The sequence below is a fragment of the Pediococcus sp. M21F004 genome, assembly GCF_051122535.1.
In the GTDB taxonomy this organism is placed as follows: Bacteria; Bacillota; Bacilli; order Lactobacillales; family Lactobacillaceae; genus Pediococcus; species Pediococcus inopinatus.
Map to the genome: position 1 here is coordinate 173,015 of NZ_CP177314.1, position 57,671 is coordinate 230,685.

A 57,671-nucleotide genomic window follows, 5' to 3' on the forward strand; every position below is an offset into this window, starting at 1 on the left:
AATAATGCTGATTGGTTCTATGAAGATCATGTGCATCCAAATATCGAAGGAAGCAAAGAATATACCTCATTGATTACTAAAGCAATCGTGGGTTACGGAAGTACAAATTAAATAAAAAGTCCAGTTTACAAACTATCTCGTTGTGTTGCACTGCAACATATGAGAAGTGGTAAATTGGACTTTTTTAATTATTTAAAAAGTGATTTTTGAATCGAGTGAATCTTTTGAAAGACTCTTACCATTTACGCTATAGGCGCTAGAAAATTGAATGGTGCAATTATTTAGCGTATGAACTAGAGACGCCGGGACAAGGACGACGACATTGGTACTTAGGGTTTTGCCCGCGGCCAGTTTTTTACCGGCAGCGCTATCTACCATATTACTGAGTGGGGTTCCCGCATAGCTATTAGAAAGCTTTACGTAATTTAGACCACCAATAATGACTGTTTGGCTACTTTCGTTTTTAATCGTGTATTTTAACTGCAAGGTATAATAAGGATTGGTGATATCTGTATTGTTAAAAGCCGTAGCGACTACTTGTTTTGCTTTCTTGGTTTTGGCCTCATTTTTCAATAGACGTACTTGGCTAATTTGATAACGCAATGGCCGGTTGATAATGACTTGGTCTGATTTTTTATATTTATCCAAGGTTAATTTTGTTCCGAAGCTATCATAAGAGAACTGCTTAGGCTTAGTAAGATAACCATGGGAAATATAGTTGGCGCTTTTCTTTATCTTCGTTGGCACGCGATAGCTGGAAGATTTTTTGGCGCTACTGGCGCTACTACTACTTTCAGTCGAGCTCAAGTCTGTAGAACTTTTTTTGGAACTTGCTGAGCTAGATTTTTTATGCACGTCCTTGTTTTGATTGGTAAAAGTTGTTTTTCCCTTGCTTTGATAATGGGAATCTGTGCCTTGCGAGGCGCATCCACCTAAAAATAAAGTTGCAAGGAAAAGAAATACGATGGTTTTTTTCATTGTTTTTATTCACACTTATCCTAAAATTATTTTTTGTTCTCGTAATTGATAACCAAATAATTTAACTTGGTTAGTGTCCGAATAGGCAAGCTGACGAGAACCACCAGCAGCTTGGACACGGGTTTCAAATTGATCTAGCGTTAAAGGGGTTGTTCCAGGTTCGACAATTAGCCAATGGTCGAGTAATTTCAAAGAAGACACAGGCAGAGCTGGGTGATTAGCCGGTTTGAAATAAAGTTTTAATTGTGGATCCAATTCAGCAACCGAAAGATTAAAATCAATTAAACGCATTTGACTTCTCCATTATATCCTGTGAATTTAGTTTGTAGATTACAATATCAATTATAATTGATTACAGATCGCATTTGAAGTGTAAACTAAGATAGTTTACATAGCAAATTAGAGCGAATTTGTGGTATGGTATTTAGGGTAGTATTTAAAAAACAAGAGTAAATGGGGAACGATGCGTTATGGATTTAGAATTTTTAGGAACCGGAGCAGGAGTTCCCGGTAAATTTAGAAATGTTTCAAGTGTAGCATTGAAGTTATTAGATGAGCGCAACTCGATTTGGTTGTTTGATGTCGGAGAAGGCACTCAGCAGCAAATCTTGCGTACCACAATCAAGCCTCGAAAAATCGACAAAATTTTCATCACCCATCTTCATGGTGATCACTTATTTGGCCTTCCTGGCTTACTAAGCAGTCGTTCGTTTCAAGGTGGCGAGTCAGAGCTTGTGATATATGGCCCCAAGGGAATCCGTCAGTTTGTCCAAACGGCGATGCGGGTTTCTGATTCACATCTCTCTTACCCCATTCGTTTTGTTGAATTAGGTGATGAGGGCGTTATCTTTGAAGATGAAAAATTTAAGGTATCCTTCATGAGATTGGATCATCGAATTGAAAGTGTTGGTTATCGAATTGTCGAAAAAGATCATGCCGGTCAACTCCAAGTTGATAAGCTAAAAGACCTGCACGTGCCGTCAGGGCCTCTCTACGGTCTTTTGAAACAGGGACAAGTTGTGACGTTAGATGACGGCCGTAAAATCGATGGCAAAGAGTACTTGGGAAAACCCCAACCAGGACGGATTGTGACCATTTTGGGAGATACCCGAAAAACTAAGAACAGTCCGATTCTTGCACAAGACGCGGATGTCCTTGTGCATGAAAGTACTTTTGCCAAGAATGAAAGCAAGCTGGCACGTAATTATTATCATTCTACTAATGTTCAAGCAGCTGGAATTGCGAAAGAAGCCAATGTAAAACGGTTGATTTTGACGCATATTTCGGCTCGTTACACTGGTAAAATGGCTAATGAGCTACAAAAACAAGCTCAGTCAGTGTTTAAAGCGACAAAAGTTGTTCATGATTTTGATGTGATTCATATTCCGCTCAAATAGATGAGGAGTGATCAAATGCTAGAAAAATTACGAGAACTACGTGATTTGAATGGTAAATTGGTTTTAATTACCGGTGCATCAAGTGGGTTAGGTAAATTAGTTGCTTATGAAATGGCTATGCGCGGGGCTAATGTTGTTTTATGTGCCCGCAATCTAACTGCTTTGCGTAAAGTAGCAGATAAGTGTAAAGAGATTTCTCAAACTAATTCTTATGTTGTAGAACTTGACGTTTCAGATCCAGATGCAATTGACCGGCAATTGAGCCACATTTTGCAGGACATTGGTCCAGTAGATGTTTTGATTAACAGTGCTGGATTTGGTATTTTTGAACCCTTTCAAAACTTTGAGATGGATAAAGCAGAAAACATGTTTCGGGTAAATGTTTTAGGCCTCATGTATGTAACGCAAAGAATTGCGCAACAAATGATCAAAAGTGGCAGGGGACATATTTTTAATATTGCCTCTGTAGCTGGGAAAATTGCTACACCCAAATCTTCAATTTATTCGGCAACCAAGTTTGCGGTTATTGGTTTCTCTAATGCCCTAAGGTTAGAATTACGACCCCTTGGTGTTCAAGTGACCACCGTAAATCCTGGACCGATGGATACCAATTTCTTTAGAAGGACACCTGAAAGCAGTAAATACTTTGATAGCGTCAAGTTCTTGGCGTTGTCACCTGAAAAAGTGGCCCATCAAATTACGAATGCAGTTGGTTATACACGGCGCGAAATCAATGCGCCTCTGTATATGGAAGCTATTCATCGCGGATACGAATGGTTTCCAACCCTTGGGGATCGCTTAGCAAGTAGTCCATTATTTAATCGAAAGTAAGGCATTTGAAACATGAAAAATCAATGGCGAGTTATTATAATTTTAATCTTGGTCTTATTAGTGGCTGCTTTTGCAGTGGTTAATGTGAGTGAAGTGCCCATCAGTCTTTTATTCACAACAGTTCACTGGCCACTAGTCCTGGTCATTTTGGTGTCGTTAGTTGCGGGCGCCTTAATTACATTCCTGGTTTCGATGGGAACAATTATGACTCAAAAACGTGAACATCGTAATGAAATTGATGTTGCAACTAAAGAGATTGATGAACTTCGCGAAGAAAACGCCGCATTAAAACGACGGGTCAATAATGTTAGCAGCGAAAATGGTCAGCAGAATCAAAAAATCGAAGAATTATAATGAGTTGTTTGATAAAATTAAATGATTAAGAGTTGGACGAAAGATCGAAAATCTCATTTGAGGAACGATTTTCGTCCATTCTGTTTTTATGAATTAGGAAGTGAAGTAGTGCTGAAATCAAAGTATAGTTGGCAAATGCCAAAAAATAAAATCGATTCAGAAAAAGTGACGGCGATTGCACAAGCTTGTGAGTTGAGTGAAGTTGCGGCAACTGTTCTAGTTGGTCGTGGTTATGATACGGTGGATAAAGCCACCCAATTTTTAAAAATGGATCCCGAAATGATTCACGATCCATTTTTATTACATGATATGCAAAAAGCGGTCGATCGCATCCAGGCTGCTATCGTAGCCGATGAAAAGATTGTGGTTTATGGTGATTATGATGCTGATGGGGTGACGAGTACAACGATTATGTTTGAAACCCTTAATGAGTTAGGGGCTAATGTCGATTACTTTGTGCCTGACCGTTTCAAAGATGGTTACGGGCCTAACATGGCTGAATATCAGGAATTTATTGATAACGGCGTTAATTTGATGATCACTGTTGATAACGGCGTGGCGGGTAATGAGCCCATTAATTACGCAGTAACCCATGGAATGGATGTGATTGTGACTGATCATCATGAAATGCCAGATGAGCTTCCAAATGCAACGGCCATTGTGCACCCTCGTTATCCAGGTAGTCATTATCCATTTTCTGATCTTTCTGGGGTTGGGGTGGCTTTTAAAGTAGCTTCAGCGCTGTTGGATGAAGTGCCGGAAGAATTCTTAGATTTGGTCGCCATTGGCACAATTGGAGATCTAGTTTCCTTAACAGATGAAAATCGGTTCTTGGTTACGAGTGGGTTAAAGCTCATGAGCGAGGGGCAACGAGTTGGTCTTAATGCGTTGTTAAAAGTGTGCGGATTAGACGGGCATGAAATTAACGAACAAGATATTGGATTTACGGTTGCACCACGTTTGAACGCCGTTGGACGAATTGGAAATGCTGGGGAAGCAGTGGAGTTATTAACCACTTTTGATGAGGATAAAGCTGATCAGATTGCCAAGCATATCGATTCTGTCAATGAACAACGAAAACAGTTAGTTGCGGATATTTATGATGAAGCAATCATGCAGGCGCAGACACCTGAGAATGCCGCGAAAAAAACTTTGGTTATAACGGGCACTGGTTGGCATCAGGGCGTTTTAGGAATTGTTGCTAGTCGACTTGTTGAAACGACCGGGAAACCAACCATCGTCCTTAGTGCTGCTGAAACAGAGCCCAATTTAAAAGGGTCTGGACGAAGTGTTGAGGCTCTAAATTTGTTTGAGGCTTTGAATAGCCAACGCGATTTGTATGTAAACTTTGGTGGGCATCATATGGCAGTTGGATTAACCATTGCCAAAACTAATGTTGAGACACTTAGACAGCTGTTGGAATCAGCCGCCGAGGCCAATCATTTGAATCTCAATCAAGTTACGCCCTTACAAATTGATGGACGGCTTAAGGTTGATCAGATTAGTTTAAAAGTTATTCAAGATTTACAACATCTAGGACCGTTCGGGACGGACAATCCAATGCCGGAATTTGAGATTGATCCAAAACAAGTTACGGACGCTAAACAAATCGGGGCGGATAAAAGCCATTTGAAATTTCAATTGGTTGGTGAAAAACAACAAATCGACACCATCGCTTTTCAGCAGGGTGCATTGTTACCTTATTTACAGGCTGTTCCGGATCATATCAAAGTAGTGGGAACATTAGAGTCTAATACTTGGCGAAATCAAACCAAACCACAAGTGATGGTCAAAGATTTGATAATTGATGCTATTCCAGTTATTGACAAACGAACAACGCATCTTAGTGTTCAATTGTTTTCTGAGCCAGCAACTTACGTATTTTTTCATGAAGCCACCTATAAACGGGTCAAACCGTATTTGGCAGATAATGTAAAATCGGTTGTTTTAGATGCAAATAAACCTGACGAGACTTTGCTGACGGGCAATGTGACCTTGGTGGATTGTCCTGATTCGATTTCCGCATTCACCAATTGGTTGAACGAACAGGAACCGGACACACTGACGGTGTACTTTTATCAGCGGAATAACGCTTATCTGGACGGGATGCCAAGTCGCGAGCAAAGCGGTAAGGTATTTAAATTTTTCGCCAATCATCCGGTTATTGATTTAAAAACTCAGTTACCGGCCGTAGTTAAATATCTGCATATCGCGCAAAGTTTATTAGTTTTTCTAATTGAGGTGTTTTCTGAGCTAGAATTTGTTAAAATAGAAACCGGTCGTGTTTCCTTTATTCAGAATCCAGAACCCCATAAATTGAGTGAAGCACCAGCTTACAGCTTAAGAGAACAACAAATAAAAACACAAGAAAAATTATTATACAGTAAATCTGCTACTCTGAAAATTTGGATTCAAGAGCAGTTAGCGGATAAAAATGAAGGAGTTGCTGATTAAATGGCATTAGATTTACATGATTACGTTGCAAGTATTCCTGACTATCCAGAAAAAGGCGTTATTTTTCGTGATATTTCTCCTTTAATGGGTGATGGAAATGCTTATAAGGAAGCGACAAACCAGATTGTGGATTATGCTCGAAACAAGGGCGTTGAAATGATTGTTGGACCAGAAGCACGGGGATTCATCGTTGGATGCCCAGTTGCTTACGAATTGGGGATTGGCTTTGCACCAGCTCGTAAAAAAGGGAAGCTGCCTCGTGAAACAATCAAAGCAACTTATGACTTGGAATACGGTACTTCTTCACTTTATCTGCATAAAGATGCTGTAAAACCAGGACAAAGAGTTTTGGTGACTGATGATTTACTAGCAACAGGTGGCACTATTTCGGCTACGATCGACTTAGTTGAAGAACTTGGCGGGATTGTAGTTGGAACAGCGTTTATCATCGAATTAAAAGATATGCATGGTCGCGATAAGATTAAAGACTATGATATGCTTTCATTAATGCAATATTAAGTAATCAAAAAGCGTGAACAAATTTAACTTTGTTCGCGCTTTTTGATTACTCATTATTATGCTGTTCATGCCATTTCTTTATATATTCAAGGCGTTGTTTAAATCGTTTTTCGTTGCCTTCTTCAGTAGGTAAGTAGTATTCGTGTCCTTCTAAATCTGGGGGCATGGTTTTCATGTCGGTTAATTTATCTTTTTTCGAATGAGCGTATTGGTAATCTTTGCCATAACCGAGATCGCCCATGAGTTTAGTAGGAGCATTTCTAATTTGGAGTGGGACAGGTTCGTTACCCTTTTTCTTGACGTCTTTTTTTGCATTTAAACGCGCTTTATAAACGGCGTTGGATTTCGGTGCCAGTGATAAATAGATAACGGCTTCCGTTAAATGGACATCGCATTCTGGCATTCCTAAGAATTGACAGGCTTGAAAAACGTTAATCGTCAATTCAAGCGCCTTGGTGTCAGCCACGCCGATGTCTTCACTGGCAAAACGTACCAGTCTGCGAGCAATATACAAAGGATCTTCGCCACCATCTAACATCCGAGATAACCAATAAATCGCGGCATTAACATCACTATTGCGCATGGATTTATGCAATGCCGAAATTATATTGTAGTGTTCTTCGCCGTGTTTATCATAGCGTAGAGACTTGGTGTTAATAAATTGATTCAAATTAGTTTCTGTAATTGTAACCAGATTATCTTTATGATCGGCATTTAAGACGGCCATTTCGAGAGTGTTCAGCGCAATTCGTGCGTCGCCGTTCGCAAATTGAGAAATCAACGATAAGACATCATCAGAGATTTTAACTTGCCATTTTGGAAAGGCATTTGGATTATTGAGAGCTTTGTGTAAAAGCTCGACAATTTCGGTTGGTTGTAATTCTTTTAAAACAAAGACTTTGCAACGGGAAAGCAGCGCCGAATTGATTTCAAATGACGGATTTTCGGTTGTAGCGCCAATTAAAGTAATGCTGCCACGTTCAACAAAGGGCAGAAAAGCGTCCTGTTGGGCTTTATTAAAACGGTGAATTTCATCAACAAAGACAATTGTTTTTTCACCAAGTTCACGATTTTCCTCGGCTTCTTCCATGATCTTGCGAATGTCTTTGATGCCACTGGTTACCGCGCTAAAGGTAATAAAATGTGATTTAGTTTTATTGGCAATAATTTGTGCCAGAGTCGTTTTACCAACCCCAGGTGGTCCCCAGAAGATAATTGAGGGTAACTGATCTTGATCGATAATCTCACGTAGCACTTTTCCCTTAGCTAATAAATGAGTTTGTCCGGTAAACTCGTCAAGGGTTTGTGGACGGACGCGATTAGCTAAAGGACTGTTTTGGCTGTTTTCACTAGCAAATAGCGATTCTTGTTTCAAAATAAGCTCCTTTCACAAAAAAATTGGACTCCTTAATTTAAAGTTACCACCATTATGATGTTTAGACTAACTAAAACGCGTTAGATAATTTAACTGCCGAATAAAAACGCTTGCATTTTTAATAGCCGATGCTTAGAGTGTAGGTATCAAATGGAATTCTTGAAATGAGGTGTTGTATTTGCAGATTGAGATTAAACGAGACGTAACCTATGCACCAGATTTAACGTTGGATGAATATCGGCCAAAGATTGATAAGTTAAAAGGTCTTTTAATTATTATCCATGGTGGCGGTTGGTTTCGGGGCGACAAGGCTAAAGATGAAGATATATCTACATGGCTTGCACAACAGGGTTATTTGGTTGTCACGCCAAATTATCATTTAACACCAGAAGGATATTATCCGCAGCCCTTGGTTGATATGGATCACTTATATCAACAGGTCAAAAAGTATGCACCGAAGCTACCAGTTGCGGTGATCGGTTCATCCGTTGGTGGCAACATGGCGGTTGAAATGGGAATTAAATATCAGATTCCAGCTGTATCACTTTCTGGAATTCTTGATATCGAAGTGTGGTTGAATAATCATCAAGACGTAGTGCCAAAACAGGATCAAAAACAGAAGTTTACAACCGGAGCTAGCTCTACAATTAATCAGAGTGGTAAGGATGATAGCTTTTATAAATGGTTTATCCTTAATTATTTACATGATCCTAAACTAGCCAAAGAAGCGACCCCTTATTATCGCGTTCAGGGTAAAACGGGACCGATGTTACTGATTAATTCCCTGGATGAATTTGTACCAGTTTCCGGGATTTTTGAATTAAGTAAACGGTTAGGACAGTATCAAACACCGGTAGAAATTTCCTTACTACCGGGGACGCACCACGCGAAAGGTTATCTAGACCAAGTAAAGCCAAACATTTTGTATTTTTTGACACGTTATTTAAAATTAAGGAGCGATGAAGATGACAAGTGAAGCAAGAAGAGATCCAGTTGCAGATAAATTGTTAACGCCTGAAAATTCAGCCTTTTTATTAATTGATTATCAACCAACCCAGATTAATTCGATTAATTCCATGAATCGCGCACAACTCATTAAAAATGTGGTGAACGTGATCGGATTAATGAACACATTTAAGATTCCGGTTATTTTATCAACGGTTAATGTAAAAAATGGCCGGAATAAAGATACCATTGCACCGATTAAAGATTTATTACCTGATGTACCGAGTTATGATCGCACCACAATTAATGCATGGGAAGATACAGAGTTTAAGGCAGCAGTCAAACAGACAGGGCGACATAACCTGATTATTGCCGCGTTATGGACGGAAGCGTGTTTAACATTTCCAACCTTAGATGCGTTAGATGAAGGCTACGATGTTTTTCCGGTGGTTGATTCTGTTGGTGGCACCTCGGTCATTGCCCATGAGGCAGCCTTACGGCGGGTCGAACAAGCAGGAGCTAAACCAACCAGCATTCCCCAATTGGCTTGCGAATTACAACGGGATTGGCAACGAACCGATACTGTCCCTGGTTTTACGAAAGAACTAGTCGATGCTGGCATCTTTTTACATTTATAGACTAAAAATGGATCTCCACTAAAAGATGGCGATCCATTTTGCGATTTAAATTAACTTTTTTTAGGTTGTTTCTTTATTGCTTGCCGAGATGCGTAACCAACGACAAAAATATTAATGAAAATTGCGTACATCATGGCCGGTGGGTAAACGGTTAGGGTGATTAGAAGACCAATGAGTTTGATCACGACATCTAAAATAATTGAGGTATTTGGTAACGCATATAGCCAGCCAAAGTGGACGGAAGGGTTAACTTGTTTTAAAGAATGGGAGATAGCCATGTTACTAAACGAAACGCCTAAAACGACCAGGCCATAAAAAGTTTGTGCAGTCACATTATTAAAATTTGTGGCTACCAAACTGGTCGTGTATGGAAATAGTGATGCAATAAATAACATGAGTAATGAATAAGACACAGTTGCGTTGGAAACCTTTGTAATTGAGTGCCAGTTATTATGATGGGTAGTCCACATTAAACCTAGCCAAAAAAACGAAAGCGTATAAGCAAAAAAGTTAGCGCGCAAATCCCATAATCCAGCTAAATTAACTGTTTTAGGTTTTTCTAGTTCCAAAACTAGGATCGTCATAATAATGGCGAGAACGGCGTCAGTGAAGGCTGCTAAACGTTCTTTGTTCAAAATAATTCCTTCTTTCTATTCAGTTTTTTAGTATAGCATGTTTTTGAAAATAATTGATTTAAAAAAATGCTTGCCTTGGAGTCCACACCAGGGTTTATCATAGGTCTTGTAAATATGAAAGGAAGTTTTTAATGATGACAGTTCCAACTTTTAAATTAAATAATGGTATTGAGATGCCTGCAGTCGGATTTGGTGTTTTCCAAATTGAAAATGGTGGCACAAAACAAGCAGTTTTAAACGCAATTGATGCAGGGTATCGATTGCTTGATACAGCTCAAGCATACGGGAACGAAGCTGAAGTTGGGGAAGCAATCAAAGAGACTAGTGTTGATCGTAATGACTTGTTTATTACAACAAAAGTCTGGGTTAGCTCAACTGGCTACGACGCAACGAAGCAAGCATTTCAAGAATCTTTGGACAAACTTCAATTAGATTATCTTGATTTGTATCTTATTCATCAACCTTATGGAGACGTGTATGGCTCATGGAGAGCAATGGAAGATTTGCAAAAAGAAGGAAAAGTTCGCGCAATCGGAATTTCAAATTTCAGTGCAGACCGTTTTGTCGATTTGAATTTGCATAATACTGTGACACCTGCAGTTAATCAAATTGAACTTAATCCATGGAATCAACAAAAAAATGAAATGACATGGCATGAAAAATTAGGTATTCAGCCAGAAGCTTGGGCACCATTTGCAGAGGGACGACACAATTTATTTACGAATGAAGTCTTAGAAAAAATTGGATCTGATCATAATAAAGGTGTAGGTCAAGTTGTTTTACGGTGGCTATATCAACGTGGCATTGTTAGTCTGGCCAAATCGGTTCATAAAAACCGAATGGAAGAAAATATTAATATCTTTGATTTTGAATTAAGTGATCCGGAAATGAAACAAATTGCGGCATTAGATATGAAGGAGTCGGCTTTCTTTGATCATCGTGATCCAGAGCAAGTCAATCGACTGGGCGGCGGTCAATAGACTTAGTTTGAGTAGAAAGAAGTATATGACATGGCAAAAGAGTTAATTATCTATTTTTCACTATCGGGAACTACAAAGAAAGCTGCATTAAACTTACAAAAAAAGTTGAACGCAGATATTTATCAGTTACAAGCAAAAAAAACTTATCCAAGCGATTATGATGGGATTGTAGCCGTTGCTCAAAATGAAAAAGATAAGCAAGTTCATCCGGAATTGAAAAAACCGCTCCCAGATTTAACACGTTATGATAAAGTTTATGTGGGATATCCCACATGGTGGTCACAACCACCAATGATCATTCACAGTTTATTTGATCAAGTTGATTTTGCAGGTAAAAAAGTCGTGGCTTTTGCAACTAGTGCCTCGACGCCTTTAACAGATACGCTTGAAACATTTTCAGATCTTGCAGAAAATGCGGGAGCTATCTTATTCGAAAAATAGAAAAACGGTGTTAAATTCCGAAAGAGATTTAGCGCCGTTTTAATGTTTGAGAGAAAAATTTATTTTTTCCTTGCCTTGAAGTGAGGACCAAGGTTTAGAATAATAAAGTAAGTAAAAGATAAACATGAAAAAGAGGTTGAATCAAATGAACATAAACGGCGTCAGTAAAAAGTTTGAGTTAACAAAAGACACGCTCCGCTACTGGGAACGGCTTGGACTGTTACCGGAAATTAAACGGAATGAAAGTGGCTATCGTGAATATAGTGAACACGATATGAACTGGGTTTTCTATATTAAAGCTTTGCGAAAGGCAGGGATGTCAATTGAAGCGCTGATCGAATTTGTAAAATTATATCGTGAAGGCAGTCAAACGGAACAAACTCGTAAATCATTATTGATGGATCAACGCCAGGAATTGAAAGAGAAACGCGCCGAAATCGACAAAACAATCAAATATTTAGACTATAAAATTGTTAATTTTGAAGATCATACCTTAAACTACGAAAAAGAAAAGTTGGCGTATGATGCAAAAGATTAAGTTGAATAAGGGATAAAAAAATAAAATGACCGTTAGTCATTGTTTTTAAGGCGTAAATGTTGTATACTTCTTTTTGAGGTGAGACCAGTGGGAAAAAGAGAAGATAATGCAATCGCAACTCGGCAAAGTTTGATTGAAGCAGCAGATCATTTAATTGTGCAAAAGGGTTATGAAAATATTTCCGTGGATGATATCGTGAAAACCAGCGGGATCGCTAAAGGCACTTTTTATAATTATTTTGAACGTAAAGAAGATTTGATCTTTGAATTAAGTAAAGAGCACTTTGCTAAGCTAAATACGCAAACCATTTTAAGCGAACAAGATGACCCAATCATTATTATAAAGAAATATTTAATTGATTTTATGTCCGTTATTTTTAATTCAAAAATCGAATTGGCTCGTCAGTGGGTACGCTACATTAGCTTTTCCGAGACGAATAGCAATAAATGGCAATTTGATGTTCAGTCTTTTGAACAGCTTTTGATGAAATTAATTGATGCAGATAAATTAAAGGTGAACACGCCGGTGCACCAACTCGCACAACTTTTTTTAACGGAAATGTATGGCGTTATTTTTACCTGGTGTATATCTCCTAAAACAGTTGATCCAATCGCGACTGTAAAACGGTTCTGTGATTTGCAACTAAGTGCTTTGTTACAGCCATACCTAATTAATGCGTAACGTGATCGTCACTATTTAATAAGTGACGATGTTTTTAAAAAAAAATATGACCGGTAGTCACATATGGAGGAACTACAAAATGCAAAACACCAAACGTTCTTTAATAAAATTATCTATCCTGCTGGTGTCGGTTGTGACGGCATCTGCACCGGCAATTAATGCTAACATCCCAGTTTTGGCAAAAGCATTTCCTAATGTCGCTTTGGCTCAAATTGAACTTCTCACAACCATTCCATCTTTATTCTTGCTAATTGCAATTCTATTGAGTAATTGGATTGCCAAACGAATTGGATTAAAACAAACTGTACTGGTTGGGGTTTTTATCACCGTTATTGCTGGGTTGTCCCCAGTGATAATCAATAGTTTTCTGTTCCTGATGATTTCACGGGCCGCATTTGGCTTTGGAATTGGCTTGTTTAATTCGTTACTAGTTAGTATTATTAGTTACTTTTTCAAGGGTAGCGAACGATCACAAACACTTGGTTTTCAAAGTACCTTTGAAGGTCTGGGGTGTTAGTCACATTTATTGCTGGCCAACTTGTAAGGTTTAATTGGCATATGTCATTTTGGGCATATTTAATCACGATCCCTGCATTAATAATGTTTGCTTTATTCGTACCTAAAATACCAAAAACAGAATTAACAACGGGCTCTAAAGTTAAAGGTTCAACAAAAAAATCAAAATTACCTAATGCAATTTTTGGCTACATGATCCTAACCTTTATTGTGATTACCTTTTATATGATTATGGGAATTAAAGTGCCAACCTTAATGGTTAATGCGGGATATGGAACAGCTACGTCTGCAAGTTACGTTATTTTAGGTCTGAGTTTAGGAGCAATGCTTGGTGGCATTCTCTTTGGACGCGTTTTTACCTGGTTGAAAGATTACATTTTAGTGGCTGCCTTTTTATCTCTAGGCTTAGCAATGTTTTTAATTGCCATTTCAAATACAACTTGGTTAACCGCTTTGGGCGGATTCTTGACTGGAATTGGTGCGCGTTTGTTTTTCCCATGGATTTTAAATGCTGTTAATTTAGGCGGGAGTGGAAACATAATGGCAACTTCATTAATCCTGATTGCTTACAATTTGGCCGGCTCTCTATCACCATATACCGCATTGCTAATTCAAAATGTTTTGCACATCGATAATATTCGAAACTTGTTTTGGATTAATATGATTGTTTTTGTCATATTAGCCGTTGTGATGAGTTTAGTGAATAAGCTTAAAAATGTGAGAACGACCGATTAGCGCGATTAGTCTGTAAAAGCATGAAACTTTAAGAGAGTTTGAACAAAGAATTTATTAGTTAAGAAGGTACGTAGAAGTCATGTTATTTCTAATGTTAAGTGTGGCTATGAGTCACGGCGATAAGATTGCAATTGTAACGGGCATCATTGTCTTAATGAGCTTGTTTTCTAATTTAATAATAAGCTTTATTAAATTCTGTTTTCAACATCCCTATATTTTTATATTAATGCTCCTATTTAGTGGATTAGGATTTTCTTTTAACCTTTTGTTAGGTTACTTATTGGCCTTTGCAGCGGTCATCATTGGGATTACGTTTTTTATGCGTGACATATTTTGAGAGAAAGTGCTTGCCTTGAAGTACAGACCATAGTTTACAGTGACTTTATTGAATAAGTTTAAAGGACAAAAAGAAAATGAAAAAGATTAAGTTAATAGCAGTGATCATGGGATGTCTAATCCTTGGAATTGGAGGAATTATAATTATGAATTTTAATAACGATTCAGTATCAAACAAAAATCAGCAGGCTAACTATAAAATTGCTGGCCAGTCAATTTCAGCACCACAACTCAGTAAAAACGACCGGGAATGGCAAAATGGATATGGCACAAGATCAGATGGTCAAGATACCAATAGTCAAAATAAGCCCACACGCAAAATTACAAAAACTGCTAAAAGTTTAATTATTTATTTTTCTCGGTCGGGTAGTACCGAATTGCTGGCTAGTAAAATTGCCAATCAAACCAATCCGGATATTTTAGAAATTGTCGTAAAGGATCCTTACGCCGGAAATTATCAAAAGACCCTTTCAAGAGCCAATTCAGAAAGAGAAAATCAAGATTATCCTGAACTTAACATGCAAGTTCCCGATTTAAAGCAATACGACACCATCTATTTGGGCTATCCGATCTGGGCGATGACTTTATCTCACCCAATGACAGCTTTTTTGAAAACATACGGGGGTCGCTTGACTGATAAAATCATTGCACCTTTTATGACTGAAGGCGGTTATGGTCAAGGAGATAGCGTCCAGCGAGTTCGAGAAATTATCCGTGAACAAGGTGGCGAGCGCGATACCTTTACGAAGGCTTTAGTAGTTGACGGTAATAAAGTTGATCAGGCTGATAAGCGAGTGACCCAGTGGGTGAGCCAGGTTCACGCAGATAATAATTGATTTAAAAAAAGGCTTGCCATGGAGTGCAGACGAAGGTTTAAGCTTCGAGATGAAGTAATCGAAAAGGGATGGAAGAAATGAAAAAAAGACTATTGATTGTCATTGGAGTTATTGTAATTATCTTGGCTGGTGGATTTACGGTCTTTCGTTTTCAGCATAAATCGACAGGTATGAAAATAAGTCATACAACGGATATTGTCCAGAAGAAACAAACGAATTCTAAAAAGCGTTTAATTATCTATTTCTCACTGTCTGGTTCAACTGAGGAAGCGGCTAAGCAAATTAAGGCAGACACCGGAGCAGATATTATCCGGCTTCAGCCTCAAAAAGCTTACCCTAGTGGCTATGATGCTTATGTGAAAGTTGCCCAAAAACAGTTGGCTGATAAGATTCATCCAGCAATTCGAACTAAGATCACTAACTTGGATCAATACGACACAATCTTCGTTGGGTATCCCACCTGGTGGCATCAACCGCCAATGATTATCCATTCGTTGTTTGAGAAGTTTGATTTTTCTGGAAAAACAATCGTGCCATTTACGACAAGTATGAGTGATCCAGTTAGTCGTTCAATGCCTGATATGCGGAAACTTGCAAAAGGGGATAACGCAAAAATTATCAATGGTTTTCGCTATGATGATAATAAAAAAGCATTAGCTAAGTTTTTAAATGAAAATGATCTGAATTAGGAAAGGTGGACTTATGAATATTATTTTAATGTTACTACCGGCAGTTGCATGGGGAATTCTACCATTAGCTGTTGAACGTATAAATGGCCGACCGGTTAATCAAATTTTTGGTACAGCAGTTGGCACCCTTTTAGTTAGTTTTATTGTCTACGCGGTTATTCATCCAACAATTTCTTTAGCAAGCTTTATTCTGGCAGCTTTTGCCGGTGGTTTTTGGATTATTGGTCAATTGGGACAATATACCGCTTATCATGAAATTGGTGTTTCTCAGACAATGCCAATTTCTACAGGTCTACAGCTAATTGGGACTTCGTTAATTGGGGTATTTTTGTTTGGTGAATGGGCATCAAGTAATGCCAAAATATTTGGTGTAATTGGTATTTTACTTTTAATTATTGGCATTTCACTAACGGCTGTTCATGATAGAAAAATGCAACAGAGCAAAAATAGCAGTCAAACGAAAACTCTAATTATGTTGTTTCTGACAACGTTTGGATTTCTGGTTTATAACGCAATTCCAAAAGCCATGGCTACGTCAGGATTAGCTATTTTCTTGCCTGAATCTGTTGGGATGGTCATTGCGGTACTGATTTATATTTCCGCAACCCATCAACCTAAAGTGTTACGTGAAAAAGCAAGCTGGCAAAGTCTGCTTGCAGGAATAATCTTTTCATTTGCTGCAATCACGTACATATTGTCGGTCCGTGATAACGGAGTGAACTCAGCATTTGTGGTCTCTCAACTTTCTGTCGTGATCTCCACGATTGGCGGGATGGTATTTCTACATGAAAAGAAGAGTCATCGTGAGTTAAGCTTCACATTAATTGGGTTATTTTTGATTGTAATTGGGGCAATTACGACAACTATTATTTAAGGAGGAAATTCATTATGTACACAGATTTATATGGAAAAGTAGCAGTTATTACCGGGGGTTCAAAAGGGATTGGCAATGTAATTGCTAATCGTTTTGGGCAAGAACACATGTCTGTTGTGATCAATTACAATAGTGACCAAGTTGGTGCTCAAACAGCTGCCGATAAAGTGACAAAAAATGGCGGTAAGGCGGTTATTGTGCAAGCAAATGTCTCAACGGAAAAAGGAAATCATGACTTACTTCAAGCAGCACTAGATAACTTTGGTGATTTAGATGTTTGGGTAAATAACGCAGGGATGGAAATTAAATCACCAACCCATGAATTATCATTGGATGACTGGAATAAAGTAGTTTCCATCGATCAAACGGGAGTTTTCTAGGGTTCTAAAACAGCTTTGGCTTATTTTAAAGCTCATAGTAAAAAAGGAAATATTATCAATATGTCTTCTGTTCATGAACAGATCCCTTGGCCAACTTTTGCAAGTTATGCAGCTGCTAAGGGTGGCGTAAAACTATTCACGCAAACCATTGCTATGGAATATGCCAAAGAGGGTGTTCGTGTAAATGCAATTGGACCTGGTGCGATTAATACACCCATTAACGCTAAAAAATTTGCTGATCAAGCACAGTATGATCAGACAGTTTCTATGGTTCCCATGAATCGGATTGGCACACCTGAAGAGGTCGCAGCTGGCGCCGCATGGTTAGCCTCAGATGAATCGAGTTATGTAACTGGCATTACGCTGTTTATTGACGGTGGAATGACGTTGTATCCTGCGTTTAAAGATGGTCAAGGATAGGCGATAATTCGAAACTTAACTTATTGAAGGGTGATAATTTTGCAAAAAAGAAATCTTGGTAGTATGCAGGTTGATGCGCTGGGTTTAGGTTGCATGGGAATGAATTTTGCCTATGGAAATCCGCCTGATCAACAAGAAATGATTAAGCTTTTGCAAGCATCGGTTGAAATGGGTGAAACATTTTTCGATACGGCAGAAGTCTATGGACCGTTCACCAATGAAAGTCTGTTAGGAAAAGCGTTGGCCCCGTATAAAGATAAGGTCACAATTTCCACGAAGTGCGGGATTCGAATTGAAAATGGTAAACAGGTTGTAGATGCTAATCTAGACGGGATTCGTCAATCTGTAGAAGGATCACTTAAGCGTTTAAACGTAGATGCCATTGACTTGTATTATCTTCACCGTGTTGATCCGAAAATTCCCATTGAAGATGTGGCTTATACAATGGGACAACTAAAAAAAGCCGGGAAAATTAAGCATTGGGGATTGTCCGAAGCTGGAATTGAAACAATCAAAAAAGCTAATGCAGTCGAGCCTTTAACAGCAGTTGAAAGTGAATACTCATTGTGGACCAGAGAACCAGAAAATGAATTGTTGCCGCTATTGGAAAAATTAGGGATCGGTTTTATGCCATTTAGTCCTTTAGGAAAAGGTTTCTTAACGGGAAAAATTAATACGAATACAACCTTTGCCAAAAATGATGGCCGAAGTAAATTACCCCGATTTACTAAAGAGGCGCTTGAAGCAAATCAAAAATTATTAGACCTTATAAAAGAATTTGCCATTAAAAAACAAGCAACCCCTGCACAAATCGCTTTGGCCTGGTTATTGGCACAGAAGCCTTGGATCGTTCCAATTCCGGGAACAACCAAATTAACAAGATTACAAGAAAATTTGGGTGCTTTAAATGTGGCATTCTCTTCTGAAGAATTAGCCCGCATTGATCAATTGTCTAAAAATATTAAAATTGTGGGTAATCGCTATACACCAGAATTGGCTAAACGGGCCGGATTGTAAAACTAATTATCAGTATGATTTACATTGAAGTACGGACGAAGGTTTAGACTTTGGTTGTTAAAGAATTTTAAATAAATATATGTAATGAAGGAGAAAATTATTGTGAGTGAAGAAAGTAAAGTAGTTGTTATTACAGGAGCTTCCAGCGGAATTGGCGAAGCAACAGCCAAACTACTAGCAGCAAAGGGGAATAAATTAGTTATTGCCGCTCGTCGTGAAAAGAAGTTACAAGAAATTGTTGCAGATATTGAAAAAGAGAATGGACAGGCTGTTTATGCTGTTACAGATGTAACTGATCTTGATTCAGTAAAAGCCCTTGCTCAGTTAGCATTAGATAAATTTGGCAGGATTGACGTTTGGATGAATAATGCGGGTTTAATGCCTCATTCTGAGTTTATTAAGGGCCGTGTGGAAGATTGGAATCGCATGATTGATGTTAATCTTCGTGGTGTTTTATATGGAATTAATGCCGCTTTACCAGCTATGCGTGATCAAAAGGCAGGTCAATTTATTAATGTAGCTTCCGTTGCGGCCCATGCCGTTCATTCTGGTGGTGGTGTTTATAGTGCCACAAAGGCTGGTGTTTGGATGATTAGTGAAGCACTTCGTCAAGAGGAAGCAGCTGCTGGGAGTAATGTCCGTGTGACGGTTATTTCACCTGGTGCGATTGCAACCGAATTGGTCGATCATGTCACCGATTCTGATCAGAAAAAAGCGATGGATTCATATTATGATCAATTTGCAATTACGCCCGATCGGATCGCGACAACGATTGCAACGGCGATTGATTTACCTAGTGATACCGCAATCAATGAAATTGTTGTGCGGCCTTCACGGCAAGGATAATAAATATAAAAGTCTGTAAATGTAAAGGCTTGCATTAAAGTGTACTTCAGGGTATATGATAAAAGCGAATTTAAAAAATGGAGGAATTAACTATGAAATTATTAATTGCAGCAGCAAATGGTCAAATTGCCCGAATTGTTGAGGATCGTATTTTAAACGAATCGACGTTTGATGATGTTGAATTGACTTTATTATTACGTAACAGTCAACGGTTGAGCAATTTGGCTAAAGATAACCGCGTTACAGTTGTAGAAGGAAGTTTGGACAATGAGAGTGTTCTAAACAAAGCGGTTGCTGGCCAGGATATGGTATTTGTAGCCGTTGTGGATCATACTTCTAACAATGCATGGACAAAAAATGTGATCACAGCGATGAAAGAAAACGGTGTTCAGCGAGTTATTTTCACAAATATCTTAGGCTTGTATGATGAAGTACCTGGTGAATTTGGCCGTTGGAACAAACAAAGTGTCATGAGTGGGTTACAAGCTGCCATTAATTCTGACAAATTACTTGAGGAGTCTGGTTTAGATTACACAACTTTAAGGCTCCCATGGTTAAATGATCGTGATGAAGTTAAGTACGTGCTCACCCATAGAAATGATCAATACAATGGTGTGTCCGGTTCACGTCAAAGTATTGCGGACGTTGTTTTAAAGATTGTGGCCGATCCTACTGTTGGTTCAAAGGATAGCTTGGGAATTGCTGATCCCGCAACTCAAGGTGAAGATCGTCCCGTATATTAAAAATAAAATTAGTCAAGAATATTTATAGAGGTGTTTTTTAATGGCATATGCAACAATTAATCCTTATACAAATGAGGTTGTTAAAGAGTACTCTAACGCCACAACTGGTGAAATTCAGGATGCTCTTGAAAAAGGGAATAGTTTATTTAAGCAAATGGAAAAAGAGCCACCGATTCAACGTGCAGCCCAATTGCATGACATTGCCGATCGTTTCCGGAAAAATCGGGATCAATTAGCCAAAGCAATGGTTACCGATATGGGCAAACTATATCGAGAAGCACAGGGTGAAGCCGAACTTTGTGCGCTGATTGCAGATTATTTTGCTGATCATGGGGCAGATTTATTAGCTCCTACCAAGATTGAGACAGTTGCGACTGGTGATGCGCAGATTCAAAAGCATCCCTTAGGAATTTTAATGATGGTTGAACCATGGAATTTTCCGATGTATCAAATTATGCGTGTTTTTGCGCCTAACTTTATGGTGGGAAATCCTATGATTTTGAAACACGCTTCTAATACACCAGGATCTGCGGTTGCGTTTGAAGATATTATCAAGGCCTCTTCGGCTCCTGATGCAAGTTTGCAAAATCTATTTTTAAGTTATGATCAAGTTTCTGAAATTATTGCTGATTCACGTGTCCAAGGGGTGGCGCTCACGGGTTCTGAACGTGGTGGCCGCAGTGTTGCTAAAGCGGCTGGTGAGAATCTAAAGAAAAATACGATGGAGCTTGGTGGAACCGATGCTTTCGTTGTTTTGGATGATGCAGATATTGAAAGTGTAGCTAATATTGCTTGGCGGGCTCGACTATATAATGCGGGACAAGTTTGCACGTCATCGAAACGTTTTATTGTGGCAGCTAACGTATATGACCAATTTTTAGCGAAACTTAAGGAAAATTTTGCCAATGCAAAGCCTGGTGATCCTATGGATAGTCAAACTACTTTGGCACCGATGAATTCTAAGCGAGCTAAAGAAAAATTGCAGGCCCAAGTTGATGAAGCAATCGCAAAAGGGGCAACCTTGTATTATGGCAATGAAAAAATCGATTTACCTGGTCAATTTTTCCAACCAACGATTTTAACAGATATTCATAAGGATAATCCGGCTTATGCAGAAGAAATGTTTGGCCCGGTTGCCCAAGTTTATAAAGTTAATAGTGAACAAGAAGCAATTGATTTGGCTAATGATTCTGACTTAGGTTTAGGGGGCATTGTTTTCAGTGGCGATCCTAAACGGGGGACAAAAGTTGCCAGTCAAATTGAGACTGGAATGGTGTTTGTCAATAACTTTATGACTTCATTACCTGATTTACCATTTGGTGGTGTGAAAAATTCTGGTTATGGTCGTGAAATGAGTAATTTAGGATTGAATGCTTTTGTAAATGAGCAACTTATTGTGACTGCTAATAAGCCAGATATGACTAATTTGGCAGGCGGTTTGGTTGCAACAGATCCTGAATAGCTAATCTAATAAGAGGAGAATCTTAAAATGAAAGCAACAGTATTTATTAAGCCCGGTAAAGTCGAAATTCAAGAGGTTGATAAGCCAACCATTCAAAACTCAACTGACGCGATTATCAAAGTAGTAAGAGCTAGTGTGTGTGGATCAGATCTATGGTGGTTCCGAGGAATCAATGATATGCCAGCTAACTCACTCGTTGGTCATGAAGCCATTGGGATTGTGGATGAGATTGGCGAAGATGTGCATAGCGTGAAAGTGGGCGATTTTGTTATTGCGCCATTTACACATGGTTGTGGGCATTGTGCTGCATGTCTTGCAGGATTTGATGGTAATTGCTTGAATCAAAAAGAGATGGGTAGTTCTGGTTATCAAGCCGAATACTTACGTTTTAGAAGTGCTGATTGGGCATTAGTTAAGGTTCCTGGTCAACCAAGTGATTATTCCGATGATCAATTGAATTCGTTTGTTGCATTGGCTGATGTCATGGCAACTGGCTATCATGCTGCTGTTAGCGCCGAAGTTTCTGAAGGTGATACGGTGGTTGTGATGGGTGATGGTGCTGTTGGTCTTAGTGGTGTAATTGCTGCTAAGTTGCTTGGTGCTAAACGAATTATTGCGATGAGTCGTCATGAAGATCGCCAAAAATTAGCTCGTGAATTTGGAGCTACAGACATTATCGCGGAACGTGGTGATGAAGCTGTTGCCAAAGTTATGGCGCTCACAGGTGATGGGGCAGACGCTGTTCTTGAATGTGTTGGAACCGAACAATCTGTTGATACTGCGGTTAAAGTTGGTCGGCCTGGTGCCGTTGTTGGCCGGGTTGGCGTACCTCAAAAAGAGACCATGAATACGAATAATTTATTCTGGAAGAATATTGGTCTTCGCGGTGGAATTGCATCTGTGACAACTTATGATAAGGCGACATTATTAAAAGCTGTTTTAGATGGCAAAATTAATCCTGGCAAAGTCTTTACCCAACAGTTTAAGCTTGACGATGTTCAAAAGGCTTATGATGCTATGGATCAGCGAAAAGCAATTAAATCACTATTGATTGTTAACGAATAGAATTTTATGAGAAATCAGGATTGGGTAACAAGGTTTCAGATAGTATTCTTTAAATAAAAACAGGATTAAAAATCTCGGAAATGAGATTTTAATCCTGTTTTTTTGCTAACCCTTAAAGGATCCAACGGTAGCAACAAATGATTTTTAAATTACTACAAAAAGGCGTCACATTGTTAACCGTTCATCGATTAATTGGTTTGCGCTAACCCCCAAGTGTCGGAGAACTTTTTCGGTACTTAAAACACCATTGGCAGGACCGACGATGAAAAATAAGGCGGACGTTAATTCTTGCTCAGTTAATTTATTTTGGTAGTCAAGGGTGGTAAATCTAGTGATATGTTGGTCAAAAGTAATTAGAGATTCTAGGGAATCAAATGCTTGTTGATAATAAAAATCAGAAGCTTCATGAACACTCCAGAGCACATGAATTTTTCGACTACTTGCATATTGCTGTGTCAGGCTCAAAAGAGGGGCAATTCCGGTTCCCATACCGATCAAAATTAAAGGAATTTTTGGGTTGGCATTTTCAATTAAAGGTGCAAAACGTCCAAATGGACCTTCCAATTTGACATCGCTACCAGTAGGGATGCTGGATAGCTGGCTGGTAAAATCACCAGTATTTTGAATGGTAAAAGTGATTATGTTTGGTGAACTTATTGGGGCAGTGGTGACAGAGAACGGATGTGATTCATTAGTTAAGCCGGTAACATGTTGAAATGATAAGAAGTAAAAATCCCCAGCCTGATACTTAGGGGCTTTACGACCTAATTTAATTTTCACCTGCCGAACATGTTGATTTAATTCGGTGTTATCAATTAATTGTCCATTCAGACGTTCAGCAGAGCTGGCAACAAATTTTTTCCAAGCATATAAGCCGAGATTAACAATAGTGTAGACATCAAACAAAATTATAAAATCAGTAATTTGACTGACCCGACCAATTAAGTGAACGTGTAACCAGATTAAGCCGATAACCACAAAATTCAGGCGATGAATCCATAAAGAAAGTTGATGTTTGAAAATAAATTGCAATTTTCGCTTAAGTGAAGCAGCAATTGGAAATCGATCTACCAGCCAGCCTGACAGGAAAAAGCTAGCATAAAGAACCCCAAAAATTGCGAGGTACCAAGCAAAATGACCGGTATTTTTGATAAGTTGATCCATTGAAAAAGCATTTAAAACGTGATAAGTTGCCAAACCTAATGCCAAAACACCAAGTAGGCCGTGAACAAAATACATAGCAGGTAACCCAATCCGCCATTCTAACCATTGTGGCCGTGTCGATAATAAGACAATGCTTAACCACCAGACATAGGCGACAATTCCGGCGTCATAGATTATTAGATGTTGAATTGAGTCGGATAAACCGGTGTTCAACAGAATAACTAATGGTAATGGGACGATCAAAATAATAACTAACCAAGTTATATATAGGGATACTGGATGATTTTTTAGCATGGATACTCCTCCATTCTTGTTGATAACTGTAATATACAGCATGGTGTGCACACCAAGGCAAGTTTTTTTAAAAAAAGACTTGCCTTGGTCTGGACTCCATAGTTTATGCTAAGCAAGAATCAAGCGTAAATGAGGTGAGACTAGTGAAGAAAAAAGTTATTTTAATTGCTTTAGGGCTAATAATAAGCTTGGGAATAATTAGTATGTATTTGGTTTATACAAATCAATCTGTTACAGACCAAAGTAATCGGAAGGTTACTGTTAACAGCTCAAAAAAGAAGCGGAGGAAGCAGATGGAAAAAATACCTGCTAGTTATCGGAAACGTGCTTTAGACGCACAACGAGGTAAAGTTGAGAGAATTACTTATCAAACAACTTACCAGAATAAAAGATATCAAAAAAAGGCTTTGGTTTATTTACCGGTTGGGTATAATCCAAACGATTCTCAGCGTTATAACATTTTATATTTATTACATGGGGCCATGATGAGTGAAGCCAGTTTTCTTGGTGGTGCTGGAACAAATTCTGGCAGTGCTTTTAAAATGTTACTGGACCACGAAATTGCCGCAAAAGAAATGAAGCCGACAATTGTCGTTACCCCTAGTTATTATCCAAATAATAGTTTTAAGACTAGTGATTATGTGGAAGATGATCCATTGAATCTAGCATTTGCACGCAATGAGTTGCCCAACGATTTAATGCCGGCGGTTGAGAAGCGTTATCGGACTTATGCGCGAACTGCAGATAAAAAAGGTTTTGTAGATTCACGTGACCATCGTGCGTTTGGTGGATTCTCGATGGGGGCCATTACGACCTGGTACGTTTTTGAACACGATCTGAACCTTTTTAAATATTATGTTCCAATGGCTGGAGACAGTTGGACGGTGGAAGCAAATGGTGGGGGAACAGAACCAAAAAAAACTGCAATAAAGCTGGCTAAACACGTTCAAAATAGTGACTATCAAGCAAATGATTTCTTGATTCTGGCCTCTGTTGGTGGTACGGATGGCACAAGCAGTTCAATGGCTCCACAGATTAAGCAAATGCGACAACATCCACAGCAGTTTACTAAGGAGAATCTAATTTATCACATCGATAGTGGTGGTGGTCACGATATAGATTCGGCGGCAAATCAAGCTTATAATGCATTTTCACAACTTTTTGAAACTAAATAGAACAATGTTTCTTATCAATGATGATAAATATAAAAAGGAGAGTACAAATTATGAAAACGAGAATTACGATCTTTATCGTTGCAGTGGTGGCGATAGTTGGTGTACTGATTGGATATAATGTTTATAACCAACGCCAAAGTCGGTCAACAAATCAAAATGATCAGTCGGCAGCAACTTCGGGTAATAAAAAAACACAATCAAGTAGTTCGAAAGGTAAAGTAGCTAAAAAGAATGGTAAAACATTAATTGTTTATTTTTAGCGTAAAGACGGTGTTTACGGTGGAAACTTAAAAGTTGGTAATACAAAACGAATTGCCGATTTTATTCAAACCAAAACCAAAGGTGACGAATATGAGATAGTGCCAGCTAAGGAGTATCCAAAAAGTTATAAGAAAACGACTGAGGTTGCCCAAAAAGAACAAGAAGATAATGCCCGACCAAAAATAAAGAATAAGCTACCAGATGTTAGCAAGTACGATACCATTTTTATTGGTTCGCCAATCTGGTGGAGTGAATATCCAATGGTTGTCCGTACTTTTCTAGATGGCGTTAACTTGAATAATAAAAATGTTGTGCCATTTACCACGCATGAAGGGTCTGGTCTAGGGAATACAACAGAAACATTGAAAAAGCAATACACTCGCGCTAAAGTATTGAAAGGTTTTTCAGTTTCAGGCAGCGATGCAGCAGATGCTAGAAGTGATGTTAATAGTTGGTTAAATGGTCTGGGTTACTAAGATCTAACCTCGGGAACATCAAGTTAGGCATAAAAGAGAGGAAGTTTTCGATGAAATTTATCATGTTAGCTACAGGCTTGAGTACTAATACCAGACTAGCTGTCGTAATTGGTTTAATTATTTTCGCTGTGCTGTTCTTTAAATTAATCGTTGGATTTATTAAATTTTGCCTTCGTCATCCTATTATTTTTTTAGTATTATTGTTTGGTGGTGGGTTAGGGCTAATATTCAATTTGTTTTTAGGTGGCATCGTAATTGCGGCGGTTATCGTGGGTGGAATTGCATTCTGGCTGCTCAGCGAGTTTGATGGTTTCAATTGATTATTTTCAGTCAAATAAAGTTATAGTGTAGGAGATAGTATATATGAATAGTAAAAAAGGTTGCTGAGACTTTAAATGTTTCTGTTATACTTCACGATATTATGAACGAGTTGGTGATCCCACGAGTAGTTCAAGATGAAAAATGGGTTATGATGGCATGAATAATAAAAAAATGATCATTTGCTCCTTGTTATCAGGTGATACTAAGGTTGCGGCAAAAAAAATTGCCAAGAAGATTGAGGGCTCTATCATTTACACATAAAAATTTGACATGCTCATATGATCAAGTATTATTTTTAGACTTTACGTCTGGTTTGGTTTGTTATAATATGATGTACAATAAAATCTTTGATAATTCTTTTATTTGAATTATAAAAGATTGATACTGTTAGTTGTGTTTAACTAGGAAATGTCTTTAAACAAATTACTGCGCTTTTTGAGGAATTGAGGGTGTAATTATGTATAGTATTCGTGATGTTAGCGATATTATGGAGATTAGTATCTACACGCTAAGATACTATGAGAAAATTGGTTTGTTGTCCTTTGTAAAGCGAAATGAGAATGGTGTTCGCGAATTTAGTAAAGAGGATATTGTGACACTAAATACAGTTTATCGGCTTAAGCAAACAGGTATGTCTTTGAAAGATATTAAAAACTACTTAGAATTAGTGGATAAAGGTATAGAATCAATATCGGAAAGAAAAGAAATGTTTCGGGAACAGAAAATAAAGGTTCAGCAGCAGATTATTGACTTACAAAATGCATTGAAAACAATCAACGGAAAACTTCATTACTATGAAGAGGCAAGTAAACAAGGGTCATTAGCAGTTTGTCATGATGAACGGGAAGTATTTATGCAAAAGATTTTGAATGGCGAAATGAATTAAATAAAAAAATCAACAGACATAATCAAGATGTCTGTTGATTTTTTTTACATAAGCATAGCTATAAACTGCTGTTTAATGGAGATTAGCGGACAATCAAAATAATTTAAAAAAACTTTTTAAAAAGCACTTGCTAAAGTGCAACACAAAAGTTAGACAAAATTGAATATTTTTAAACTGCTAAGGCATGTTCCCTGTATTCGCAGGGAGTCATGCCTTTTGTTTTCTGTGATATTCGTCGATTGTTAAACCAATCGACGTAATTCTTTGTGATTTCCTTGAATTCTCCAATATCTTTACACTGTGGAAATCCATTAAGACATTCTGTTTTAAGAAGATGAAAGAAGCTTTCAATTGGCGCATTATCAAGACAGTTTCCCTTACGAGACATGCTTTGTATAAATTTTTTTTCAGAGAGTTTATCGGTATAGTAATTCAATTGATAATGCCAACCTTGATCTGAATGAATTATTGGTTTTATTCCTTCCGGAATATTTTCTGTGAGTTCATCGAGTGTATCCATAATTAGTTTACTGTTAGGACTATTACTTACTTGAAATGCTAAAACTTCCTTGCTTGCTTCGTCAGTAATAGCTGAAACGTAAGCCCACTTAGTATCGGCCAAGCGTACTTGTGTAACATCGGTATGTAATACTTTGAAAGGTACGGTTTCATTAAAATGCTGATGTAGAACGTTACGGGCCACTTTTCCAACTGTACCTTTATAAGATGAATATCTACCATTTCTGTGGCGGTTATAAAGGCTTACTTGAACATTTAATTCATCCATCAAACGACGCACTACGGCGTCTGATAGATGGATATCTAATTTAATGAGCTCTTCTTGAACGCGACGATAACCGTAGGTTAGACGTCCGCGATATCTTCCGCTTTCGGCAATTTTTAGTATCTCTACTTTTACATCTTCATACTTATCTACATAATTTTTGATACGTTTACGTTCATCATGATAAGTCGCTTTCTTAAGTCCAATGGTCTTAAGAATATCGCCGACTTTATACCGGTTAGATTTCGGAAGAGACTCTTGTTCGACCCTGATCTGATCAACTATTTGTGTTTTCTTTCGTCCTTTGAGGTTCCGAACAGGGTCATTGATTTTTTTAAGATTTCGTTCTCCAATTTTGCATCATATAATTCTTGATTCTTTTTCGTCAATTCTTCACGAAGTTGATCGATTTCGTTCTTGTTTACTAACTTACGTAATTTCTTCTTATTATGTTTCACTTTGGTTTTTCTGCCTTTCGGATGAGGCTTCAAGGCTTCTATACCATACTGATTGAAGGCTGTCCTCCAAAGACTGATTTGACAAGAATTAACATCAAATTTTGCGGATACTTCGGCTAAAGTTTCATCATGAGTTTGATAGTAGTTTATCACATCAACTTTAAACTCAACTGAGAAACTTCGTTTAACTCTTCTTCGTTTAAGAGCGTCTGCGCCGCTCAAACGAAAGTTTTGTATCCATCTACCTACTTGTATTCGAGGCAAGTTACGTTTCTTTGAAAGAAGACTGATACTAATGTCACCTTGAAGATATTCACTAACGACTTCTGCTTTTAATTCTGAACTATATTTGACCATAGAAAAAGGTGCTCCATAACTGTTAGATTTCTTGTCTAACAATTATGGAGCACTTTATGCGCTGGAGTGCGGTCTAGCGGATACAATAGTAATTGTTGTGAAGGAGGAATAAATTTGAAGATCCTTAAAAAGGTAAATAACCAAGGTTTTGGTAATAATGTATTGTTTATCAATGCAAGCGAAAACGTAACTGGCAATACAAGTAAACTAGGCAACAAATTACTCAAAGGTAATAAGTATCGACAATTAAATCTTGTGGATTATAAAATCTATCAAATAGGCCAGAAATTTTCAGATGATCAATTTAACGATGTACTTGGTGTAATTGAGCAGTCTGAAACTGTCATACTGGGAACACCAGTTTACTGGCATACGATGAGTGGCTATTTAAAAACGCTGTTAGAAAGACTTTCACAGGATTCGGATAAAGATGCATTGCATGATAAATCGATTGGTGTATTTGTTCAAGGTTCTAGTCCAAGTGACACTATTGAACCGACCAACAGCATCATTAAAACTTTTGCAAGAGTTGCAGGGATGAAATATATAGAAATGAGATATTAAGAATGGAAAATCAATTTGGTTTAGTTTATAAAGGGGCATTGACTCAAAATGTTGCAGGTGAGGTCAATATTCGTACAGTTGAATATGAGGCAAATGGTGTAAAAATTGGGGCCAATGTTTATACACCTGCCAACTATGATGAAGACAGTGATCAATTATATTCAGCAGTAACGGTTGCGCATCCAAATGGTGGTGTTAAAGAACAAGTTGCCGGGTTATTTGCTCAAAAATTGGCAGATAATGGGTATATTACAGTTGTGGCTGATGCGGCTTATCAAGGAGCTAGTGATGGATTACCACGTAATACGGACAACCCAGCTTATCGAACAGAAGATATTCGGGCTATGGCAGACTTCTTAGAGAGTTTTCCTGGTGTTGATATTAACAAAATTGGCGCATTAGGGATTTGCGGTGGTGGTGGTTACACGATTGAGGCAGCAAAAACTGATAAGCGTTTAAAAGCTATCGTGACTATTAGTATGTTTAATAGTGGCCGTGTTCGACGAAATGGTTTCCACGATTCACAACTTGATTCAATCCAGCAACGATTACAAGACGCCGCTCAAGCACGTACTAATGAGAAACGGGGTAATGAAGTTGAGTATATTGGTGAACTATTTACTCAACCTGTAGTTCTCACAACAGAACAGCTTGAAAAAATTCCTGCTGGTCTTTATCGGGACGGTATGGTCTATTACGGTAATACTCATTTTCATCCTAGATCTACGGGTCGATATACTAAAAGCAGCCTGATTAACTTAATGGCCTTTGACGTCGAAGATCACGTTGAATTAATTAATCAACCATTGCTAATGATGGCAGGATCTGATGCAGATACGCGCTATATGACCGATGACGTCTATAAAAAATTAACTACTGAAGATAAAGATCTTTTCTTATTGGAAGGCGCTTCACATATTGATACCTACTGGAAAGAACCATATGTTACGCAGGAAATAGATAAATTGGTCACTTTTTTTAATCGAAAGCTATAGTTGAAATTATAAAGGCTGTTAATTTGTGTAGTGTGAAAATAATCATTACTAAGTTCTTTTAATTGTTTTTGAAACCACACTGAGGTTTATAGTGAGATTAGCAAGTTAAGCTGTCAAGGAGGCAATCAAATGAAAGTAATTATTTTAGGCGCTACAGGACAAATATCAGGTTTTTTGATTGAACGTTTGTTAAGAGAAACTGATGCCGAGTTGACTTTATTTGGCCATAACGTAACTAATCGCGTTCAATTAAGTGTACCAGAGCGAGAGAATATCGTTGATGGTGATATTTTGGATATTGCCACGTTAGTACATGCCCTCAAAGGTCAAGATATAGTGTTCTTGAATGTGCCAACTGCGGACGCAATGAATGGGACTGCTACGGCTATGCAACAAGCTAGTATTCGTCGATTAATAGTTTCTGGAACCATAGGACTTTATGACGAAGTTGGGGGTAAGTTCGGTGAATGGGGAAAATCTTCTATGGGGGCCTATTTTTCAAACCGACAACCAGAGCGGAATGCAATCGATGCGTTGGATTCTGATTCTAATATTGACTACACTTATGTACGGATGTCAATGCTATACAACAATTCGAAGAATGACGATTATACATTGATTCCATTTGGAGAAATGGTCACAGGAGCGCAAGTCTCACGGCAAGCAGTCGCACGTTTTATTACTGATATGGTAAAAACGCCGACACTGCAAATTAATAAAAATGTCGCAATTATTGAAAAGGGTTCTGAAAATATGAGTAAACCATCGTTCTATTAAGAAATAAATGATTGATATAAAACACATTTTTTAAAATAATTAGAACAAAAAGCTTGCTATAGTGTGCAGACTAAGGTTTATATTAAGCAATGAAAACAGATAAGAAGTGTTTATTTTATGACAAAAAAAGTTATTGTGATTACAGGTGCATCAAGTGGTATTGGTGAAGCAACGGCAAAATTATTGGCCGCACAGGGCAATCAATTAGTTTTAGGCGCCCGTCGTGAAGCTCGTTTACAAGAAATTGTCAGAGATATCGAAGCTGCAGATGGTGAAGCAACTTACATGGTGACTGACGTGACGGATCTTGCTTCTGTAAAGAAATTAGCTCAACAGGCAATCGACACGTATGGTCGAATTGATGTTTGGCTGAATAATGCTGGCCTAATGCCACAATCTGTGCTAGCAGAAGGAAAAGTTGAAGACTGGGAACGAATGATCGATGTCAACGAAAAGGGTGTCCTTTACGGTATTAATGCAGCACTTGGTATTATGCGTGAGCAGAAGTCTGGTCATTTCATTAATACTTCTTCTATTGCAGGACATATTGTTGGACCTGGTTCTGCTGTTTATAGCGCTACTAAACAGGCTGTTTTAGCTATTAGTGAGGGCTTACGCCAAGAAGAGGCACAGGCTGGTAGTAACATTCGGGTTACGGTTGTGTCACCAGGTGCATTTGCAACTGAACTAACAAACTCGATTACGGATGAAGCGGTCAAAAAAGGGACTGAACAATTTTATGATCAATTTGCAATTTCGCCAGATCGTGTTGCGGAATCGATTGCTTTTGCAATCAATGCACCAGAAGATACAGCAATTAATGAAATTATTATTCGTCCAAGCAAACAAGTGATGTAATAATCGCATAATTACAAGTGTTAAATCGGTTGATTATAGCTATAATCTTAATTAAAGTTATAGCTATTTTCATACATAACCTAATTTATAGATCAGCAGGGTAAAGTATACAGTCGCAATGTTTTTGCTAGTACTTTTTTTCTATAGAGGTTTAATTAGCGAATAATAATGATGCCAGATACTTTAAAAATTGTTGAAAATATAGCAAGAGAAATAAAATATTGCTCTGTCTCGATTTACTTTCCCGATGTAGCTATTTTGAAATTAATACGATAAAATATATGAAAAGGTTTAAACGTTTTAACGGAGGAACGTTAATATGAAAAAAACAGAAGACTTTCAAATGATTGAACGTGGGTTTGTACAAAGCCAAGCGATTTTTGTTGCATTAGGGGATGAAAACCGGCAGTCAATTATCATTTCGTTATTGAAGGCTGGTTGCGATGGTCTGCGAGTTGGTCAACTAACCGAGCAAACTCACTTATCACGGCCTGCAGTTTCACATCATTTGAAAATTTTAAAAGAGGCTCAGCTAGTTTCAATTCGAAAGGATGGCACTAAGCACTATTATGCAGTTCAGCCAAGTAAAAACTTTGCGATTATGCAACAAACTGCAGCAATCATTGAGCGATTAGCAGAGGAGAATGAGAGTAAATGAATGTAACAATGCGCGCAATGCAAATTAACAAATACGGTCACGCTAAACTTGTTTTAAAACAAGTACCAATTCTTGAAATTGGAGCCACTGATGTACTTGTAGCAATCAAAACTGCCAGTGTGAATCCAATTGATTCTAAGACTCGTGATGGAGAAGTTAAGTTACTGGTGAAGCATACCATGCCACTCACTTTAGGCCAGGATTTTGCTGGCATAATTGTAAAGATTGGTGCACAGGTGGCTAAATTTAAAGTGGGTGATGAGGTCTATGGTCGGCCACGCGATACAAGAATTGGTACTTTTGCAGATTATTTGGCAGTCGATGAAGCTGATATTGCACTTAAACCAGCTAATTTATCATTCGAGCAAGCAGCTGCGATTCCTTTAGTTGGGTTGACCAGTTACCAAGCATTAGTTGATATCCCAAGGTGGAACCCGGCCAAAAAGTATTTATTCAGGCTGGTGCTGGTGGCGTCGGTTCAATTGCAATTCAACTGGCAAAAAATTTAGGAGCATATGTAACAACTACTGCAAGTGCTAAAAATGAACAACGAGTTAGAGAATTAGGTGCGGATCAAGTAATTGATTACCACACTACGCAGTTTGAAGACGTTTTGAGCGACTACGATATAGTCTTTGACACATTGGGTGGCAATCAACTTGATAAATCATTTAAAATCTTAAAACCAGGTGGCAGGATTGTCTCAGTATCGGGATTACCAAATGCAAAATTTGGTCGTGAACGAAAATTAGGGTGGCTAAAAACATGGTTATTTGGACTAGCAACGCTTAAGTTATCGCGGTTGGAGCGCAAATATCATGTGTCGTATCATTTTTTATTTATGCAACCTAGTGGAAAAGAACTTGAGCAATTGACAAAGTTGATTGAACAGGAAAAATTAATACCGATTATCGATCGGATATTTTCACTCCCAGATGCGCAAGCGGCGTTAGAATATTCCGAAACTGGTCACGCTCATGGTAAAATAATTATTAAAGTTGATGAATAACAGATAAAGCAAAGACACAGTTATGTAATCATTAAGTTTAAATTGGGCACCTGTCCAATCCTACTGATAGCTAATTTTTGGACAGAACTAGAAGTTACATAACTTCTAGTTCTGTTTTTTTATTTGGTTTGGTTCGCAGCTGTTGTGACTTGATTCGGGAAACTGAATGATGGTAATTACGGAAGCCAAAAGCTATTCGCTGATTCTGTTTGCTTATGCGTTTAATGCTTCAATTGTCCCTTAAAGGGTGTTTATACTGAACTGCGCTAAAAATAATAATTCGTTCAGAAAATTTTTTTGATTAAAAAGCTTGCCATAGAGTTCAGTCTAGGGCTTAAACTACGGTTATTGAAGACAGAGCAATCAACTTTGTCTATAATTTTGAGGTGAGCGTATGCAACGAACATTATTTATTAATACAAGTAATTATCACGGTAGCCTGGTTCTTAAATTAGCTAAAATAGTTGTTTCAAAGCAGATGAGTCAAACGATTAGTTTAGCTAAACATCTCGTTTTAGCTGATCTTGGGGAAGAGGATGAGGATGAATTTTTAGGTATTTGTGAGTCGGTTCGTGACGCAGATGTTTTGACTGTCGGTGTGCCGCCAGATTGGCAAAGTAGATCATCAATGACCGCATTTATTAAGCGAATGGCTGAGGTGCAGGGAATTGATAATCCGTTTAGACGAAAAAAATTGGTTTTAGTAATGCCGGCTGGAGCTAGTACTGAAACCGTGATTAATATTTGGAGTGATGTTGCTGTCCGGTTTGATATGGATTTAGTGGAAGTAGTTACTGATATCGATTCAGCGAGAGCCGTGCCGCACAATATCTCTTTACAGGTACTGATTCACCGACTACGATGAGGATTATTTATCGACTAACTTCAAATTGACTAGAATGACACGTGGCAAATAATAAAAAAGTAAGAATTAAAGCTTGCTATAGAGTCCAGACCGTAGTTTACACTAGTATTGTATTAAAGAAGTGGTCATTGAGGAGATAAAATTAGCATAAAAAAAGGAATGTGAACTGAACCCCATAATTTGGAGTGGATTTTAAGCAACCAACTGGTCGGATAGGTTTCGGTATTGTACCGGAGTTTTTCCGGCCAGTTTTGTTCTAATTCTTTTATTATTATAATAACTAACGTATTCAGTTATGGCTATTCTTAATTCTTCGTAGGAGGAATAGTGGTTATTATGACCGTTCCAACTTTTAAAATATGGAAACAACTCTCAGCAATCGCTTTATCCAGACAAGTCACTTTGCGACTCATACTCTGGATAATGTGGTTTTTCTTTAACTTGGAAACATACTGATAATTCTGATATTGAAAACCTTGATCTGAATGAATTGTCATCTTATAAGGTAATTGTGGTTTTGAACGAATTAAATCCATTAAAGGTTTTGTGACAAACGCTACATTAGGGCTAAGACCAATATTCCATGACATATCTCGTTACTGTAAAGATCAACAAATGAAGTAAAATAAGTCCGCTCAGAAATCGAACCAGAACCCCAGCGAACTTCAGTCACATTGGTCACTACTTTTTGATAAGGTCGATCCGTATTGAATCTGCGATTCAGTTTGTTTTTAGCAAGTTTACCAACAGTGCCTCGATAAGAATTATATTTTCTATTTTTTCGATCAAAAGCATGACAAAGCGCGTCATTTTGTTTCATAGTCTTTAATACCACTTTATGGTTAATAATTTTACCGTTGTTTCTTAATGCATCGGTAACCGTACGATATCCGAAATCTGGATTATCTTATCTAATTTGAAGAATTTCATCCACTAAGTCCTGGGAATAATTAGTTTTATATTGTAGGTTAAGTGCATCATGATAACTACTATTTGACATACCGACAACTTTTAAAACAAAGCTAATCACTTCGTTCAAATCACGCCTTAATTCAGCAACTATTTGTGCTTTTTCCTGGTTTTTAATGCTTTCTTTTTCTGAACCAAGGCGTGCAATTTTTCCAAATAAGCTAATTTAACTCTCAATTTACGGTTTTCTTCTTCTAACTCTTTTTTAGACTTTTCATTATTACTATCTGACATGGTATTTGACCGCCTTTGATTAGGATTAAGGTGTCCTTGTTCAAGAGCTCGTTCCCATTGCCAAATTACAGCTGGATGTTTAATTCGAAACTGCTTAGCAGTTATCGGCAAGGATGCATTTTGATCTAAACGCCATTTAATTACTTTCATTTTAAACGAATAATCAAAGTAAGTCTTTCTATGGTTTAAACTGAGACCTTCAACACCGAACTGTTCTAACCTGCGTTTCCACTCATACAAAATGGCAGAGCCCTTGATACTGTACTTTTTCATGATGATACTTTGAGGCAGGCCACTAGTTAATTCTAGAACTGCATTTATTTTATTTTCCTTTGAGAACATAACAAACCCCGATAATTGGAGTAATTCAAATTATCGGGGTTCAGTTCAGATGATAATTTTCATTTAGTTCATATGACCGGCATGGTCCAAACTAAGGCCGAATGGTTGGGACAAATTGATAGCAAACAAATGAATTATTTCTCTTCAACTGGAGAACATGTGGAAATCAAAGAAGAGGGTAATGATAAGTCGGTCTTAAGTGGGCAGAGCCAGGTAGATGCCAGTATTCATGGTGGTCGAAATACGTGGCCTTTACAATTGAATTTACACGTAGAAAAGTTAGCTGATTGGCTGGAAAATTATGAATATTGATGCCAAGATGTACTAAAAGAAATAATTTAAATTCTATTGTCGGCAAAATAAGCCTGCGATAGAATTTTTTTGAGGATCGTAAAGCATTCTGATTTTATGTAAATATTGGAGTACACTGATAACGATCGACAAAACAAATTTTTGCAAAGGAGATCTTTGGACATGAAAGCAGATGTAGTGATAGTTGGGGCCGGCGCATCAGGAATTGGTGCGGGACTCACTTTAGCTGAAGCAGGCAAACAGGTTATCTTACTTGAAAAGGGAGATAAGTTTGGGGGTGCCGGAATGTTTGGTGCTCAAGGCTTGTTTGCAGTTGGCAGTAGCCAGCAAGAAGCGGAAGGTAATTCTTTCACTTTAAAACAGGCTTACCAAGAGCTGGTAGGATACACGCATTACCGTTCTAATTCTGCCTTAACAAAAGCAATTCTGTCCAAATCAGCTTCTACGATTGATTGGTTGAGTGAACGCGGATTAAAAACCGAGTTAGTCAACAATACTCAAGAAGTGCATCAAGATCATCCTAAAGTCTATCACCAATATATTGATAAATTTGCCGGATTTGATCGATTAATGCAAAATTTCAAAGATCAAGGTGGACGGTTGCTGTTACAAACTGCTGGAGTTGAAATTATCCGTGATCAGGATCAAGTTACAGGGATTAAAGTTATCCAAAACAAGAAAGATTTTGTGATTGATTGTTCGATAGTTATCGCAGCTGATGGTGGATTTATTGGCAACTCAGATTTGGTCAAAGAACATTTAGCAATTGATTCAAATAACCTGTATAGCATGGGCGAGCGCAAAGCAACTGGAGACGGTATTAAAATGTTGGCACAATTGGGCGCAGACACCAGCCATATTGGGGTGTTTGAAAATCACGCAGCTTCTGTCATTTCACCACATGACGCTAAATGGCACAACGACACAATTTTTACCCTAACCAATTTGCCGTTTCTGTGGGTTGATCAAAGTGGCAAACGATTTGTTGATGAAAGTGTTTGTTATGACTTTGCGCTGTGGGGGAATATTACTTACACAATTGGCGGAGCGTACTACTTCATTTTGGATCAAGCCCTCGTGGATAAATTGTCTGATCAAGAACTTAATTGGACCAATTCATTTGAGCGAACGTTTGTCAGTTTGGCGCACAAACCAATGACACATAAGGTTGGACCATTTCCCCAAATTGATGTTGATTTAGAAGAAGCCGTTGCCAAAGGGGCCGCTTGGAAGGCCGAAAACTTAAAAGAATTAGCAGAGCAACTTCAGGTCTCAAAAGAAACTCTTGGACAAACGGTGAACCGATACAATATGCAGGTTGCCCAAAAAGAAGATTCTGATTTCTATAAGCCAAGTGAATTCATGCGCTTTTCAGTAGCGCAAGGACCATTTTATGCAGTTAAGGCTCGCTCGACTTCTTTAGGAACCATTGGCGGCATTGAAACTAATGAAAGGATGGAAGTTTTGAAGACGAACAAAAAGCCTGTGCAAGGAACGTTTGTGGCCGGCAACAATGCCAGTGGGATGTATGATACTTCATATCCAACTCTAGAAGGAATTAGCTGTGCGTTTGCTTGGAACTCAGGTCGGATTGCTGGTGAATCAGCAATCAAACTTTTGGATGTGGGAACAGAAACCTATTATGACTAATTTTTTGATAATGTGAGTTAAGTCAAAGAGAATATGAAGTAAAAAAATTGGCGAAATCTTCATACCGATGATTCACTACTTTTTTTGATTGCCTTGGCGTTTAAAATAATTTGAATTTATATAATTCGAAAAAATAAACGTATGAAATAATAGTGTAATGAATATCTAATTTTGATATAATAATACATAAATATGAGCCTTGTGGTAATAAGTCAAGTATGTAAAAAGCTTTGTTTTTATTATTAATCAGTTCTTGAGAGTATAGCTTCCCCAGCCCACTAAAACAGTTAATTTAGCGGGTTAAGAAGGGACTCAGTATCGTAAACTCGAAAGCTATACCACTTTGGGTGGTATATAAAATTGATGGTTTCTAAGCAAGACTTCCACCAATCTTACAAGCTTTCGTGCCGTCAAGACAATAGCTCGACGATGACGATACTTGGGTACCTCTTCATATTTTTTGTGGTAATAGCGTTGGTAAGTAACATCATAACGTCTTATCGAGTTGGCAGCTTCAACTAGATAATAACGAAGATATTGATTACCCTTACGAGTTCGTGGTGTAGCTTGACGAACGCTTGTGCCTGATTCATGTGGTAACCAAGCCAGGCCAGCATACTTGGCAATATGACTTTCATCGGGAAAACGTTCAATTTGACCAATTTCTGCCACAATACCAGCCGCATAAACTGGGCCAATACCGGGAACACTAGTTAAACAATTGATATCTGTGATTTGAGTAGATATCTATGTAGTTGTTTTATCCAAAACTTGGATTTGTTTTTTTAACATCCGAATTTCATTCGCATAGACCGCCAAAATTTCATCAACAGAATCTGTTACGACTTTTGATAGGCGATAAGAAGAACGGGTTGCTTTCTTAATAGCTTTAGCAACGGCTTCGGCATCACCAAACTTACCGTGAGCTAACTGTTGAAGATGGGTGACTAATTCATCAAGAGGTAGCGCCGCTGCCTCGTCCAAGGTTAACTCTTCATCAGTAATTAGGGTCATCATAGTTGAACCAAAAACGGATGTTGGCAGCTCCCGTTCTAACGTATTACAACGATAATAAAGATTATTCAAAAAATGATTTTTAGAATCAGTCATTTGTTTAACCAAGTGATAACGTTCCCGTGTTAGACGTTGCAAAGCCACATAGTTTTCTTGGCGAGCAACTGAAGTTCCCAGTGGTTTGATCCGTAACAAATCAGCTAATTGTTTGGCATCAATCGCATCCGTCTTACCATCATCAAATAACTGGCTAAAATGATGTGACGTATAGGGGTTAATGGTGATAACCGATAAGCCTAAGGCTTGTAACTCGCTATCTTCGGCGAAAAAAGTCATCGGATGAAAATTATAGACCGAGGTGGCTTCCATACCAACAGTTATCTTTTCATAATGGTGGGTTTTAGTCTCAGTTAAGATTACCTGTTTAATTTTAACGGCACCATTAAGATCATTAGTAGTTTCATCTTGAAAACGGCAATGTTGATCAGAATCTAAAGCACAAAAGTCTAATTTATTTTTACCAACATCAATACCTAAATATAAATTCATAGGATAGGACCTCCTTTCACTTTGAATTAATTGGATAAGCTTAGGTGCTGCGTGATGTTCCCTAATTCCAACTCTAACGGGCATCCTCGCAATATAAGAAGACTAGATTAAAAGATTCAGCTGCGTGTCACGCGAGTGAACACGAATCAAATTAATCGCTACAGCTTGTGGTTTGCGGTGTTTCGAATTGTCTGGGCGGCGCGCTTATAACGTAGATAATCTACAGGAGATGAAAGCCTATACCAGTTGGACCTAAATCCAATGAACAATTAGAGAATATCACGCAACATCTAAGTAGGGAATAGTAAATAACAAAGTTTCAAATTATATAATACGAGGAGATGGTGTAATGACGATTACGGTGAAAAATTTAAGTAAAAGTTACGGTAGTATTAAAGCATTAGACATTGACCAACTTACAATTGCTCCCGGGCATGCTTATGGTTTGGTCGGGGCCAACGGGGCTGGTAAAACAACGTTCTTTAAATGCTTAACGAATATTATTACGGATTATTCTGGAGAAATTATATTTGATGGCCATAATCCACGCAAAGAAACTGCCATTTTAACCAAAATGGGAATTGTCCTAGATGACCTTTCTGTTTACAAAGATTATAGTGCCCGATTTAATATTCAATATTTTGCTGGGTTGCGAGGTCATTATGATGCCGTTGCTGCTGAAAAGTTGGCTGACGAGTTGGGACTATTAGCAGCCCTTGATCGCCCAGTTAAGACTTTTTCCTACGGGATGCAAAAGAAATTGGTGTTATTGATTGCACTGATTAATTCTGCAGAAGTTTTAATTTTGGATGAACCATTCCGTGGTTTGGACCAAAAAACGGTTAAGTGGTTTCAGGATTACTTACGAGAGTGGGCGAGTGCGGAACACACATTAATTATTTCCAGTCATGTCCAAACTGACTTGGAAAGTTTATGCGATACAGTTTTCATGATTGACCAGGGTCGCTTAGTTAAAACTGTCGACTTGACTAGCGTGAATGACCAAGCTTTTCGCCTTATTTCCACTGATAATGACGCGCTTTTTGCTGATTTACTTGCTTCAGCAGAAGTTTCTTTTGATAAAACAGCCACTGGGTTTAAAATAGATATTAATTCTGAACAGTGGCAGACCCTATATCCACAGCTCGGCGAACACGCGATTGCGATTACCGCGATGTCCAAAGTTTCGGTGCTAGATCAGCAGGAGGTTAACTAATGAATGCAAGATTGATTTTTAAAATGGAATTATTTAAATATCTGCGTGATAAATTTTATTTGATTGCAGCCTTAGTTTTACTGATCTTAAACATTTTGACAACTGTCCTATTTGTTAATTTTGAGCATCTTTCTTCAGGTCTTTTAGGGACAGCAATTCTCCTGGGGATCATATTACTATTTAGTAATATGATATTCTTGGGAATTATTTATCCCTTCCACTTGCTGGCAATTGATTATAAAAACCGGGTATTAGCTTTGATGGTAGCTTCCGGCGTTAATCGAAGCAAATTGTTCTTTTCAAAAATTGGGGCAACTATCTTGGCAACGGTAGTCATGTCCATTATTTTAACCATTGTGCCAATCGGGACAATTTTCTTTGAGGTTGGTGCTAATGGTGGCTGGGATGAGCTCTTTCAAAATATTGGTGTAATCATGGCACCTGAAATGGTCCCACTTAGTATTTATAGTGTTTTGGGTTATATCGCGGGACTAGTCATGTTAATGACTGCTGTAATTCTTTTAAAAGGAAAAGCACTGAGCATTTTACTATACTTTGGGTTTAGCTTCATAGTCAGTATGGTAGTAGCAGGGCCACTTATGAGCAGTTCAGCTTTTGATTCAGGTGCGACAGCAAGTAGTTGGATCAACGTTGGGATTGAGGCGGTTGTCATTTTGGTGTTTGGGTTTATAGCGCTACAAAGTCTCAGGCACCAAAATCTATAATTAATTGGCTATTGACTTAGCGTTGGTGATCGTCCATACTAATCACTAACAGAAATGATCTTTAATTTAGTCCCGTGAGGCTAAGAATGATCTCGGTAGAAAGTATGAGGAGATCTCTTAACCAAAACGGTTGAGAGATCTTTTATTGTGTATCTAACTAAATATAAAGTAACTGAACCATTTAATTGTTTCCTGAGAGAGCAAAACGGTGCAGTAAAGTCTTTGCAGAACTAGGCAAAGAGTCTACCCGCAGACTAAGTGCACTTGATTGATCGGAAAACGATTAACCAAGTGCTTTTTTTGTATAAGAAAGGATGATCGACATGACAACTACTGATCGGAAACAAGCAAACTTAGTGACGATTGATCAAATCGATGCGGATGATGCACTAGCTTTAATTGATGAAGCTCAAGCTTTCAAAGCTGGTAAACAGGTAACCTTAAAAAAGCCGACGTATGCGATGAATTTATTTTTTGAAAACTCAACGCGCACGAAAACAAGCTTTCAAATGGCCGAAATGAAATTAGGAATGCAGGTTTTGAATTTCAATGCGTCAACCAGTTCCGTAACAAAGGGTGAAAGTTTATATGACACCTTAAAAACAGTAGAATCGATCGGCGTTAATGTGGCGGTTGTCCGCCATCCGCAAACTGGTTACTATCAAGATTTACTCAACCATAAAAATCTGAACATAGGATTAGTCAATGCCGGTGATGGCACAGGTCAGCATCCCTCTCAATGCTTACTTGATATGATGACCATTTACGAGCAATTCAATCATTTCAAAGGATTGAAAGTTATGATCATCGGTGATATTCGCCATTCACGAGTTGCCCGTTCGAATGCAGAGATGCTCTGGAAACTGGGTGCCGACGTATATTTCTCCGGTCCAAAAGATTGGGCTGATCCGAAACTAGAGAAGTATGGGCAACATGGCGGTTTTGAGGAACTTTTACCAAAGATGGATGTCATTAATTTATTGCGGGTGCAGCATGAACGGATTAGTGGGGATGCCAATGCCAGTTTTAATGCGGCAACATACCGTCAGCAATTTGGGTTAACGGATGAGCGGGTAAACCAATTAAAGAAAGATGCCATCATCTTGCATCCAGGTCCCGTCAATCGCGGTGTTGAGATTGATGATGATCTGGTTGAAAGTGAACATTCTCGTATCTTTACCCAAATGCAAAACGGTGTGTTTGTGCGGATGGCAATCTTGAGTCGAATGCTTCGTTTCCAGAACTTCTTATAGGAGGTGTCCCAATGTCAATGTTACTTAAAAATGGTCAAGGTTATGTCGATAAGAAATTGCAACAGTTGAACGTGTTAATTGAAGGCGAGCACATCAGTGATCTGCATAGTACCGCCCAAACTGCCGACACGGTCATTGATTTACACCAAGCCTTGGTTACGCCAGGATTAATCGATGTGCACGTGCATTTACGCGAACCAGGATTCACAAACAAAGAAACGATTAAAACCGGAAGCGCGGCTGCAGCCCACGGAGGCTTTACGACAATCGGCGCAATGGCGAATCTAAATCCTACGCCAAACACACCTGAACGTTTCAAAAAGCAACTTGAGTTAAATCAAAAGAGTTCCGTGAAGATAAAGCAATATGCACCGGTAACTCAGGATCGAAAAGGACAAGCTACAGTTGATTTTGCAGCATTGCGAGGTGCAGGGGCGTTTGCGTTTAGTGATGATGGTTCTGGCATTGCAAACAGTCAGGTCATGTGGACGGCCATGCAAAAACTTGCGGCCTTAAACATGGTGCTTTGTGATCATGCCCAAGATATGCAACTTACTAACGGCGGGGTGATCAATGCTGGAGCTACAGCTGAACGATTGAAAATGCCTGGTGTGAATAAGGTCAGTGAAAGTTCGCAAATCGCACGCAACTTAGTTTTAGCGCAGGCTACTGGTGTTCACTACCATGTCTGTCACGTTTCCACAAAAGAAAGCATTGAATTGATTCGGATTGCGAAAAAAGCGAGGGTCAACGTTACCTGCGAAGTTACACCTCATCATTTGTTGTTAGACGACACAATGATTCAAAACGGCGATGCGCAATTCAAAATGAATCCACCGTTGCGAAGTGCCGAAGATCGCATGGCCTGTGTGGCTGGGTTGATGGATGGCACGATCGATCTAATTGCCACAGATCATGCACCCCATACGGATCAAGAAAAACAACAAGGATTGCTGAATTCACCAAATGGGATTGTCGGTTCTGAAACGGCATTTGCCTTACTTTATACAAGATTTGTAAAAACTGGCATTTGGCCATTAAACAAATTGATCGACTGGCTTAGCGAGGCACCTAAACAAGTATTTCAGCTTTCAACTGTGGGGCAACTTAGGGTCGGGGATCTGGCAGATATTGCGGTTTTTGATTTAGCACATCGTGAAAAGATTTCGGCTACTGGTTTTTTATCAAAAGGGCATAATTCACCATTTCTTGGCCAACAAGTTTATGGAAATACGCTTTTCACATTAGTGAACGGTCAAATTGTCTATCGGAGGTATTAAAACATGGCAAAAAGATATTTGGTTTTAGAAGATGGCAGTGTCTATGAGGGAACTGCGTTTGGCGGAGAGCATAGCGGAACTGGCGAACTAGTTTTTAATACCGGTATGACTGGTTATCAAGAGTCGATTACGGACCAGTCCTATAATGGCGAAATTTTGATGTTTACATATCCGCTCATCGGTAATTATGGTGTTAACTTTGATGATAATGAATCGGTCACCCCAACCACTGCAGGAGTGGTGGTCCATGAATTAGCTCGGTTAGCCAGTAACTGGCGAAATCAAATGAGTTTGGACGAATTTTTGAGACAACATGACATTCCCGGAATTTCTGGATTGGACACGCGGGCAATCACCAAAAAAATCCGCGCACGTGGGACGATGAAGTCCGTACTAGTTAATTCTAAGAAGGAAGCTCAATCAGTTTTAGAACAAGGAATGCAAGTTTCTCCAAAGAGTCTGGTGATGGAAAGTACCACCAAAAATGGTTATCCGAATCCCAATACTGGCAAGCGGATTGTGGTTGTTGATTTTGGATTAAAACATAGTATTTTAAGGGAACTTTCAAAACGAAAATGTAATGTGGTTGTCTTGCCTGCAACCGCAACGGCAGCGCAAATTTTGAATTATAAACCTGATGGTGTTCTTTTGAGCAATGGGCCTGGTGATCCAAAAGATGTGCAAGGGGCAGCCACAATGATTCGAACGGTTGAACGGACGGTACCCTTATTCGGAATTTGTCTTGGACATCAACTGTTTGCCTTAGCTAATGGGGCGGATACGTTTAAGATGAAATTTGGTCACCGAGGTTTTAATCATCCTGTTCGTGAAATTGCGACGAACCGAATTGATTTTACCGCACAAAATCATGGTTATGCCGTGGACGCATCTTCAGTGGCAGACACTGATTTACTGGTGACTCATGAAGAAATTAACGATGACACCATTGAGGGGCTACGTCATAAAAAATATCCGGCATTTTCGGTTCAGTTTCATCCTGACGCGGCGCCAGGGCCTCATGATTCAAGCCATTTGTTTGATGAATTTTTAGAATCTATTACAAGCTACCAACGCCAAAAAAGGATAGACATCCGTGGTTGAAGATAAGATTTTGCGAATGCAAAATTGTCATTGATTATGAAAAGGAGCTAGTCCGACTAGCCGCTTTAGCGGTGTAGCGAGGATAGACATCCGTAGTTGAAGATAAGATTTTGCGAATGCAAAATTGTTATTGATTATGAAAAGGAGCTAGTCCGACTAGCCGCTTTAGCGGTGTAGCGAGGATAGACATCCGTAGTTGAGGATAAGATTTTGCATCTGCAAAATCACCATTGATTATGAAAAGGAGCTGGTCAGAATGCCTAAACGTCAAGATATTCATAAAATATTAGTTATTGGGTCGGGTCCAATCATTATTAGTCAAGCTGCCGAATTTGATTATTCTGGTACTCAAGCTTGTTTAGCACTTAAAGAAGAGGGATATGAAGTAATCTTGGTAAACTCCAATCCCGCCACAATCATGACGGATCCAGAGATTGCTGATCGCGTGTACGTAGAGCCTTTAACGTTGGAATTTGTGAGTGGGGTCATTCGCAAAGAACGGCCAGATGCAATTTTACCAACGGTCGGAGGCCAAACTGGGCTTAACATGGCAAAACAATTGGATGAAGCCGGTGTGCTAAAAGACTTCAAGATTGAATTGTTGGGAACTAGTTTAAAATCGATTAACCAGGCCGAGGATCGTGAACAATTCAAGGAATTAATGGCAAAACTAGGAGAACCGGTACCTGAATCAAAGACAGTTTCAACTGTTGAAGAAGCAGAAGCATTTACGAAAGCAATTGGGTTTCCCGTTATTATTCGACCGGCCTATACGCTGGGCGGTACCGGTGGGGGGATTGCCCACGATGCGCAACAACTCGCCGATATTGCGGAAAACGGATTAGACTTGTCACCAATTACACAAGTTTTGATTGAAAGAAGTATTGCCGGATATAAAGAAATTGAATTTGAAGTGATGCGTGACCACAACGATAATACAATGGTCGTGTGCTCAATGGAAAACTTTGATCCAGTGGGTATTCATACGGGCGACTCGATTGTATACGCGCCCGTCCAAACCCTGTCGGATCGGGAATATCAAATGTTAAGGGATGTTTCCTTGCGGTTGATTTCAGCACTTAAGATCGAAGGTGGCTGTAATGTCCAATTAGCACTGGATCCGGATAGTTTCCACTATGACATTATCGAAGTAAATCCACGGGTAAGCCGTTCTTCCGCATTGGCCTCAAAAGCAACCGGTTATCCCATTGCAAAACTCGCTGCCAAAATTGCCGTTGGGCTAACTTTGGACGAAATCAAAAATCCAATTACCCAAATTTCTTATGCAATGTTTGAGCCTGCTTTAGATTACGTAGTCTGCAAGATTCCGCGTTGGCCATTTGATAAATTTAATCACGCGGATCGCTTACTGGGTACACAAATGAAGGCCACCGGAGAAGTGATGGCGATTGGGCGTAACATCGAAGAAGCCACGCAAAAAGCAGTGCGTTCTTTAGAAATCGGAACCCATTCCCTGAGTTTGCCAGAATTAAAATTCATAACTGATCAAGAGTTAACGGATCGTTTGGTTCATGCGCGAGATGATCGCTTGTTTTGTATTTTTGAAGCTTTAAAACGAGGATGGACGACTGATGAAATTCATGAATTTACCAAAATTGATTATTTCTACTTGGATAAATTAGTGCACATTCTTGAAATTAAAACGCAATTACTTCAAAGCCCGAATGACACAGCCATTTTAAAGATAGCCAAAGAAAATGGGTATACGGATGAAGAGATTGGTGTTGCCTGGCAAAAATCCGGTGATGAAATTCGTCAGCTACGACAGGCTAATCACATTTGGCCAGTTTATAAAATGGTCAATACCTGTGCAGCCGAGTTTGACTCACAAACTCCTTATTTTTACAGTACGTATGAAACTGAAAATGAAAGTGTCAGAGATGAGAAACCATCCGTTTTGGTGCTTGGCGCGGGTCCCATTCGAATTGGACAAGGCATTGAATTTGATTATGCACCGTTCATTGTGTGCAAACCTTAAAAGAGGCCGGTTATGAAGCGATTATTATGAATAATAATCCGGAAACAGTTTCGACTGATTTCTCCATTTCGGATAAATTGTATTTTGAGCCGCTGACTTTAGAGGACGTGTTAAATGTGATTGACTTGGAGCAGCCAGTTGGTGTTATTGTTCAATTTGGAGGCCAAACCGCAATTAATTTAGCGCAACCATTATCAGACCATGGCGTCAAAATCTTAGGCACAGCGGTCAAAGATGTTAACCGAGCAGAAGATCGTGATGAATTTGATAAAATTATTCAAGCACTGAAGATCCCGCAACCATACGGAGATACAGCCACTACCAATGAAGAAGCACTAACGGTTGGCGAAAAGGTGGGGTATCCAATGCTGGTGCGCCCAAGTTATGTGTTAGGTGGTCGGGCCATGGAAATTGTTCATAACACGCAGGAGCTGAAACATTATATGCACGCCGCCATTAAAGTTTCGCACGATCATCCCGTTTTGTTAGATCGGTATGTAACTGGTCGCGAGTGTGAAGTTGATGCGATCTGTGATGGTGATACGGTTGTTATTCCTGGAATTATGGAGCATATTGAACGCGCCGGAATTCACTCCGGAGATTCGATGGCGGTTTATCCACCCCAAACTTTCTCACAATCAGTCAAAAATCAGATTGAGAGTGAAACGATCAAGTTAGCGCATGCCTTGAAGTGCTACGGGCTGATGAATGTGCAATTTGTCATTCATAATGAAGAGGCATACGTGATTGAAGTGAATCCACGCGCAAGCCGCACAGTGCCGTTTTTAAGTAAAACGACAAAAATACCGATGACCCAATTAGCCACTCAAGTTATTATGGGTCAAAAGTTGGTCGATTTAGGGTATCAAAACGGTTTACAGCCGGAATCAAAATTAGTACATGTTAAATCGCCAATCTTCTCGTTTAGTAAGTTGAATGATGTTGATAGTTTACTGGGACCGGAAATGAAATCAACTGGTGAAGTGATGGGCACGGATACGACGTTTGCGAAGGCTCTTTATAAAGCCTTCGAAGGGAGCGGGTTGCATCTGCCAGCTCATGGAAACATCTTGATGACCGTAAGTGATGAGGAAAAACCGGAAGCTGGCAAGTTAGCCAAACAATTATCGCAATTAGGGTTTAATTTGTATGCGACTGGTGGGACCGCTAATTATTTACAAGACCAAGGGATCTTTGTGGAGCAGAAGGTAAGTAAACTAAGTGATGATGCCTGTGAAATTACGGATTTACTGGCGAATCAAACGATTCAATTGGTCGTCACCACCATTGATGACAACTCGAGTTCCGTCAATGATGGTGCGAAGATTCGTGCGCTGGCAGTGAGTCATGGCATCTTAGTTTTTACATCACTGGACACGTTAGCGGCAGTGGTCACCATGCTAATGAGCCAGACTTATGAAGTTACTGCAATCTAAAAAATGGAGGAATTATCTATGACAATCGCTCAAGAAGTTGCCCAATCGTTGCTTGAAATTAAGGCTGTTGCACTAAGACCAAATGATCCGTTTACATGGGCTAGTGGGATGAAGAGCCCCATTTATTGTGACAATCGATTAACCATCTCATATCCAGAAGTTCGAAACTTGATTTGTAAAGGACTGGCTCAGTTAATTCAAAAAAATTACCCCGAGGCTGAAGTAATTGCGGGGACAGCAACGGCTGGGATTCCGCATGCAGCATGGGTCGCAGATAAGTTGAATTTGCCGTTGATTTACGTCCGTTCTAAGCCAAAGGATCATGGACAAGGCAAGCAGGTTGAAGGTGTTTTAAAGCCTGGTCAAAAAGTTGTAGTGATTGATGATTTAATCTCAACGGGCCAAAGTGTGTTGGGAGCGGTCAAAGCCGTTCAAAATGCAGACGCCAAAGTGGTAGGCGTGGCCGGAATCTTTAGTTATCAGCTTCCAAGTGCCACTAAAAATTTTGCAGATGCGCGAATTGAATTTGATACGGTGACCAATTATTCTATTCTAATTGAAGAAGTTAAAAAACAAAATTATGTTAATGACCAAGAATTAGCTATTTTAAAGAAATGGCGTAGTTAAATAAAAGTAAAAAGAATGAAGCCAAGGATAATATCAAAATTATTATCTTGGCTTCATTCTTTTTTAGTTAATGCTAATTGCACGGGTAATTTGTTCTTCAATAAGATTTAAATCATGATTTAAATCTGTCGTAATTTTTGGAGCATATTTTTGTTGCAAAAGATAAATTATCATTTGTCCAAGAATCGTTCTGATAATCGTTAAAGAATCCAACTCCGGTCGAATCTGTTTTTTAAGTGGATTCTGCATGAATGCTGCTCCGGATATTTTAGGAGCAGAGGCAGTAATAAGTTGCATAAATAAATCCCGAACCTTTTTATTAGTTAGAAATTCAGAAAAAATGATTATAAAGGCATCCATATTCACAGAAACGAAATGATAACGATCTCTTATAAAGAAGTGAATCAGATCTTTGACGGTCGTAAATTTATTTAAAGAATTCAAGAAATCTTTTTGGTAAATGGGAAGCAAGTTCTTGATGATGGGTTGAATAATTGCCAATAATAAGTCTTCCTTCGTTTTGAAGTATTTAAAAATGGTGGCTTGACTAGTTCCGGCTTTTGTAGCTATTTGAGCTGTTGAGGTTCCGTTAAAGCCATACTGCGAAAACAAATCAAGGCCTGCAAGCAAAACGGATCGCTTTCCTTTGGGAATTTTTTGTTCAGCAAGCCATTCGCGATAATTTAAAAATATATTGTTATCCATTTTGAGAGTCCTCCATATATATAGATTACTATACTTTATGATAACGGCGTAAACCAATAATATTTAATAAAGTTAAAACGATCAAGAATCCAAAAAGTATGTCAATGTTTGATCCGAGCGCTGTAATGTGGGTACCACGCATAACAATATCTGAGACGGTATCACCAGAATATTTTATGGGCATAACATAGGAAATACCTTTTACCCAATCCGCCATTGTATCTAACGGAATAATTCCCGAAAAGAAAATTTGAGGAATAATTAAAACAGGAATAAATTGCATCATTTGGAATTCAGAATTGGCAAAAGTAGAAATCAAGATTCCGAAAGCCAGCGCTACTAACGCCAAAATTAAATTGATAAAGACTACGCTACCTAAATTTCCTATGACTTGAAGACCAAGTACCCAAACCGTATACAGCACTATAGTGATAGTTTGAATGGTTGCTAGAATACCATAACTTAACATATAACCAAACACGATTTCTGATCGTTTGACCGGAGTTGCCAACAGGCGATCCAAGGTGCCACTGGTGCGTTCTTTTAATAATGCCATGCCAGAAATTAGAAAGACAAAGAAGAAAACGAAGAAGCTCATTAAAATCGGAATGATTTTAGTGAAGAAACCGGTATCTGAATTCCCGTATACATATTTATTTAACACTTGAGGAGATGAAACATGTTTAACTGACGTCTCTTTTTGTGGTTGATTGGGTAATTTTGTAGATTCATTGATTGATTTTTGCTTATTAGCTTTAGCAGTTTGTACCTGCAATTTTGCCAAGGCAGAAGAAGTTGTCACAAGTTGTTTTTGTACTTTTTTTAGTGCAGTGGTTGAAGTCAGTAAATTGTTTTTAAGATCATTCATATTACTTTCAGTTAAGGCACTTTTAAAAGCCATTTTAACAGCACTTGTTTTGCTAGAATCGGTATTTGCATGCGTTAATGTATACTTATTATGCGCCTTTTGAATAATTGCATCTAGTTTGTTTTGTTTTAAGTCTTTTTTTGCTGAAGCATAATCTGCGTATTTTTGAACGTTAACATGTTTAATCTTATTGAGATCAGAATTTACACTTTTCGAAACTGAAACTGTGCCAATTGAGACTGTTGTGGAAGAATTGCTTGAAAACACGACATTCATCAAAGTTAGGACTAAAATTGGTGCCAAAAACATCAACGCTAAAGTTCGTTTATCTCGGAAAAGCTCTTTTAAAACGCGGTTCATAATTGTAATTGTTCTCATTTTTCTACACCTTCTGCTTTCAAAAATACATCTTCAATTGTGTTGACCTGGTATTGTTGTTTTAATTTTTTTGGAGTGTCAAAAGCCATAATTTTTCCATCCAGGATTAGTGCCACATTATCAACTAGCTCAGCTTCATCCATGACATGGGTTGTGATTAAAATGGCACGACCTTCATTTCTTATTTTCGCTAATTCTCGCCAAATTTGACGACGAAGGGCTGGATCGATACCCACAGTTGGTTCATCTAGAATTAATAATTTGGGATTACCTAGTAGCGCAATTGCCAGTGAAAGGCGACGCATCATACCACCAGAATATCCACTGACTCGTTTATTTAAGTCTTGAGACAAATCCACGACACGAATGACATGTTCAATTTCATTTTGAATCTCTGTTTTATTAAGGCCTTTCATTCTTCCATAAAAAGCTAAGTTTTCTTTAGCAGTTAATGAGTCATAAAGCGCATCAGTTTGAGCCATATAGTCAATTTTAGAAAGCAATTGTCGGTTAGGCATTGTTTTACCAAACACGGTTGCGGAACCACCATCAGCAACTTCCATTCCAAGCGTAGTTTTAATAATTGTTGATTTTCCAGCACCTGATGGGCCAATCAAGCCAACTATTTCGCCTGGTTTAACAGCGAGTGTTACATCTTTTAAAACAGTTTGCGAACTAAATTTTTTCATTAAGTGTGTTAATGAAATTATTGCTTCTTTCATAAAAAAATAATCTCCTCTAATGTTTTTTTAGATAAGTGAGTAATCACTCACTTGTCTAATTTGATTATAAACACTTAAACTTGGATGTCAAGAGGTCTATTTTATGACTACATTTAAATTTTTTATATTGCGACATTTAGAGGAAATCCGTTTCATAAGTTTCTTCTATTCATGTGTAAAAACACTTATACTATGGGTAATTAGTATGAGGACTTAATTAGCCGGAATATTATTTAAAGAAAAGAAACTTATCGATCTAAGAATTAGGAGGAAATTTTATGAATGATTACGCTGAAATTAGTCAATTAGTGGCCAGAGAACGTTTATACCGAGTACGGCACGTTAAGGAATTAGCAGATTGCTACTACCCAGATTCGACGGTGGCAACTAGTTGGCAGGCTGGTAGTTTAGACAGCTTTTTACATGGGGAACCTGCGGAAGTTGATCCTAAGTTTTCAATTTTCGGTAGTATTAGTACTCCTGTTGTGCATCAAAACGGCACTCGAGCTTATGTGGAATTACCTACAACGACCCCATATGCGGATGATTGTCAAAGGTGTTTTAATGGAAATTGAATCTTACCGTCGTTTGATCTATCGGGTGGAAAAACGCGATCAAGATTGGAAGATTGCAAGTATGATTTCAATCAACGAAAGTGATAATTTACGGCCAGTCGTGCCAGGGACAACTTTAAAAATTGATCCTAAAGAACTTGAAGGATTACGTCCTTCATATCAATTTTTGGCTTATGTTCGTCAGGCTGCTGGTGGAAAAATCAGTTCCGATTTACTGGGGATTGATCGTCCGGATGATGTTGCCAAGGTCTATGCGAAAGCAGAGGATTGGCTCACTACTAAAAAGTAAGAAGCCGTTTTCAAACAATGTTGGACAAAAATAAAACCCAGTAGTAGAATTAATTGAGAAATATCGAGTTAATGTAAGAGGTATTAAAACCCCAGGGCAAAGCAACCGGATTCAGGTTACTTTGGCTGGGGATTTTTTTATGGAAGGAGGAAACAATTATGGATATGGATGAATTATTCGCGCATGCGCTAATTCCAAAGGTGTATATGAAGATCGCCTTGCCAGTGGTGTTAGGCATGGTTACTAGTATGATTTACAATTTAGCTGACACATTTTTTGTGGCACAAACTGGTAATGCAGACTTAGTTGCTGGCATTGCATTAGGAACCCCATTATTTTCATTTATGCTGGCAATCGGCGATATCTTTGGGTTAGGTGGGAGCGCAGCAATTTCACGGCTTTTGGGTAAAAAGAAACATGACGAAAGTGCCCGCCTTAGTAGTTTTTGTTTTTACAGTTCCATTGTATTCAGCTTATTTTTAACGGTTTTAATGTTGGTGTTTGAACGGCCAATTTTGGGAGTAATGGGGGTGACTTCACAAACTTATCAATATGCGGCCGATTTTTACCGCATGTTGGCAATGGGGGCAGTCTTTATTATTGTGTCTTTGGTACCCGGTAATATTATTCGGACGGAAGGGTTAGCCACCAAATCAATGATTGCAACGATTTCAGGAACGGTGTTGACAATTATCCTAGATCCAATTTTTCTGTTTAGTTTTCACTGGGGAGCCATTGGCGTTGGTTTGGCAAATGTAATTGGCTATATGTTGAATACTTCTTTGTTGGTTTATTTCATGATTAAAGATTCTCAGGTACTCTCTTTATCCCTTAAAAAGGTGCACGTTTCGAAGACTGCCATGCGTGATGTTTTAAGTATTGGAATTCCAGCTTCGTTGACAAATTTTATGCAAAGCTTCGGAGTCATGATGTTAAATAATTATTTGGCTCCCTATGGGGCGACGGCGATTGCATCAATGGGGATCGTGTTAAAAATATACATGGTCGTGATGTTGATTATGGTTGGTTTTGCCTTTGGTGCACAGCCGTTGATTGGTTATAATTATGGTTCTGGAGATAAACAGCGATTCAAAGATATTGTGAGATTTGATTTTATGGTTGAAGTTGTATACGCCTTAATCTGTGCAGTGATTTTAATGATTTTTGCACCACAAATAATGGCATTATTCATGCGTAACGCTGCTGTTATTTCCATGGGTACCATCATGTTACGGTGGCTTTTGATAACAGCCCCATTCATTGGTGCAATCCTTGTGTTTACGACAATTTTTCAATCCGCTGGCAAAGCACTTGGAGCTTTAGTTATGGCAATTTCTCGGCAACGTGTGATTTTTGCGATTGCAATTATAATTTTGTCGGCCGTGTTTGGCTTTCAGGGTGTTATCGTGGCTCAACCGGTGGCAGATGTTCTAACCTTCTTGATTGGATTTTGGTTGTATAAGCAGCTGTTGGCTTAAACACTCTGAAAACTGAATCAGTTGCCAGAGTGTGGTTAAATAAGTTGCACTTGCTTACATAAAATAAGGAGCGTGATCAAGTTGATTTCAATAAATAGCCAGGATTTAGCAGCTAAAGAAGCCTACAAACTTATTAGTGGCAGCGTGATTCCCCGTCCGATTGCGTGGATCACAACCTATAATCGGGATAAAAGTGTGATTAATCTGGCACCGTTCAGCTTTTTTAGTGGTGTTGCTGGCAAGGAACCGCTTGTTTCCGTTTCAATTTTACGGAAGGAAGATGGCAGCATAAAAGATACTGCCCGTAATTTGATCGATACCAAAGAAGCGGTTGTTCACGTTGTTTCGGAAGGGCTCGTGCATAAAATGAATCAGACTGCGGCCAGTTTGGATGCCAAGGAAACCGAGTTGGCAGACACTAATTTAGAAACAGTTGAAAGTAAACTTGTGGCAGTTCCGGGGTTGCAGGCTGCTAAGGTTCGTTTTGAAGTCCAAGTTTATCAATACGTGCCTATTAAAGATGCTCATGATCAGATCATTACCGATATGTTTATTTTGAAAGTTGTTGAGATGTATTTTGACGAGACAATTTTGAATCAAGAAAAGAATTATATCGATGCGAAGGCTTTAAAGCCGGTTGCTAGATTAGCTGGTCCCCAATACGCAAATCTTGGAAAAACTTATCGAATTACACGACCAAAGTAAAATTGAGACAAAGCTTAGGTAAGATGTTTTGAAAGATTAATAAAATGAAATTAAACTCGTATTCACTCAGAAACAGAATTCTGATTGGGTACGAGTATTTTTGTACGCCGTTTGTAAAATTAAGTTAGAAAAAAACAAAAAAGCCATTTGTGGTAAGCTTTCATTCTACGCTAATAAAATAGAAAGTGATGACCACAAATGACCTACAAACATCTTAGCACAACTGAACTCACAACTATATATGCATTCTGGAAAAATGGTGAAAAAGCTTATAAAGTATCTCAGCACCTTAGGCGCTCAAAACAAACAATTTATCATGTTTATCACGCTTTAGAAGATGGCCTAAGCGTTGTTGATTATCAGGAACGCTACATCAAAAACAAGGCCAAATGTGGGCGCAAACGTATTATTTTGCCCGTTGACGAGACTGACTACATTAACGAACGCATAAAAAGATGGTTGGACGCCTGACACGATCATCGGTCGTTCAGAACACCAGATTAGCTGTAATGCTCGAACACTTTACAGAATGTTCAAACGTGGTTATTTTGATGTCCATCAGTTACCAATGAAAAATACAGCATTTGCTGATTGGCAAGGAATTTCCAACAAACACGATATTAGTACGTACTTTGCTCAAGTTGGTACACCTAATCAGCGAGGACTTAACGAAAATAATAATGGGCTTCTTCGAAAAGAGGGCCTTGAAAAGTTGTTAGATTTTTGTGATTAATCTGACGAATTTGTTCAACAAATCAGTACAAGAAGAAATCATATCTCACGTAAGTCTTTAGGCTATAAAACGCCTATTAAAATTTTTATGAAACATATCACAGATGAGGTATTAACTTCTTTCTAACTTAATTTAACAATTTGGGAAGATAATAGCGATGGTACTTTAAACGTTTAAATAACTTACGTATTAAAATAGAATTGTTTTTTGAGGTTAAGTGATATACAATTAAAGCGTTTTGAAGGTAGTATGAAATCATGGACACGATTTAGTATAATTCCATAATAGGAAGGATTGTGTTTTTATGACCAAGAAAAAGTACTCAGTAGATTTTAGAAAAATGATTGTCAAGCTGTACCAGGATGGCGCCCCGGTAGCTGATCTTACAGACGAATATGGTGTATCAAATGTAACTATTTACAAATGGATTAATCTATATAAAGAAGACAAAGGAAGTGGAATTTCCAAATCAGATGTTTTAGCGTTGCAAAAACGTTTGAAACAGCTAGAAAGTGAGAATGACATCTTAAAAAAAGCCTTAACCATATTCGCCAAAAAGTAAACCCAGATGACTGGCAGACAGCCGTTGATATTAATTTGAAGCACCATAGTATCAAAGAAACCTGTAAAGTACTCTCAGTTCCACGCTCAACTTACTATGAACATCAGCAGAATCATGTATCGCCACAAGCCAAGCGTCGTAAGACACTTAGCCAGTCGATTAAACGCATTTACTTTAATTCTAGACGTATCTACGGGGCACCTAAAATTCTAAAAGCGTTACAAAAAGAAGGTAAGACTGCCAGTATTAAGCTAGTTCAACGATTAATGCGCCAAATGGGGTTAAAATCAATCACGCGCAAGAAGTGGCATTATCAACAAACTAATGATATTGATGCGACTGATTATTCAAATATACTCGCGCAAGATTTTCGTACAACCAGTCCAAATCAAAAGTGGTGTGCAGACATAACTTATATTCACACCAAAGCCAATGGCTGGTGTTATTTATCAAGCATTCAGGATTTATATTCACGTAAAATCATTGCCCATAAAATCAGCCGTCATATGACTGCTGATCTTGTGATCAGCACTTTTCAACAAGCCTTTGAAACTAGAAAGACGACTAATAACTTAATTGTGCATACCGATCTGGGTAGCCAGTACCGCAGTGCTGGCTTTGAACAGATCTTAGCGCAACACCATATTCGCCATTCTTATAGCAAGCGTGGCTGTCCCTATGACAATTCATGTTTGGAATCATTTCACGCCAGTTTGAAAAAAGAAGAGGTTTACCAACACCATTATCAGGATTTTGAAGAAGCAAATGCTGCAATATTCAGCTACATTGAGAGCTTTTATAACAGTGCTCGAATTCACAGTAGCATTGATTATTTAACTCCAAATGAAAAGGAAAAATTAGTCGCTTAAATTATACATAAAATGTGTCCAGATTCTTGACCTAAATCCATTTTAACAAAATAAAATATGGGGGGATTTTTTATGAGAAAGCTAGTAATTAAAATTATTGTAGCTTCAATTTTGTTGTCGTTTGGAGGATCAATTACATCTGCTGAGGCTGCAACAACCGGTGCAGAACAGTTACAGGGGGGGAATGAGAAACAATTTTTGTCGCAGTCAGAAGTTGAAAAAGTAGACAAATTTGTGGTAGTAAAAGATAATCAATTTATTCTTAATACATCGATGGTTACGCCAGATCTGAGAGACATTATCGAAACACAAATTTCTACCACTAACGATACTATCCGAAAAAATGGATACACTATTAATCCAGAAACAAAAGAAATTAACAAGAATACACACACTCCTCAAATTATGGCACGATCAGCTTCTGTTAAGGGACTAAGTCACAAATGGTTCTGGTGGGGAGAAAGAGTTTATTTTAAAACAAATGCAGCAGTGA

61 protein-coding genes and 7 pseudogenes (2 of these 68 running past the window's edge) are annotated in these 57,671 nt (G+C 38.5%); 52 read left to right on the forward strand and 16 right to left on the reverse strand.

Annotated elements, in window-relative coordinates:
* On the forward strand, nt 1–111 hold the 3' portion of the coding sequence (locus ACLHK8_RS00875) for an acyltransferase family protein (protein WP_082854854.1). The gene continues 1,893 nt to the left of window position 1, outside the view; only the last 111 of its 2,004 coding nucleotides appear in the window; the start codon falls outside the window, past its left edge; its stop codon occupies nt 109–111.
* Nucleotides 112–192: 81 nt separating this feature from the next.
* On the opposite strand, the gene ACLHK8_RS00880 is transcribed toward ACLHK8_RS00875, so the two are convergent.
* A complete protein-coding gene (locus ACLHK8_RS00880) occupies nt 193–978 on the reverse strand; it encodes a hypothetical protein (RefSeq protein ID WP_057773626.1) in 786 nt (261 codons plus the stop codon).
* A gap of 15 nt (nt 979–993) precedes the next feature.
* Entirely contained in the window at nt 994–1,269 is a 276-nt protein-coding gene (locus ACLHK8_RS00885) for a hypothetical protein (protein ID WP_057773627.1), read from the reverse strand.
* A gap of 179 nt (nt 1,270–1,448) precedes the next feature.
* Between ACLHK8_RS00885 and rnz the strand changes: the two genes are divergently transcribed.
* From rnz to ACLHK8_RS00910, 5 genes are all read left to right on the forward strand, one after another.
* Nucleotides 1,449–2,375: a ribonuclease Z gene (gene rnz, locus ACLHK8_RS00890; RefSeq protein WP_057773630.1), complete on the forward strand. Its 927-nt coding sequence runs from the start codon at nt 1,449–1,451 to the stop codon at nt 2,373–2,375.
* Nucleotides 2,376–2,390: 15 nt separating this feature from the next.
* Entirely contained in the window at nt 2,391–3,206 is an 816-nt protein-coding gene (locus tag ACLHK8_RS00895) for an SDR family NAD(P)-dependent oxidoreductase (RefSeq protein ID WP_057773632.1), read from the forward strand.
* Nucleotides 3,207–3,218: 12 nt separating this feature from the next.
* Nucleotides 3,219–3,560 carry a LapA family protein gene (locus tag ACLHK8_RS00900; protein ID WP_057773634.1) on the forward strand — a complete coding sequence of 114 codons (342 nt, stop codon included), beginning with the start codon at nt 3,219–3,221 and terminating at the stop codon, nt 3,558–3,560.
* A gap of 108 nt (nt 3,561–3,668) precedes the next feature.
* Nucleotides 3,669–6,014 carry a single-stranded-DNA-specific exonuclease RecJ gene (gene recJ, locus ACLHK8_RS00905; protein WP_057773636.1) on the forward strand — a complete coding sequence of 782 codons (2,346 nt, stop codon included), beginning with the start codon at nt 3,669–3,671 and terminating at the stop codon, nt 6,012–6,014.
* Nucleotides 6,015–6,533 (forward strand): adenine phosphoribosyltransferase, encoded by a 519-nt coding sequence (locus ACLHK8_RS00910; protein ID WP_057773638.1) that lies wholly within the window; start codon nt 6,015–6,017, stop codon nt 6,531–6,533.
* 46 nt (nt 6,534–6,579) lie between these two features.
* Here the strand turns inward: ACLHK8_RS00910 and ACLHK8_RS00915 are convergent, their stop codons facing one another.
* Nucleotides 6,580–7,908, reverse strand: coding sequence for a replication-associated recombination protein A (locus ACLHK8_RS00915; protein WP_063697723.1), 1,329 nt, complete (start codon nt 7,906–7,908; stop codon nt 6,580–6,582).
* Between the two features lie 178 nt (nt 7,909–8,086).
* On the opposite strand from ACLHK8_RS00915, the gene ACLHK8_RS00920 reads away from it, so the two are divergent.
* Both ACLHK8_RS00920 and ACLHK8_RS00925 read left to right on the forward strand, forming a co-directional pair.
* On the forward strand, nt 8,087–8,884 hold the full coding sequence (locus ACLHK8_RS00920; protein WP_063697719.1) for an alpha/beta hydrolase: 798 nt from the start codon (nt 8,087–8,089) through the stop codon (nt 8,882–8,884).
* Complete coding sequence (locus ACLHK8_RS00925) at nt 8,874–9,491, forward strand: hydrolase (RefSeq protein ID WP_057774579.1); 618 nt, start codon at nt 8,874–8,876, stop codon at nt 9,489–9,491. The genes ACLHK8_RS00920 and ACLHK8_RS00925 overlap by 11 nt, the downstream gene beginning before the upstream one ends.
* A gap of 50 nt (nt 9,492–9,541) precedes the next feature.
* On the opposite strand, the gene ACLHK8_RS00930 is transcribed toward ACLHK8_RS00925, so the two are convergent.
* Complete coding sequence (locus ACLHK8_RS00930; RefSeq protein ID WP_063697716.1) at nt 9,542–10,126, reverse strand: TMEM175 family protein; 585 nt, start codon at nt 10,124–10,126, stop codon at nt 9,542–9,544.
* Nucleotides 10,127–10,257: 131 nt separating this feature from the next.
* On the opposite strand from ACLHK8_RS00930, the gene ACLHK8_RS00935 reads away from it, so the two are divergent.
* The 15 genes and pseudogenes from ACLHK8_RS00935 to ACLHK8_RS01005 all read left to right on the forward strand — a co-directional run bounded on the left by ACLHK8_RS00935 (nt 10,258) and on the right by ACLHK8_RS01005 (nt 22,685).
* Nucleotides 10,258–11,106, forward strand: coding sequence for an aldo/keto reductase (locus tag ACLHK8_RS00935; protein ID WP_236698836.1), 849 nt, complete (start codon nt 10,258–10,260; stop codon nt 11,104–11,106).
* A gap of 30 nt (nt 11,107–11,136) precedes the next feature.
* Nucleotides 11,137–11,547 (forward strand): flavodoxin, encoded by a 411-nt coding sequence (locus ACLHK8_RS00940; RefSeq protein WP_057774573.1) that lies wholly within the window; start codon nt 11,137–11,139, stop codon nt 11,545–11,547.
* Nucleotides 11,548–11,692: 145 nt separating this feature from the next.
* Nucleotides 11,693–12,085 (forward strand): MerR family transcriptional regulator, encoded by a 393-nt coding sequence (locus tag ACLHK8_RS00945; protein WP_105782195.1) that lies wholly within the window; start codon nt 11,693–11,695, stop codon nt 12,083–12,085.
* Between the two features lie 87 nt (nt 12,086–12,172).
* Nucleotides 12,173–12,766 (forward strand): TetR/AcrR family transcriptional regulator, encoded by a 594-nt coding sequence (locus ACLHK8_RS00950; RefSeq protein WP_057774567.1) that lies wholly within the window; start codon nt 12,173–12,175, stop codon nt 12,764–12,766.
* Nucleotides 12,767–12,845: 79 nt separating this feature from the next.
* Nucleotides 12,846–13,283, forward strand: a complete 438-nt coding sequence (locus tag ACLHK8_RS00955; RefSeq protein WP_197460027.1) for an MFS transporter — start codon at nt 12,846–12,848, stop codon at nt 13,281–13,283.
* Nucleotides 13,277–14,017, forward strand: a complete 741-nt coding sequence (locus ACLHK8_RS00960) for a hypothetical protein (RefSeq protein ID WP_434520345.1) — start codon at nt 13,277–13,279, stop codon at nt 14,015–14,017. Before ACLHK8_RS00955 ends, ACLHK8_RS00960 begins: the two co-directional genes overlap by 7 nt.
* Before the next feature lie 482 nt (nt 14,018–14,499).
* Nucleotides 14,500–15,189: a flavodoxin family protein gene (locus ACLHK8_RS00965; RefSeq protein ID WP_082623306.1), complete on the forward strand. Its 690-nt coding sequence runs from the start codon at nt 14,500–14,502 to the stop codon at nt 15,187–15,189.
* Nucleotides 15,190–15,266: 77 nt separating this feature from the next.
* On the forward strand, nt 15,267–15,878 hold the full coding sequence (locus ACLHK8_RS00970) for a flavodoxin (RefSeq protein WP_231908597.1): 612 nt from the start codon (nt 15,267–15,269) through the stop codon (nt 15,876–15,878).
* Between the two features lie 13 nt (nt 15,879–15,891).
* Nucleotides 15,892–16,752, forward strand: coding sequence for a GRP family sugar transporter (locus tag ACLHK8_RS00975; protein ID WP_057774556.1), 861 nt, complete (start codon nt 15,892–15,894; stop codon nt 16,750–16,752).
* Nucleotides 16,753–16,766: 14 nt separating this feature from the next.
* Nucleotides 16,767–17,552 (forward strand): annotated as a pseudogene (locus ACLHK8_RS00980) (glucose-1-dehydrogenase).
* Between the two features lie 39 nt (nt 17,553–17,591).
* Nucleotides 17,592–18,569: an aldo/keto reductase gene (locus ACLHK8_RS00985; protein WP_063697636.1), complete on the forward strand. Its 978-nt coding sequence runs from the start codon at nt 17,592–17,594 to the stop codon at nt 18,567–18,569.
* Nucleotides 18,570–18,671: 102 nt separating this feature from the next.
* Nucleotides 18,672–19,415 carry an SDR family oxidoreductase gene (locus tag ACLHK8_RS00990; protein WP_063697632.1) on the forward strand — a complete coding sequence of 248 codons (744 nt, stop codon included), beginning with the start codon at nt 18,672–18,674 and terminating at the stop codon, nt 19,413–19,415.
* A 92-nt stretch (nt 19,416–19,507) separates the two neighbouring features.
* Nucleotides 19,508–20,158: an NAD(P)H-binding protein gene (locus ACLHK8_RS00995; protein ID WP_057774548.1), complete on the forward strand. Its 651-nt coding sequence runs from the start codon at nt 19,508–19,510 to the stop codon at nt 20,156–20,158.
* Nucleotides 20,159–20,198: 40 nt separating this feature from the next.
* The gene (locus ACLHK8_RS01000; RefSeq protein ID WP_063697626.1) at nt 20,199–21,620 is read left to right on the forward strand and encodes an NAD-dependent succinate-semialdehyde dehydrogenase; all 1,422 of its coding nucleotides are present in this window, start codon (nt 20,199–20,201) and stop codon (nt 21,618–21,620) included.
* 27 nt (nt 21,621–21,647) lie between these two features.
* The gene (locus ACLHK8_RS01005) at nt 21,648–22,685 is read left to right on the forward strand and encodes a zinc-dependent alcohol dehydrogenase family protein (protein WP_063697623.1); all 1,038 of its coding nucleotides are present in this window, start codon (nt 21,648–21,650) and stop codon (nt 22,683–22,685) included.
* A gap of 165 nt (nt 22,686–22,850) precedes the next feature.
* Here the strand turns inward: ACLHK8_RS01005 and ACLHK8_RS01010 are convergent, their stop codons facing one another.
* Nucleotides 22,851–24,143 carry an FAD-binding oxidoreductase gene (locus tag ACLHK8_RS01010; protein WP_063697619.1) on the reverse strand — a complete coding sequence of 431 codons (1,293 nt, stop codon included), beginning with the start codon at nt 24,141–24,143 and terminating at the stop codon, nt 22,851–22,853.
* 293 nt (nt 24,144–24,436) lie between these two features.
* Here ACLHK8_RS01010 and ACLHK8_RS01015 point away from each other — a divergent pair, with 293 nt between their 5' ends.
* The 5 genes and pseudogenes from ACLHK8_RS01015 (at nt 24,437) to ACLHK8_RS01035 (ending at nt 27,262) form a co-directional block, all read left to right on the forward strand.
* Complete coding sequence (locus tag ACLHK8_RS01015) at nt 24,437–25,318, forward strand: alpha/beta hydrolase (protein WP_197460025.1); 882 nt, start codon at nt 24,437–24,439, stop codon at nt 25,316–25,318.
* A 50-nt stretch (nt 25,319–25,368) separates the two neighbouring features.
* Nucleotides 25,369–25,578, forward strand: a complete 210-nt coding sequence (locus ACLHK8_RS01020; protein WP_197460024.1) for a hypothetical protein — start codon at nt 25,369–25,371, stop codon at nt 25,576–25,578.
* Between the two features lie 24 nt (nt 25,579–25,602).
* Nucleotides 25,603–26,055 (forward strand): annotated as a pseudogene (locus tag ACLHK8_RS01025) (flavodoxin); the annotation flags it as partial.
* Between the two features lie 50 nt (nt 26,056–26,105).
* Nucleotides 26,106–26,375 carry a hypothetical protein gene (locus ACLHK8_RS01030; protein ID WP_231908596.1) on the forward strand — a complete coding sequence of 90 codons (270 nt, stop codon included), beginning with the start codon at nt 26,106–26,108 and terminating at the stop codon, nt 26,373–26,375.
* 458 nt (nt 26,376–26,833) lie between these two features.
* A complete protein-coding gene (locus tag ACLHK8_RS01035; protein WP_082854851.1) occupies nt 26,834–27,262 on the forward strand; it encodes a MerR family transcriptional regulator in 429 nt (142 codons plus the stop codon).
* A gap of 169 nt (nt 27,263–27,431) precedes the next feature.
* Here ACLHK8_RS01035 and ACLHK8_RS01040 read toward each other — a convergent pair whose 3' ends face one another.
* Together ACLHK8_RS01040 and ACLHK8_RS01045 are read right to left on the reverse strand one after the other, a co-directional pair.
* Nucleotides 27,432–28,400, reverse strand: coding sequence for an IS3 family transposase (locus ACLHK8_RS01040; protein WP_226997409.1), 969 nt, complete (start codon nt 28,398–28,400; stop codon nt 27,432–27,434).
* On the reverse strand, nt 28,328–28,861 hold the full coding sequence (locus ACLHK8_RS01045) for a helix-turn-helix domain-containing protein (RefSeq protein WP_002331365.1): 534 nt from the start codon (nt 28,859–28,861) through the stop codon (nt 28,328–28,330). The genes ACLHK8_RS01040 and ACLHK8_RS01045 overlap by 73 nt, the downstream gene beginning before the upstream one ends.
* A gap of 114 nt (nt 28,862–28,975) precedes the next feature.
* Here ACLHK8_RS01045 and ACLHK8_RS01050 point away from each other — a divergent pair, with 114 nt between their 5' ends.
* From ACLHK8_RS01050 to ACLHK8_RS01080, 7 genes and pseudogenes are all read left to right on the forward strand, one after another.
* Entirely contained in the window at nt 28,976–29,425 is a 450-nt protein-coding gene (locus ACLHK8_RS01050) for a flavodoxin family protein (RefSeq protein ID WP_057775459.1), read from the forward strand.
* Between the two features lie 2 nt (nt 29,426–29,427).
* Nucleotides 29,428–30,420: an alpha/beta hydrolase gene (locus tag ACLHK8_RS01055; RefSeq protein WP_057775461.1), complete on the forward strand. Its 993-nt coding sequence runs from the start codon at nt 29,428–29,430 to the stop codon at nt 30,418–30,420.
* Between the two features lie 129 nt (nt 30,421–30,549).
* Entirely contained in the window at nt 30,550–31,197 is a 648-nt protein-coding gene (locus tag ACLHK8_RS01060; protein ID WP_323707338.1) for an NAD(P)H-binding protein, read from the forward strand.
* 117 nt (nt 31,198–31,314) lie between these two features.
* The gene (locus tag ACLHK8_RS01065; RefSeq protein ID WP_063697607.1) at nt 31,315–32,055 is read left to right on the forward strand and encodes an SDR family oxidoreductase; all 741 of its coding nucleotides are present in this window, start codon (nt 31,315–31,317) and stop codon (nt 32,053–32,055) included.
* Nucleotides 32,056–32,398: 343 nt separating this feature from the next.
* Nucleotides 32,399–32,713 carry an ArsR/SmtB family transcription factor gene (locus tag ACLHK8_RS01070; RefSeq protein ID WP_197460030.1) on the forward strand — a complete coding sequence of 105 codons (315 nt, stop codon included), beginning with the start codon at nt 32,399–32,401 and terminating at the stop codon, nt 32,711–32,713.
* A gap of 8 nt (nt 32,714–32,721) precedes the next feature.
* Nucleotides 32,722–33,722 (forward strand): annotated as a pseudogene (locus ACLHK8_RS01075) (NADP-dependent oxidoreductase).
* 394 nt (nt 33,723–34,116) lie between these two features.
* Nucleotides 34,117–34,587 carry a hypothetical protein gene (locus ACLHK8_RS01080; RefSeq protein WP_057775470.1) on the forward strand — a complete coding sequence of 157 codons (471 nt, stop codon included), beginning with the start codon at nt 34,117–34,119 and terminating at the stop codon, nt 34,585–34,587.
* Between the two features lie 192 nt (nt 34,588–34,779).
* Here ACLHK8_RS01080 and ACLHK8_RS01085 read toward each other — a convergent pair whose 3' ends face one another.
* The 5 genes and pseudogenes from ACLHK8_RS01085 to ACLHK8_RS01105 all read right to left on the reverse strand — a co-directional run bounded on the left by ACLHK8_RS01085 (nt 34,780) and on the right by ACLHK8_RS01105 (nt 36,132).
* Entirely contained in the window at nt 34,780–34,956 is a 177-nt protein-coding gene (locus ACLHK8_RS01085; protein WP_406827424.1) for an IS3 family transposase, read from the reverse strand.
* The gene (locus ACLHK8_RS01090; RefSeq protein ID WP_323707337.1) at nt 34,893–35,177 is read right to left on the reverse strand and encodes a hypothetical protein; all 285 of its coding nucleotides are present in this window, start codon (nt 35,175–35,177) and stop codon (nt 34,893–34,895) included. The genes ACLHK8_RS01085 and ACLHK8_RS01090 overlap by 64 nt, the downstream gene beginning before the upstream one ends.
* A pseudogene (locus ACLHK8_RS01095) lies at nt 35,144–35,476 on the reverse strand (IS3-like element ISLsa2 family transposase); the annotation flags it as partial. The pseudogene ACLHK8_RS01095 and the gene ACLHK8_RS01090, both read right to left, overlap by 34 nt.
* Before the next feature lie 18 nt (nt 35,477–35,494).
* The gene (locus ACLHK8_RS01100) at nt 35,495–35,626 is read right to left on the reverse strand and encodes a hypothetical protein (RefSeq protein WP_269451346.1); all 132 of its coding nucleotides are present in this window, start codon (nt 35,624–35,626) and stop codon (nt 35,495–35,497) included.
* A 20-nt stretch (nt 35,627–35,646) separates the two neighbouring features.
* A complete protein-coding gene (locus tag ACLHK8_RS01105) occupies nt 35,647–36,132 on the reverse strand; it encodes a hypothetical protein (RefSeq protein ID WP_063697598.1) in 486 nt (161 codons plus the stop codon).
* Between the two features lie 105 nt (nt 36,133–36,237).
* On the opposite strand from ACLHK8_RS01105, the gene ACLHK8_RS01110 reads away from it, so the two are divergent.
* Nucleotides 36,238–36,444: a hypothetical protein gene (locus tag ACLHK8_RS01110; protein WP_156486334.1), complete on the forward strand. Its 207-nt coding sequence runs from the start codon at nt 36,238–36,240 to the stop codon at nt 36,442–36,444.
* Nucleotides 36,445–36,606: 162 nt separating this feature from the next.
* Complete coding sequence (locus ACLHK8_RS01115; RefSeq protein ID WP_057774792.1) at nt 36,607–38,094, forward strand: FAD-dependent oxidoreductase; 1,488 nt, start codon at nt 36,607–36,609, stop codon at nt 38,092–38,094.
* A 333-nt stretch (nt 38,095–38,427) separates the two neighbouring features.
* Here the strand turns inward: ACLHK8_RS01115 and ACLHK8_RS01120 are convergent.
* Nucleotides 38,428–39,657 (reverse strand): annotated as a pseudogene (locus ACLHK8_RS01120) (IS110 family transposase).
* Nucleotides 39,658–40,006: 349 nt separating this feature from the next.
* On the opposite strand from ACLHK8_RS01120, the gene ACLHK8_RS01125 reads away from it, so the two are divergent.
* The 7 genes and pseudogenes from ACLHK8_RS01125 (at nt 40,007) to pyrE (ending at nt 49,294) form a co-directional block, all read left to right on the forward strand.
* Nucleotides 40,007–40,873 (forward strand): ABC transporter ATP-binding protein, encoded by an 867-nt coding sequence (locus ACLHK8_RS01125; protein ID WP_323715101.1) that lies wholly within the window; start codon nt 40,007–40,009, stop codon nt 40,871–40,873.
* Nucleotides 40,873–41,598 (forward strand): hypothetical protein, encoded by a 726-nt coding sequence (locus ACLHK8_RS01130; RefSeq protein WP_434520346.1) that lies wholly within the window; start codon nt 40,873–40,875, stop codon nt 41,596–41,598. Before ACLHK8_RS01125 ends, ACLHK8_RS01130 begins: the two co-directional genes overlap by 1 nt.
* Nucleotides 41,599–41,921: 323 nt before the next feature.
* Nucleotides 41,922–42,851 carry an aspartate carbamoyltransferase catalytic subunit gene (locus ACLHK8_RS01135; protein ID WP_082623313.1) on the forward strand — a complete coding sequence of 310 codons (930 nt, stop codon included), beginning with the start codon at nt 41,922–41,924 and terminating at the stop codon, nt 42,849–42,851.
* A gap of 11 nt (nt 42,852–42,862) precedes the next feature.
* Nucleotides 42,863–44,131 (forward strand): dihydroorotase, encoded by a 1,269-nt coding sequence (locus tag ACLHK8_RS01140; RefSeq protein WP_057774780.1) that lies wholly within the window; start codon nt 42,863–42,865, stop codon nt 44,129–44,131.
* Nucleotides 44,132–44,134: 3 nt separating this feature from the next.
* A complete protein-coding gene (locus ACLHK8_RS01145; protein ID WP_063698515.1) occupies nt 44,135–45,232 on the forward strand; it encodes a carbamoyl phosphate synthase small subunit in 1,098 nt (365 codons plus the stop codon).
* Nucleotides 45,233–45,488: 256 nt separating this feature from the next.
* Nucleotides 45,489–48,667, forward strand: a pseudogene (gene carB, locus ACLHK8_RS01150) (carbamoyl-phosphate synthase large subunit).
* Between the two features lie 18 nt (nt 48,668–48,685).
* Nucleotides 48,686–49,294, forward strand: coding sequence for an orotate phosphoribosyltransferase (gene pyrE / locus ACLHK8_RS01155; protein ID WP_057774775.1), 609 nt, complete (start codon nt 48,686–48,688; stop codon nt 49,292–49,294).
* A gap of 63 nt (nt 49,295–49,357) precedes the next feature.
* On the opposite strand, the gene ACLHK8_RS01160 is transcribed toward pyrE, so the two are convergent.
* From ACLHK8_RS01160 to ACLHK8_RS01170, 3 genes are read right to left on the reverse strand one after another with little or no spacing between them, the layout of a single operon-like run.
* Nucleotides 49,358–49,999, reverse strand: a complete 642-nt coding sequence (locus tag ACLHK8_RS01160) for a TetR/AcrR family transcriptional regulator (protein WP_057774771.1) — start codon at nt 49,997–49,999, stop codon at nt 49,358–49,360.
* A gap of 28 nt (nt 50,000–50,027) precedes the next feature.
* Nucleotides 50,028–51,245: an ABC transporter permease gene (locus tag ACLHK8_RS01165; protein WP_063698519.1), complete on the reverse strand. Its 1,218-nt coding sequence runs from the start codon at nt 51,243–51,245 to the stop codon at nt 50,028–50,030.
* Complete coding sequence (locus tag ACLHK8_RS01170; RefSeq protein ID WP_063698521.1) at nt 51,242–51,967, reverse strand: ABC transporter ATP-binding protein; 726 nt, start codon at nt 51,965–51,967, stop codon at nt 51,242–51,244. The genes ACLHK8_RS01165 and ACLHK8_RS01170 overlap by 4 nt, the downstream gene beginning before the upstream one ends.
* A gap of 278 nt (nt 51,968–52,245) precedes the next feature.
* Here ACLHK8_RS01170 and ACLHK8_RS01175 point away from each other — a divergent pair, with 278 nt between their 5' ends.
* From ACLHK8_RS01175 to ACLHK8_RS01210, 8 genes and pseudogenes are all read left to right on the forward strand, one after another.
* Nucleotides 52,246–52,542, forward strand: coding sequence for a hypothetical protein (locus ACLHK8_RS01175; RefSeq protein WP_057774763.1), 297 nt, complete (start codon nt 52,246–52,248; stop codon nt 52,540–52,542).
* Nucleotides 52,532–52,831, forward strand: a complete 300-nt coding sequence (locus tag ACLHK8_RS01180) for a hypothetical protein (protein ID WP_231908622.1) — start codon at nt 52,532–52,534, stop codon at nt 52,829–52,831. The genes ACLHK8_RS01175 and ACLHK8_RS01180 overlap by 11 nt, the downstream gene beginning before the upstream one ends.
* A gap of 164 nt (nt 52,832–52,995) precedes the next feature.
* Complete coding sequence (locus tag ACLHK8_RS01185) at nt 52,996–54,309, forward strand: MATE family efflux transporter (protein ID WP_063698523.1); 1,314 nt, start codon at nt 52,996–52,998, stop codon at nt 54,307–54,309.
* Nucleotides 54,310–54,390: 81 nt separating this feature from the next.
* Complete coding sequence (locus ACLHK8_RS01190; RefSeq protein WP_057774758.1) at nt 54,391–55,014, forward strand: flavin reductase family protein; 624 nt, start codon at nt 54,391–54,393, stop codon at nt 55,012–55,014.
* 198 nt (nt 55,015–55,212) lie between these two features.
* A pseudogene (locus ACLHK8_RS01195) lies at nt 55,213–55,873 on the forward strand (transposase).
* Between the two features lie 178 nt (nt 55,874–56,051).
* Complete coding sequence (locus tag ACLHK8_RS01200) at nt 56,052–56,309, forward strand: transposase (RefSeq protein ID WP_017866964.1); 258 nt, start codon at nt 56,052–56,054, stop codon at nt 56,307–56,309.
* Complete coding sequence (locus tag ACLHK8_RS01205; protein WP_105782191.1) at nt 56,294–57,178, forward strand: IS3 family transposase; 885 nt, start codon at nt 56,294–56,296, stop codon at nt 57,176–57,178. Before ACLHK8_RS01200 ends, ACLHK8_RS01205 begins: the two co-directional genes overlap by 16 nt.
* Before the next feature lie 72 nt (nt 57,179–57,250).
* A protein-coding gene (locus tag ACLHK8_RS01210) for a hypothetical protein (protein WP_434520347.1) crosses the window boundary here: on the forward strand, nt 57,251–57,671 show its 5' portion. Its footprint extends 242 nt past the window's final position; the window shows 421 of its 663 coding nt (coding positions 1–421); its start codon is at nt 57,251–57,253; the stop codon falls past the right edge of the window.

Bases quoted from the DNA above. Each gene is read 5' to 3' on its own strand.
- ACLHK8_RS01030 (WP_231908596.1), top strand. From the start codon at position 26,106: ATGAAATTTATCATGTTAGCTACAGGCTTGAGTACTAATACCAGACTA.
- ACLHK8_RS01060 (WP_323707338.1), top strand. From the start codon at position 30,550: ATGAAAGTAATTATTTTAGGCGCTACAGGACAAATATCAGGTTTTTTG.
- ACLHK8_RS01170 (WP_063698521.1), bottom strand. From the start codon at position 51,967: ATGAAAGAAGCAATAATTTCATTAACACACTTAATGAAAAAATTTAGT.
- pyrE (WP_057774775.1), top strand. From the start codon at position 48,686: ATGACAATCGCTCAAGAAGTTGCCCAATCGTTGCTTGAAATTAAGGCT.
- ACLHK8_RS01105 (WP_063697598.1), bottom strand. From the start codon at position 36,132: ATGTTCTCAAAGGAAAATAAAATAAATGCAGTTCTAGAATTAACTAGT.
- ACLHK8_RS00885 (WP_057773627.1), bottom strand. From the start codon at position 1,269: ATGCGTTTAATTGATTTTAATCTTTCGGTTGCTGAATTGGATCCACAA.
- ACLHK8_RS01130 (WP_434520346.1), top strand. From the start codon at position 40,873: ATGAATGCAAGATTGATTTTTAAAATGGAATTATTTAAATATCTGCGT.
- ACLHK8_RS01165 (WP_063698519.1), bottom strand. From the start codon at position 51,245: ATGAGAACAATTACAATTATGAACCGCGTTTTAAAAGAGCTTTTCCGA.
- ACLHK8_RS00965 (WP_082623306.1), top strand. From the start codon at position 14,500: ATGAATTTTAATAACGATTCAGTATCAAACAAAAATCAGCAGGCTAAC.
- rnz (WP_057773630.1), top strand. From the start codon at position 1,449: ATGGATTTAGAATTTTTAGGAACCGGAGCAGGAGTTCCCGGTAAATTT.
- ACLHK8_RS01140 (WP_057774780.1), top strand. From the start codon at position 42,863: ATGTCAATGTTACTTAAAAATGGTCAAGGTTATGTCGATAAGAAATTG.
- ACLHK8_RS00925 (WP_057774579.1), top strand. From the start codon at position 8,874: ATGACAAGTGAAGCAAGAAGAGATCCAGTTGCAGATAAATTGTTAACG.
- ACLHK8_RS01065 (WP_063697607.1), top strand. From the start codon at position 31,315: ATGACAAAAAAAGTTATTGTGATTACAGGTGCATCAAGTGGTATTGGT.
- ACLHK8_RS01090 (WP_323707337.1), bottom strand. From the start codon at position 35,177: ATGTCATGGAATATTGGTCTTAGCCCTAATGTAGCGTTTGTCACAAAA.
- ACLHK8_RS00880 (WP_057773626.1), bottom strand. From the start codon at position 978: ATGAAAAAAACCATCGTATTTCTTTTCCTTGCAACTTTATTTTTAGGT.
- ACLHK8_RS01015 (WP_197460025.1), top strand. From the start codon at position 24,437: ATGGAAAAAATACCTGCTAGTTATCGGAAACGTGCTTTAGACGCACAA.
- ACLHK8_RS01145 (WP_063698515.1), top strand. From the start codon at position 44,135: ATGGCAAAAAGATATTTGGTTTTAGAAGATGGCAGTGTCTATGAGGGA.
- ACLHK8_RS00940 (WP_057774573.1), top strand. From the start codon at position 11,137: ATGGCAAAAGAGTTAATTATCTATTTTTCACTATCGGGAACTACAAAG.
- ACLHK8_RS00975 (WP_057774556.1), top strand. From the start codon at position 15,892: ATGAATATTATTTTAATGTTACTACCGGCAGTTGCATGGGGAATTCTA.
- ACLHK8_RS01185 (WP_063698523.1), top strand. From the start codon at position 52,996: ATGGATGAATTATTCGCGCATGCGCTAATTCCAAAGGTGTATATGAAG.
- ACLHK8_RS01135 (WP_082623313.1), top strand. From the start codon at position 41,922: ATGACAACTACTGATCGGAAACAAGCAAACTTAGTGACGATTGATCAA.
- ACLHK8_RS00910 (WP_057773638.1), top strand. From the start codon at position 6,015: ATGGCATTAGATTTACATGATTACGTTGCAAGTATTCCTGACTATCCA.
- ACLHK8_RS00995 (WP_057774548.1), top strand. From the start codon at position 19,508: ATGAAATTATTAATTGCAGCAGCAAATGGTCAAATTGCCCGAATTGTT.
- ACLHK8_RS00895 (WP_057773632.1), top strand. From the start codon at position 2,391: ATGCTAGAAAAATTACGAGAACTACGTGATTTGAATGGTAAATTGGTT.
- ACLHK8_RS01160 (WP_057774771.1), bottom strand. From the start codon at position 49,999: ATGGATAACAATATATTTTTAAATTATCGCGAATGGCTTGCTGAACAA.
- ACLHK8_RS01045 (WP_002331365.1), bottom strand. From the start codon at position 28,861: ATGGTCAAATATAGTTCAGAATTAAAAGCAGAAGTCGTTAGTGAATAT.
- ACLHK8_RS01005 (WP_063697623.1), top strand. From the start codon at position 21,648: ATGAAAGCAACAGTATTTATTAAGCCCGGTAAAGTCGAAATTCAAGAG.
- ACLHK8_RS01115 (WP_057774792.1), top strand. From the start codon at position 36,607: ATGAAAGCAGATGTAGTGATAGTTGGGGCCGGCGCATCAGGAATTGGT.
- ACLHK8_RS01020 (WP_197460024.1), top strand. From the start codon at position 25,369: ATGAAAACGAGAATTACGATCTTTATCGTTGCAGTGGTGGCGATAGTT.
- ACLHK8_RS00970 (WP_231908597.1), top strand. From the start codon at position 15,267: ATGAAAAAAAGACTATTGATTGTCATTGGAGTTATTGTAATTATCTTG.
- ACLHK8_RS01035 (WP_082854851.1), top strand. From the start codon at position 26,834: ATGTATAGTATTCGTGATGTTAGCGATATTATGGAGATTAGTATCTAC.
- ACLHK8_RS01070 (WP_197460030.1), top strand. From the start codon at position 32,399: ATGATTGAACGTGGGTTTGTACAAAGCCAAGCGATTTTTGTTGCATTA.
- ACLHK8_RS01175 (WP_057774763.1), top strand. From the start codon at position 52,246: ATGAATGATTACGCTGAAATTAGTCAATTAGTGGCCAGAGAACGTTTA.
- ACLHK8_RS00935 (WP_236698836.1), top strand. From the start codon at position 10,258: ATGATGACAGTTCCAACTTTTAAATTAAATAATGGTATTGAGATGCCT.
- ACLHK8_RS01080 (WP_057775470.1), top strand. From the start codon at position 34,117: ATGCAACGAACATTATTTATTAATACAAGTAATTATCACGGTAGCCTG.
- ACLHK8_RS01180 (WP_231908622.1), top strand. From the start codon at position 52,532: ATGGAAATTGAATCTTACCGTCGTTTGATCTATCGGGTGGAAAAACGC.
- ACLHK8_RS01010 (WP_063697619.1), bottom strand. From the start codon at position 24,143: ATGCTAAAAAATCATCCAGTATCCCTATATATAACTTGGTTAGTTATT.
- ACLHK8_RS01055 (WP_057775461.1), top strand. From the start codon at position 29,428: ATGGAAAATCAATTTGGTTTAGTTTATAAAGGGGCATTGACTCAAAAT.
- ACLHK8_RS01000 (WP_063697626.1), top strand. From the start codon at position 20,199: ATGGCATATGCAACAATTAATCCTTATACAAATGAGGTTGTTAAAGAG.
- ACLHK8_RS00955 (WP_197460027.1), top strand. From the start codon at position 12,846: ATGCAAAACACCAAACGTTCTTTAATAAAATTATCTATCCTGCTGGTG.
- ACLHK8_RS01200 (WP_017866964.1), top strand. From the start codon at position 56,052: ATGACCAAGAAAAAGTACTCAGTAGATTTTAGAAAAATGATTGTCAAG.
- ACLHK8_RS00900 (WP_057773634.1), top strand. From the start codon at position 3,219: ATGAAAAATCAATGGCGAGTTATTATAATTTTAATCTTGGTCTTATTA.
- ACLHK8_RS01125 (WP_323715101.1), top strand. From the start codon at position 40,007: ATGACGATTACGGTGAAAAATTTAAGTAAAAGTTACGGTAGTATTAAA.
- ACLHK8_RS00945 (WP_105782195.1), top strand. From the start codon at position 11,693: ATGAACATAAACGGCGTCAGTAAAAAGTTTGAGTTAACAAAAGACACG.